Origin of the sequence: Coleofasciculus sp. H7-2 (assembly GCF_042747725.1) — a bacterium.
Lineage (GTDB): Bacteria > Cyanobacteriota > Cyanobacteriia > Cyanobacteriales > FACHB-T130 > FACHB-T130.
Genome location: NZ_JBHZGO010000004.1, coordinates 1 through 57671, shown reverse-complemented (window position 1 = coordinate 57671; position 57671 = coordinate 1). Strand labels below are relative to the sequence as shown.

The 57671-nt window shown below is 46.9% G+C and carries 57 protein-coding genes and 1 tRNA gene (1 of these 58 running past the window's edge); 32 read left to right on the top strand and 26 right to left on the bottom strand.

The window, feature by feature from the left end; all coding sequences use genetic code 11:
- Positions 1–878 carry the 5' portion of a cell division protein FtsX gene (locus ACFW2W_RS01285; protein ID WP_378172255.1) on the bottom strand. The gene continues 25 nt to the left of window position 1, outside the view, so the window shows 878 of its 903 coding nt (coding positions 1–878); its start codon is at positions 876–878; the stop codon falls past the left edge of the window.
- Between the two features lie 179 nt (positions 879–1057).
- On the opposite strand from ACFW2W_RS01285, the gene ACFW2W_RS01280 reads away from it, so the two are divergent.
- From ACFW2W_RS01280 to ACFW2W_RS01260, 5 genes are all read left to right on the top strand, one after another.
- Positions 1058–1366, top strand: a complete 309-nt coding sequence (locus ACFW2W_RS01280; RefSeq protein WP_378172252.1) for a hypothetical protein — start codon at positions 1058–1060, stop codon at positions 1364–1366.
- Between the two features lie 3 nt (positions 1367–1369).
- Complete coding sequence (locus ACFW2W_RS01275) at positions 1370–1933, top strand: hypothetical protein (RefSeq protein WP_378172249.1); 564 nt, start codon at positions 1370–1372, stop codon at positions 1931–1933.
- A 125-nt stretch (positions 1934–2058) separates the two neighbouring features.
- Positions 2059–2622 carry a peptide deformylase gene (gene def / locus ACFW2W_RS01270; protein ID WP_378172246.1) on the top strand — a complete coding sequence of 188 codons (564 nt, stop codon included), beginning with the start codon at positions 2059–2061 and terminating at the stop codon, positions 2620–2622.
- A gap of 17 nt (positions 2623–2639) precedes the next feature.
- Entirely contained in the window at positions 2640–2834 is a 195-nt protein-coding gene (locus ACFW2W_RS01265; protein WP_190410931.1) for a hypothetical protein, read from the top strand.
- Between the two features lie 218 nt (positions 2835–3052).
- Positions 3053–4411: a PrsW family glutamic-type intramembrane protease gene (locus ACFW2W_RS01260; protein ID WP_378172243.1), complete on the top strand. Its 1359-nt coding sequence runs from the start codon at positions 3053–3055 to the stop codon at positions 4409–4411.
- A gap of 4 nt (positions 4412–4415) precedes the next feature.
- On the opposite strand, the gene ACFW2W_RS01255 is transcribed toward ACFW2W_RS01260, so the two are convergent.
- The 6 genes from ACFW2W_RS01255 to ACFW2W_RS01230 form a co-directional block, all read right to left on the bottom strand.
- Positions 4416–5492 carry a YheT family hydrolase gene (locus ACFW2W_RS01255; protein WP_378172240.1) on the bottom strand — a complete coding sequence of 359 codons (1077 nt, stop codon included), beginning with the start codon at positions 5490–5492 and terminating at the stop codon, positions 4416–4418.
- Between the two features lie 446 nt (positions 5493–5938).
- The gene (locus ACFW2W_RS01250; RefSeq protein WP_378172237.1) at positions 5939–6547 is read right to left on the bottom strand and encodes an exopolysaccharide biosynthesis protein; all 609 of its coding nucleotides are present in this window, start codon (positions 6545–6547) and stop codon (positions 5939–5941) included.
- A gap of 878 nt (positions 6548–7425) precedes the next feature.
- A complete protein-coding gene (locus ACFW2W_RS01245; RefSeq protein WP_378172235.1) occupies positions 7426–8004 on the bottom strand; it encodes a hypothetical protein in 579 nt (192 codons plus the stop codon).
- 174 nt (positions 8005–8178) lie between these two features.
- Positions 8179–9816 carry a CHAT domain-containing protein gene (locus ACFW2W_RS01240; RefSeq protein WP_378172232.1) on the bottom strand — a complete coding sequence of 546 codons (1638 nt, stop codon included), beginning with the start codon at positions 9814–9816 and terminating at the stop codon, positions 8179–8181.
- A gap of 354 nt (positions 9817–10170) precedes the next feature.
- Entirely contained in the window at positions 10171–12534 is a 2364-nt protein-coding gene (locus ACFW2W_RS01235; RefSeq protein ID WP_378172229.1) for a protein phosphatase 2C domain-containing protein, read from the bottom strand.
- A 153-nt stretch (positions 12535–12687) separates the two neighbouring features.
- Positions 12688–12927: a DUF6737 family protein gene (locus tag ACFW2W_RS01230; protein ID WP_378172227.1), complete on the bottom strand. Its 240-nt coding sequence runs from the start codon at positions 12925–12927 to the stop codon at positions 12688–12690.
- A 354-nt stretch (positions 12928–13281) separates the two neighbouring features.
- Between ACFW2W_RS01230 and ACFW2W_RS01225 the strand changes: the two genes are divergently transcribed.
- Positions 13282–13629, top strand: coding sequence for a hypothetical protein (locus tag ACFW2W_RS01225; RefSeq protein ID WP_378172225.1), 348 nt, complete (start codon positions 13282–13284; stop codon positions 13627–13629).
- Between the two features lie 85 nt (positions 13630–13714).
- Complete coding sequence (locus ACFW2W_RS01220; RefSeq protein WP_378172222.1) at positions 13715–13987, top strand: hypothetical protein; 273 nt, start codon at positions 13715–13717, stop codon at positions 13985–13987.
- 73 nt (positions 13988–14060) lie between these two features.
- Here the strand turns inward: ACFW2W_RS01220 and ACFW2W_RS01215 are convergent, their stop codons facing one another.
- Together ACFW2W_RS01215 and ACFW2W_RS01210 are read right to left on the bottom strand one after the other, a co-directional pair.
- Complete coding sequence (locus ACFW2W_RS01215; RefSeq protein WP_378172286.1) at positions 14061–14405, bottom strand: NAD(P)H-quinone oxidoreductase subunit M; 345 nt, start codon at positions 14403–14405, stop codon at positions 14061–14063.
- Positions 14406–14541: 136 nt separating this feature from the next.
- Complete coding sequence (locus ACFW2W_RS01210) at positions 14542–15087, bottom strand: 3-isopropylmalate dehydratase (protein ID WP_378172220.1); 546 nt, start codon at positions 15085–15087, stop codon at positions 14542–14544.
- 386 nt (positions 15088–15473) lie between these two features.
- On the opposite strand from ACFW2W_RS01210, the gene ACFW2W_RS01205 reads away from it, so the two are divergent.
- From ACFW2W_RS01205 to ACFW2W_RS01190, 4 genes are all read left to right on the top strand, one after another.
- Positions 15474–16373 carry a hypothetical protein gene (locus tag ACFW2W_RS01205; protein ID WP_378172217.1) on the top strand — a complete coding sequence of 300 codons (900 nt, stop codon included), beginning with the start codon at positions 15474–15476 and terminating at the stop codon, positions 16371–16373.
- Positions 16374–16679: 306 nt separating this feature from the next.
- Positions 16680–16940 carry a hypothetical protein gene (locus ACFW2W_RS01200; RefSeq protein WP_378172214.1) on the top strand — a complete coding sequence of 87 codons (261 nt, stop codon included), beginning with the start codon at positions 16680–16682 and terminating at the stop codon, positions 16938–16940.
- Positions 16941–17160: 220 nt separating this feature from the next.
- Positions 17161–19392: a GAF domain-containing protein gene (locus tag ACFW2W_RS01195; RefSeq protein ID WP_378172211.1), complete on the top strand. Its 2232-nt coding sequence runs from the start codon at positions 17161–17163 to the stop codon at positions 19390–19392.
- A gap of 221 nt (positions 19393–19613) precedes the next feature.
- A complete protein-coding gene (locus ACFW2W_RS01190) occupies positions 19614–21296 on the top strand; it encodes an ABC1 kinase family protein (protein ID WP_378172208.1) in 1683 nt (560 codons plus the stop codon).
- 98 nt (positions 21297–21394) lie between these two features.
- Here the strand turns inward: ACFW2W_RS01190 and ACFW2W_RS01185 are convergent.
- Positions 21395–21467 (bottom strand) — tRNA-Glu (locus ACFW2W_RS01185).
- Between the two features lie 217 nt (positions 21468–21684).
- On the opposite strand from ACFW2W_RS01185, the gene ACFW2W_RS01180 reads away from it, so the two are divergent.
- Positions 21685–22176: a hypothetical protein gene (locus ACFW2W_RS01180; protein ID WP_378172205.1), complete on the top strand. Its 492-nt coding sequence runs from the start codon at positions 21685–21687 to the stop codon at positions 22174–22176.
- A 59-nt stretch (positions 22177–22235) separates the two neighbouring features.
- Here the strand turns inward: ACFW2W_RS01180 and ACFW2W_RS01175 are convergent, their stop codons facing one another.
- Positions 22236–23918, bottom strand: coding sequence for an iron uptake porin (locus ACFW2W_RS01175; RefSeq protein WP_378172284.1), 1683 nt, complete (start codon positions 23916–23918; stop codon positions 22236–22238).
- Positions 23919–23936: 18 nt separating this feature from the next.
- Positions 23937–24119: a hypothetical protein gene (locus ACFW2W_RS01170; RefSeq protein ID WP_378172202.1), complete on the bottom strand. Its 183-nt coding sequence runs from the start codon at positions 24117–24119 to the stop codon at positions 23937–23939.
- A 15-nt stretch (positions 24120–24134) separates the two neighbouring features.
- Between ACFW2W_RS01170 and ACFW2W_RS01165 the strand changes: the two genes are divergently transcribed.
- From ACFW2W_RS01165 to ACFW2W_RS01145, 5 genes are all read left to right on the top strand, one after another.
- Positions 24135–25109 carry an aldo/keto reductase gene (locus ACFW2W_RS01165; RefSeq protein ID WP_378172200.1) on the top strand — a complete coding sequence of 325 codons (975 nt, stop codon included), beginning with the start codon at positions 24135–24137 and terminating at the stop codon, positions 25107–25109.
- A 323-nt stretch (positions 25110–25432) separates the two neighbouring features.
- Positions 25433–26470, top strand: a complete 1038-nt coding sequence (locus ACFW2W_RS01160) for a multicopper oxidase domain-containing protein (protein ID WP_378172197.1) — start codon at positions 25433–25435, stop codon at positions 26468–26470.
- Between the two features lie 97 nt (positions 26471–26567).
- Positions 26568–27596, top strand: a complete 1029-nt coding sequence (locus ACFW2W_RS01155; RefSeq protein WP_378172281.1) for a ComEA family DNA-binding protein — start codon at positions 26568–26570, stop codon at positions 27594–27596.
- A gap of 23 nt (positions 27597–27619) precedes the next feature.
- Positions 27620–28054, top strand: coding sequence for a bacterioferritin (locus ACFW2W_RS01150; protein ID WP_378172194.1), 435 nt, complete (start codon positions 27620–27622; stop codon positions 28052–28054).
- Positions 28055–28301: 247 nt separating this feature from the next.
- Entirely contained in the window at positions 28302–29270 is a 969-nt protein-coding gene (locus ACFW2W_RS01145; RefSeq protein WP_378172191.1) for an FTR1 family protein, read from the top strand.
- 320 nt (positions 29271–29590) lie between these two features.
- On the opposite strand, the gene ACFW2W_RS01140 is transcribed toward ACFW2W_RS01145, so the two are convergent.
- Positions 29591–29890 carry a 30S ribosomal protein PSRP-3 gene (locus ACFW2W_RS01140; RefSeq protein ID WP_378172188.1) on the bottom strand — a complete coding sequence of 100 codons (300 nt, stop codon included), beginning with the start codon at positions 29888–29890 and terminating at the stop codon, positions 29591–29593.
- A 127-nt stretch (positions 29891–30017) separates the two neighbouring features.
- Between ACFW2W_RS01140 and ACFW2W_RS01135 the strand changes: the two genes are divergently transcribed.
- From ACFW2W_RS01135 to ACFW2W_RS01120, 4 genes are all read left to right on the top strand, one after another.
- A complete protein-coding gene (locus tag ACFW2W_RS01135) occupies positions 30018–30818 on the top strand; it encodes a TIGR01548 family HAD-type hydrolase (protein WP_378172185.1) in 801 nt (266 codons plus the stop codon).
- 160 nt (positions 30819–30978) lie between these two features.
- The gene (locus tag ACFW2W_RS01130; RefSeq protein ID WP_378172182.1) at positions 30979–31452 is read left to right on the top strand and encodes a peptidoglycan-binding protein; all 474 of its coding nucleotides are present in this window, start codon (positions 30979–30981) and stop codon (positions 31450–31452) included.
- 25 nt (positions 31453–31477) lie between these two features.
- Entirely contained in the window at positions 31478–31630 is a 153-nt protein-coding gene (locus ACFW2W_RS01125; RefSeq protein ID WP_378172180.1) for a hypothetical protein, read from the top strand.
- A 148-nt stretch (positions 31631–31778) separates the two neighbouring features.
- Positions 31779–32822, top strand: coding sequence for a WD40 repeat domain-containing protein (locus tag ACFW2W_RS01120; protein ID WP_378172177.1), 1044 nt, complete (start codon positions 31779–31781; stop codon positions 32820–32822).
- Positions 32823–33559: 737 nt separating this feature from the next.
- On the opposite strand, the gene ACFW2W_RS01115 is transcribed toward ACFW2W_RS01120, so the two are convergent.
- A complete protein-coding gene (locus ACFW2W_RS01115) occupies positions 33560–33865 on the bottom strand; it encodes an RNA recognition motif domain-containing protein (protein ID WP_378172174.1) in 306 nt (101 codons plus the stop codon).
- Positions 33866–34258: 393 nt separating this feature from the next.
- On the opposite strand from ACFW2W_RS01115, the gene ACFW2W_RS01110 reads away from it, so the two are divergent.
- Positions 34259–35323 carry a WD40 repeat domain-containing protein gene (locus tag ACFW2W_RS01110; RefSeq protein WP_378172171.1) on the top strand — a complete coding sequence of 355 codons (1065 nt, stop codon included), beginning with the start codon at positions 34259–34261 and terminating at the stop codon, positions 35321–35323.
- A gap of 91 nt (positions 35324–35414) precedes the next feature.
- Here the strand turns inward: ACFW2W_RS01110 and ACFW2W_RS01105 are convergent, their stop codons facing one another.
- The 6 genes from ACFW2W_RS01105 to ACFW2W_RS01080 all read right to left on the bottom strand — a co-directional run bounded on the left by ACFW2W_RS01105 (position 35415) and on the right by ACFW2W_RS01080 (position 42834).
- On the bottom strand, positions 35415–37835 hold the full coding sequence (locus ACFW2W_RS01105; protein ID WP_378172168.1) for a sucrose synthase: 2421 nt from the start codon (positions 37833–37835) through the stop codon (positions 35415–35417).
- 184 nt (positions 37836–38019) lie between these two features.
- On the bottom strand, positions 38020–39543 hold the full coding sequence (locus ACFW2W_RS01100; protein ID WP_378172165.1) for a carboxypeptidase M32: 1524 nt from the start codon (positions 39541–39543) through the stop codon (positions 38020–38022).
- A gap of 68 nt (positions 39544–39611) precedes the next feature.
- The gene (locus ACFW2W_RS01095) at positions 39612–40118 is read right to left on the bottom strand and encodes a DUF3368 domain-containing protein (protein ID WP_378172162.1); all 507 of its coding nucleotides are present in this window, start codon (positions 40116–40118) and stop codon (positions 39612–39614) included.
- Positions 40111–40365: a UPF0175 family protein gene (locus ACFW2W_RS01090; RefSeq protein ID WP_378172159.1), complete on the bottom strand. Its 255-nt coding sequence runs from the start codon at positions 40363–40365 to the stop codon at positions 40111–40113. Before ACFW2W_RS01090 ends, ACFW2W_RS01095 begins: the two co-directional genes overlap by 8 nt.
- Positions 40366–40517: 152 nt before the next feature.
- Positions 40518–41633, bottom strand: a complete 1116-nt coding sequence (locus ACFW2W_RS01085; protein WP_378172156.1) for a tetratricopeptide repeat protein — start codon at positions 41631–41633, stop codon at positions 40518–40520.
- A 271-nt stretch (positions 41634–41904) separates the two neighbouring features.
- On the bottom strand, positions 41905–42834 hold the full coding sequence (locus tag ACFW2W_RS01080) for a tetratricopeptide repeat protein (protein ID WP_378172153.1): 930 nt from the start codon (positions 42832–42834) through the stop codon (positions 41905–41907).
- Positions 42835–43124: 290 nt separating this feature from the next.
- Here ACFW2W_RS01080 and ACFW2W_RS01075 point away from each other — a divergent pair, with 290 nt between their 5' ends.
- The 3 genes from ACFW2W_RS01075 (at position 43125) to ACFW2W_RS01065 (ending at position 46113) form a co-directional block, all read left to right on the top strand.
- On the top strand, positions 43125–44552 hold the full coding sequence (locus ACFW2W_RS01075; RefSeq protein WP_378172150.1) for an aspartate ammonia-lyase: 1428 nt from the start codon (positions 43125–43127) through the stop codon (positions 44550–44552).
- A gap of 170 nt (positions 44553–44722) precedes the next feature.
- Entirely contained in the window at positions 44723–45025 is a 303-nt protein-coding gene (locus ACFW2W_RS01070; RefSeq protein ID WP_378172147.1) for a hypothetical protein, read from the top strand.
- 125 nt (positions 45026–45150) lie between these two features.
- Positions 45151–46113, top strand: coding sequence for a DUF362 domain-containing protein (locus ACFW2W_RS01065; protein WP_378172144.1), 963 nt, complete (start codon positions 45151–45153; stop codon positions 46111–46113).
- 259 nt (positions 46114–46372) lie between these two features.
- On the opposite strand, the gene ACFW2W_RS01060 is transcribed toward ACFW2W_RS01065, so the two are convergent.
- Positions 46373–46618, bottom strand: coding sequence for an HNH endonuclease (locus ACFW2W_RS01060; protein ID WP_378172141.1), 246 nt, complete (start codon positions 46616–46618; stop codon positions 46373–46375).
- 33 nt (positions 46619–46651) lie between these two features.
- On the opposite strand from ACFW2W_RS01060, the gene ACFW2W_RS01055 reads away from it, so the two are divergent.
- Genes ACFW2W_RS01055 through ACFW2W_RS01045 form a run of 3 tightly spaced genes read left to right on the top strand, consistent with a single transcriptional unit; the run spans position 46652 to position 47467 of the window.
- Positions 46652–46945 carry a DUF4090 family protein gene (locus ACFW2W_RS01055; RefSeq protein WP_190410805.1) on the top strand — a complete coding sequence of 98 codons (294 nt, stop codon included), beginning with the start codon at positions 46652–46654 and terminating at the stop codon, positions 46943–46945.
- Positions 46946–46978: 33 nt separating this feature from the next.
- Positions 46979–47209 carry a BrnT family toxin gene (locus tag ACFW2W_RS01050; RefSeq protein WP_378172137.1) on the top strand — a complete coding sequence of 77 codons (231 nt, stop codon included), beginning with the start codon at positions 46979–46981 and terminating at the stop codon, positions 47207–47209.
- A 3-nt stretch (positions 47210–47212) separates the two neighbouring features.
- Positions 47213–47467, top strand: a complete 255-nt coding sequence (locus ACFW2W_RS01045) for a BrnA antitoxin family protein (RefSeq protein WP_378172279.1) — start codon at positions 47213–47215, stop codon at positions 47465–47467.
- A gap of 93 nt (positions 47468–47560) precedes the next feature.
- Here the strand turns inward: ACFW2W_RS01045 and ACFW2W_RS01040 are convergent, their stop codons facing one another.
- Both ACFW2W_RS01040 and ACFW2W_RS01035 read right to left on the bottom strand, forming a co-directional pair.
- Positions 47561–47905 carry a KGK domain-containing protein gene (locus ACFW2W_RS01040; RefSeq protein WP_378172134.1) on the bottom strand — a complete coding sequence of 115 codons (345 nt, stop codon included), beginning with the start codon at positions 47903–47905 and terminating at the stop codon, positions 47561–47563.
- Positions 47906–48127: 222 nt separating this feature from the next.
- A complete protein-coding gene (locus ACFW2W_RS01035; RefSeq protein WP_378172276.1) occupies positions 48128–50587 on the bottom strand; it encodes a dynamin family protein in 2460 nt (819 codons plus the stop codon).
- A 137-nt stretch (positions 50588–50724) separates the two neighbouring features.
- On the opposite strand from ACFW2W_RS01035, the gene ACFW2W_RS01030 reads away from it, so the two are divergent.
- From ACFW2W_RS01030 to ACFW2W_RS01020, 3 genes are all read left to right on the top strand, one after another.
- Positions 50725–51129, top strand: coding sequence for a PPC domain-containing DNA-binding protein (locus tag ACFW2W_RS01030; protein WP_378172130.1), 405 nt, complete (start codon positions 50725–50727; stop codon positions 51127–51129).
- 727 nt (positions 51130–51856) lie between these two features.
- Positions 51857–53350: a DUF2157 domain-containing protein gene (locus ACFW2W_RS01025; RefSeq protein ID WP_378172127.1), complete on the top strand. Its 1494-nt coding sequence runs from the start codon at positions 51857–51859 to the stop codon at positions 53348–53350.
- A gap of 15 nt (positions 53351–53365) precedes the next feature.
- A complete protein-coding gene (locus ACFW2W_RS01020; protein WP_378172124.1) occupies positions 53366–54058 on the top strand; it encodes a GDYXXLXY domain-containing protein in 693 nt (230 codons plus the stop codon).
- Positions 54059–54136: 78 nt separating this feature from the next.
- Here the strand turns inward: ACFW2W_RS01020 and ACFW2W_RS01015 are convergent, their stop codons facing one another.
- From ACFW2W_RS01015 to fni, 3 genes are all read right to left on the bottom strand, one after another.
- Positions 54137–54379, bottom strand: coding sequence for a hypothetical protein (locus ACFW2W_RS01015; RefSeq protein ID WP_378172122.1), 243 nt, complete (start codon positions 54377–54379; stop codon positions 54137–54139).
- 110 nt (positions 54380–54489) lie between these two features.
- Complete coding sequence (gene sppA, locus ACFW2W_RS01010; protein WP_378172119.1) at positions 54490–56304, bottom strand: signal peptide peptidase SppA; 1815 nt, start codon at positions 56302–56304, stop codon at positions 54490–54492.
- Between the two features lie 89 nt (positions 56305–56393).
- On the bottom strand, positions 56394–57467 hold the full coding sequence (fni, locus tag ACFW2W_RS01005) for a type 2 isopentenyl-diphosphate Delta-isomerase (protein ID WP_378172116.1): 1074 nt from the start codon (positions 57465–57467) through the stop codon (positions 56394–56396).
- A gap of 139 nt (positions 57468–57606) precedes the next feature.
- Between fni and ACFW2W_RS01000 the strand changes: the two genes are divergently transcribed.
- Positions 57607–57671: IS1 family transposase (locus ACFW2W_RS01000; protein ID WP_378172274.1), on the top strand; the 65-nt coding region annotated here is incomplete at its 3' end.

Sequence of the window (57671 nt, the reverse complement as noted above, 5' to 3'; positions counted from 1 at the left end):
GCAAACAAACTCCCCATCAAGCCGACTGAACCGCCTAAACAAAGCAAAATCAGGGGCAACAGTAAAACTTGTAGAGGACTTAATTGCAGTCCGTTCACGAGAAATTGAATAAAATCGGGCTGAGTTGATAACAAGTTGCTCAAAGTACGCTGGATGGTGCTAATGAGAACCCAAGCGATCGCTGCCCCAACTAAACCAAAGCTAATCCCTTGTAATATAAACGGTAGATAAATCCAAGCTGTCGTTGCTCCCACCAGTTGCATAATCTCAATTTCCCGCCGTCGCGCCATCACAATCAGGCGAATCGTGGTGGTAATCACTGCAACTGCGGTCATACTCAGGACAGTGGTGATCGTAAGACTTACATAGCTCAAACCTTTATTGAGCTGAGCCAGTCGTTGTACCGCCTCATCTACATACTGCACGTCATCCACCCCTGGCACTTTCCCCAGCTTCTGAGCTAAAACGGGTACTGCCTCGGAAGTCCGCGCCTTCACTTTCAGCTCATCCACTAGAGGATTCCCTTCGAGTTGCTGGGTGGCACCGTCAATATCCGACATTCCCAGCTCTTTTACCAAAGATTCCCAAGCTTGCTCTTTGGAAATGGTTTTTACCTCGACCACTTCTGGCATTTTCCCCACGATTGGGGCTACAAGTTCCACCCGCGCTCCGGGATCTAAATATACAGATACTTCCAACTGGCTCCCAAATTGAGTCAGCAGGCGTTCTAGCTGCCAGGATGCCTGTAAACTCATGCCGAACAAGAACAGCAAAACGGTAACGGTACTGATTGCCGCCCAATTCATCCAACCTCCGCGCCGCAACCCCAGGAAGGTTTCGCGCAGCAGGTAGTCCAGTTTGCTCAGGAATTTAAACACGAATTTCCTCCTCAACCACAGGTATCATCAGAGAGTTTATAGCACGGGCGTTCCATTCTTTGAAGAGTAGATTTTAGAGCTGCATTAGATTCTACTCTCCCGAACCGTCCCCACTTGCCTTGAAGACCTAATATTTTGTATTATTTGTAGTATGAAGTGTTAATAATTATGCTTAAGTTATGAATCAGTATCGCTTTAAACGGTCATTCTCTGCTGACTCCAATTTAAGTAATAAGTTGTTTGACTTGGTTGAAATCGTGTTTCCTGGACTGGGGGACATAGCAGAATGCGGGAGAAAATTAGGCGCATCGTGGGAAGATGCTTCGACTCCGTTTATTCGGTTTCACGACGACATAGCTATTACCCATGTAGGAGTGTTAGAAATTCCTATGCAAATTATGGGACAAACGGTGACGGTGGGGGGAGTCCATGCAGTATGCACGCGGACGGAATTTCGCAGGCGCGGCTACTACCGCGAAGTGATATAAGAGGTGCTGAAATATTGCGATAAACGCTATGAAACGCTGGTATTAACAACGCTGAACCCAGAATTTTATACGTCTTTTGGCTTTCGGAAACTAGAAGAATACGTGTTTAAAATAAGATGGTATTCCCAGAGTGGCAACGATGGTTTTAGAATACTGAATTTTGATGATGCCAAAGATTTAAAATTGCTACACAGACTGTTGGAAACGCGGATACCTGTTTCTAAGATTGTTGGAGTTGTGAAAGAAAAAGCCTTATTTTGCGCCAATGAAGGAAGTCGCCCTTTATACTATGCAGAAGATTTGGATTTAATCGCTTGCATGGAAATAAAAGATACCCAACTCCACCTTTTTGATATAGTGGCAACGCAGATATGTCCGTTGAAAGAAATTATCGAAAGAATACCTCAAACCATTGAAGAGGTGACGATATACTTTAGTCCTGAACTTTTGGATGCAGGAGATATCGGGGCATTTCCCCACGCATTTGATGAGACGGTGCTGATGGCGAGGGGTAAATTTGCAGCAGAGGGGGAAAAATTTATGCTACCGCGTTCGGCGCGTTGTTGATGAAAGTAGGTGTTGGGGGACGATAGCAAGGAAGTTAAGTAGTAATTCAGCTAACAGCTGAGAACTGTTAAGATAAAAAAACTCGACCCATTGAACAAAGAGCTGTATCTGCGAGCCAGAATGCTATGACGACTGAAGTTGCCGTCGAAAAGAAAAAGTTAGAAAAACCGCCATTAGAAATTCACTATATGGGCGATCGCGTCCTGCGTCAGCCTGCCAAACGCATTGCCAAGGTAGACAACGAAATTCGGCAACTCGTGCGGGAAATGCTGCAAACCATGTACAGCGCAGATGGCATTGGTTTGGCAGCGCCTCAAGTAGCGATGCACAAACAGATGATTGTCATTGACACCGAACCGGATAACGCCGCTAATCAGCCTTTAGTATTGATTAACCCCACCATCAAGAAATTTGGTCGCGACGTGTGCCTCTTCCAAGAAGGCTGTCTGAGCATTCCTGGCGTCTACCTTGACGTAAAACGCCCAGAAATGGTGGAAGTGTCTTTTAAAGACGAACAGGGACGCCCCCGCACTATAAAGGCAACTGGGCTACTCTCCCGCGCCATTCAGCACGAGATGGATCACCTCAATGGCGTGCTGTTTGTGGATCGGGTGGAAAATGCGATCGCTTTGAATGAAGAGCTAAAAAAATATGGCTTCTCTGCTCAAGCTGTCAAGCCAGTGGCTTAAGGATATATCCGCCCATGATGACCCCTAAAAGTGGTGTATTTTTGCTCGGTTCTTGCGTAGCAGCGATCGCTGCCGTTGGCTCTATTTTTGAACTCGCTTCTGGAAACCCAGACTTGGGCAACTTGCCCACCGGGATCATCCTGGCTGCCAGTATTCCTCTGGTGGGATTTCTGTTCTATGCCGCAGTTCGGGAAGCTAACTCTCACCAATAAACAAGCATTGAATCAGGGTGATAGAAATCAACAAAAAATCACCTATTAGAGCTTGAAACCCGGTTTCTTGAAGAAATCGGGTTTCTGAGCGATAGGGTTTTTTGTGATGATGTGCTGAGTTGTTAGCTTTTAGCCGGACAGACGGGGGTTAACCCCAGTCTCTACACTCCCCACTAATTGCTAAGCTATCGCTAATCGCTTTCTCACAATCTACTAAAATGACAGGCCAGAGCTACACAAGTGGGTTTCTCCGGCTGCTTTCTACTGGTGCTGCTGGTAAGCCACTGCCCCCATACTTGCTTCCGATAAATCAGGAAGTAGTAATTGGGCGCGAACCCAGTTGTCAAATTGTGTTGGATTCCAACCAACATGGTGTTGTATCCAGGCGTCATGCGGCAGTCCGTCCCCTTACTCAGTCAGGAGTAGCACCCAGTTGGCAAATTTGCGATCTTGATAGTGCCAATGGTACCTACGTGAACGGGAGACGCTTGCAGGGATGTCAAATTTTGCACCCAGGAGATCGCATTGAGTTGGGGCAAAACGGCGCAGAATTTATTTTTGAGTCCCAAGTCCCCTCGATCAAAACTCAACTGTCGTCTCAGCCAATCGCACCTGTGCAGCCATCCCAGCCGGAAGGAGTGACATTTACCCAGTTATTTCCCATTCTTTCAACCGGACGAGATTTAACTAAAAAAGCTTATCTAATACCGGGGATGGTTACAGTCGGATTTGTGGTACTAATGTTTGCCGCCGTCGGTGAGTCGGTGGTATTCAATCTGGTACTGGCAGCTTATCTCGCTTGGGCAGCTTATTACTTTGTCTACCAACTTTGCGGCAAGCATAAGCCTTGGTGGGTACTACTAGGTTCAGCCGCCACCACCGCCTTGATTTTGGTCAGTCCTGTTTTACTGGCTTTTATCTATGTTTTTCGCCGTATTTTGCCCGGAGACGTAGAAGCGGTACTCCGAGGTTCGGAACAGGTTAGTTTGATCGACTTTCCCAATTTGTTGATCCGAATGTTTTTCGGGGCAGGATTGATGGAGGAGTTGCTCAAGGCGTTGCCAGTGCTGGGATTGTATTTAATTGGGCGGGGATTTCGCTCTCCTTGGCGCGATCGCATTGGCGTCTGGGAACCCCTGGATGGAATCCTGCTGGGAACCGCCTCAGCAGTTGGCTTCACCCTGTTAGAAACGCTAGGTCAATATGTACCCCAGATTATCCAAAATGTGACGCTGCAAGCTGGAGAAGGCGCTGGAGAATTGGTGGGATTGCAACTCCTGATTCCCCGAATTTTAGGCTCAGTGGCAGGACACATGGCTTACAGTGGCTATCTAGGCTATTTCATTGGGTTGAGTGCCCTGAAGCCCAAGAAGCGCTGGACAATTTTGCTGATTGGTTATCTTACAGCAGCGGGACTCCATGCCCTGTGGAACGCCACAGGCGCTGTCAGCGGCTTATTGTTGGCGGTGGTGGGAATTGTGTCCTATGCCTTTTTAACAGCGGCAATTCTCAAAGCGCGTGCTTTATCTCCAACGCGAAATTCAAACTTTGCCACCCGTTTTGGGAACTTATCGTAGCTTTTTAACCCAAAGAAGACAACTCTTGGCGAACCTTTGCGTTAAAAAACTCTAAAATTCGATTCCACGCCCACCAAGGATCGGGATCTCCTGTTTGATGCTGACATTCCCGGCTGCTGATGTAGCCAACATGACCGCCATATTGCGTCAGCGCTAAAGTAATGTCAGGATTGCGATCGCTAGCAGCTTGCAACTCAGGCACAATTGAAGGGTCAAACAGGGGATCGTCAGCGGCGTACAGAATCAGCGTCGGTTTTTTGAGGTGAGGTAACAGGTGTAGGGCACTGCTGGCGTCATAATACGCTTCGACGGATGGAAAGCCCAATCGCCCGATTACCAGCTCATTATCAAAGCCCCAAATGCTGTTAGCCCGCTCAATAGCTACGGGATCGATTGCTTCAGGATGAGCATGATAAACGCGCCAAGCCAGTCTTTTTAATTCTTGCGCGATCGCTTGTTCCAAATACTTACCCAGCGGATGTTTCACCAAATAGGATAGGGAACGGTTAGAATCTAGGCTGGGACAAATCACCGCAGCCCCCCCAATCTCCCTTTCCTGCAACCCTAATTCCTGACTTCTCCCCGTTAACAACTCCTGTGACGCTTTCACCGCCCATAGCGCCAGTTGTCCTCCCAACGAGTACCCCGTGAACCAGAACGGTGCAGGACAACCCATCGCCTTAGCTTGGGCAGCAATCCAGACGAAATCTTCTCCCTCGTACAAGCCATCAGAAGTCAAGGTAGGAGACAACTGAGCGGTTTTCCCGTGGGCACGCCAATCAAATAGCACCACTGCATAGCCTTGTGCAAATGCCTTGCGCCCCAGCAGTCTCAGAAACCATTGATTCTCCAAATCGCCAGTAATGCCATAAGTACCCACAATCGTAGCGCGAGGTCGATCGGGAATGGCAACCCAGCCATAAATCGGCACGTCTCCTGCACCTGTAAAAATTGTCTCTCGGTAACTTGGCTCTGGCTCTACAGTCATCTTCTCCCATTCACGACCCGCCCGCAAAGCAGTATATAAGGTCATTGTCAGACCATTTCTCAGCAACCAAGGCGGCGTATAGGGCTTCGGCATCAACAAGCGCATCTGTAGAGTTCTGAGGATTATCTGAGCATTAACTTAATACAGCTTAACAAACTAATGCTGGGTGTCTAAATCCTATTGAAATATTGAAAAACAATCATTGTAGAGGTACACAGATATCAATACGGTTCGGTTAAAAATAACTGTAGTAGCACGTCTAGCGTAATTTGTTGGGTAAAGCAACGCCTATAAATGCTTGCAAATTTTGATGAGAGCGAATTTCCTCAACCCAGCATTTTAGCCTAGACGCGCTAGTAGGTTGGGCTGAGGCAACGTTACCCAACAAATGCTTATGTTTTGTTAGGTTTTCTTCCTCAATCCTTCCCTACGCGAACTTTGGTGTTTTTCGCTCTAACCGAACCGTATTGACACAGATATGCGCCTCTACACTTCTATCTCACCAGCCCGAAGAACGAGAAATCTCTAAATTATAGAATTCACTGAAACAAGGTTTGCACAAACAAACTCAACGCTTGCCAGAACGTGCCAGCAGCCACTGCAAACAACAAAGTAATCGCCACAGTTAATCCATAACTGAAACACATCAGTAAACCATCGGCTTCTAACATGGCAATGACGAGTAGCAAAATCCCAATTGTTGGAATGGGATTCGTAAAGGGTATCGGTAACATCAGCAACACAGACAGCCATGCAATACAAAGCCCATTTAATTGCCAAATTTGAGGATTGTCTGCGATCCAGCGTAACCGGGGACGAGTCACTTTCTCCAACACCCCCGTGACTCGTTGCAGGTTTTTTAAAAGTTGCTGGACAAACCAGCGGGGAAATTGGAACTGGCGAATTCTTTTGGGTAGCCAAGGAAAACGTTGCCCTAAAGCCATTTGCAACGCTAATATCAAGCTGCCGCTACCCAATATTACTGTAAATCCGGGTGGCATCGGAAACAGAAAAGGCAAAACAAGTAATGCGATAACTAAACTAAAGCCCCGTTCAGAAGTTTCTGCCAGAACATCTGCTAGAGTCAACGGTTGATTCGCTAACTTTTCTAGAAGAGACTTGATATTTTGAGAAAATCTGAGGTGCATGGGATGTTAAATTCTGGGTTTCCAGATCAACTTTTTTTCAATAAATAAACATCTTTTATAATTTTAATGTAAAGGAAGATTGCTTTTTTAAACGACACTTAACTATTGGCTAGAGAAAAAATTGCAGTGATGTAAAGCAGATCGACCCCTGATTGTACAGACAGAAAAATTTAAAAAATCCCACTAAATATGGATGTTATTGAGGAGGATCTCATTGCTGGGTGTAGCAAGAGATGGTTACACAATTGCGATCCCCTAACTTATTTTAGCTAGCCATTCTGGCGGATGAGAATATCCTAGGAGATACTAAAGCTTGCAGTTGGTTACTCACTTAGGAACAACAACTAGCTATGCCAGCAGGAAGAAGTGCTTCTCATCTCCCGGAGAGGGAGGTGTTTTAGAAGGGGTAAGCAAATTTTTCAAACTGCTGTTGGGTTTCACGCTGTTCAACCCAACCTACACGGAAAGATTTGTCAGCCAGCCAGATGATGATCCTTAACCAGTGGAAGCGATCGCCTACCGGGGTCAGAAAAAAATAATGATGTTTTGTAACAAAAATTTTACTTCTTGCATAAAAACCGGAATTAGACCGATATCTATACAGAGGGGACGGGTCTGCCTACAAGCAGACCCTCGTTAACAACCCTCCAATCTTCTCCCACGTCGTCCATAGGAGCCTCTAAAATGACTGATTAAATGAACAGCTTGGTAAATTGCCACGATCAATGTTGGCGAACTCGATCGGCACTACAAGGCAGCCAGGAATAGAAGTACACTTTCCTGAGTCCTTGTCTGAGACGCTATGGGGTTATTCTTAAGCGCCAATCAAAACGAAAATTATGCCCGCTACTACGCAGAGAATAAAGCTGGTAAAGTGTCTACTCAGGGGACTTATTTTGTGCTGAAGGGTTAAGGTCGTTGAATTGTCTTAGCGCATACCGGGAAATTGCCAAACTCAACCGTGCCCGTTCGCTCTCTGATAACTCATCCCACTCAGCTGGGCGGACAATTTCAGCCTCCGAGCCTCGCATGGCAGAAGCCAAAGGACGCGCCCATACCTGCAACACATCTTCTCCCCATTCTGGCAGCAGCTCTTGAACGCACTGTACCATCTGATCCGCGATTGACAGAGGGCTTGATACAACCTGTTGGGCTTTGTGAGCGATCGCATCCAGCCAAGCTTGGGGAACGCGGGCGGCAAACCGCTCGCTCAAACTAGATGTAACTGCGATCGCTGCTGCTTTCGGCACAACTGCCACATTCGCATTTGCCCAACATTGGTCAAACTTTGCATAGAGCGCTTGCGACCCTCTGCTGATTTCTTCATCTAACCATCCCTCAAGTTCAAACCCTTGTTCCAGCTCTGTCCAATAGGCTTCCACATTTGGATCGGCAGGATTCCAGGGATAGGGAGCTTCTTCAGGCTGGAGGAGTGCCTCTAGTAGTTCTGTTTGCACTTGAGAAAGAGAATTCTCATAACATCCTGAATCAATTGATTTCCTTGCCATCATGATGCTCCTGTGTATTGATATACCGTTCTTGGCAGGGGTAGATACAGCGACACTTTAGCGAGTTCCGTAAATATTATTTAGCACTCAGTATTCTAGAGGGCGATCGCTCAAGAGCATACCCTAGAACTTCGCACTATCTTGAATAATGAACTCCCAAGTCTGACCCTGCATACTCCCAAACTTTATCTGGTCTCCCGATTGCAAAGGCACTTCCGGATGATAGACTTTCTGCCAACCATTGGGTCTTAAAATGAACGTGCCGTAGCGAGATTTATCTTTTAGAAAGTAAGTAAGTTTACCGTCTGGGAGAGCATCACAAATAATTTCAGCGTGTTGCCGAGAAACTTCCTGTTTTTCAATCACCAGGTCATTTCCCTTGGGATTACGTCCGACTCGCAGACTCGTGCCACTAATTGGCGAAACTTTACCAGTTACTCCTAGCGGACGCAGATAGGCAGATGGAGTAGATAAATCGTGCCCGGATGACTTCACACACGGCGGCAGTATCGTCACTTCCTCGCCAATCGGTCGAATCAACTCACCCTCAAAATCCGGGTGCATATACAAAACCGGCAAAGTCCAGGCTGGTTGGTTGAACTTGTAAAGCGTCAACAACTTTTGCCTTGCCACCGCCACCGCCTCATCAATGGGCATCCGTGCTGCCAGAGCTTGTGCAAAAGCCTGAATAAACGAGAGAGCCTCTTCATCGGCAATCGAGTCGCGCATTCCCAAAACTGCTGGAACACCGTGATGGATCAATACCTCTGCCAAACTGCTGCGCGGCAAACTTTGTTGGTTGTGCCGCTCTGGTTGAGCGCCCCAACAGGCATTAAACACCGCCAACGTCACCTGACAGCGAACCAAAACCTGGGCTAACTCCGTGCCATTGATCCTGGCATCAGGTCGCAAAAACAGTAATCCACCATCCGCTGCCGGGACGCCATGACCGGCATAGAACAAAATGTTGTAATTTTCAGTTTCCAGGCGTGAAATCAATTCGGCTTTTGTGGGTTGTAAAAGCGTATCTACCTGGCACAAAACTGTCGCACCAGTATGTTCGCCCTCAGGGTGTAAGTTTGGTCGTCCGCAGCGTTCCAAAATATTAGCCAGCGCCTCCGCTTCTTGTTCCAGCTGCAAGCTGGGAGCGATTTCGCTTTCTGTATCGTGTCCCAGTACCAACAGGATGTTTAAAGCCTGCTCTAAGCGCTGGGGTGGCAGCGGGTCAACCGCATTGCTGGTACGACTAAACAAAAGTTGTTGTGATAGAGAAATCGCCTGTTTCCCAGGTTCGGGCTGCATAATTTCCCAAGGCACAGGAATTAAATCTGGGTCTCGAATTTCTAACCGCAGCCGCAGACGTTTCTTCTGCCCAATTGCAATTCCCTGGCTTTGAGCGAAACTATTTTGAATTTCCCCATCAAATAACCACTTCCAGAGGCTGATTCCTAAGTCTTGCATCAGACGAGCCGTATACGGAAGTGCCTGACCGTTGACATTCGGGGTATCGAGTGGCAATGTCAAGGCTGGTGGAGTCGCCTGATGTACCAGCGGGACATCAGGTAGTCCCCGTGGGGAAAACATTTCCTGCCATGCCAGCCACTTTTGGGTCAACATTTCGGGCCAAGTACAGTCATGCAGGACGTGACCACCCGGACAGGGTGCCTTCATCACCCAAATGGCAAAATGTTCTGCCCCAAGGGTAGTTTTGGAGAGCCGATTGATGGCTAAACTGAGGCAGGGATTCTCAGACTGGGACATTCTAAAGACATTAACCTTAAACCTAGCACTATACGAGGTTTTTTATCAGTCTACCCGAACAACACGGGAATACTCACTGAATATTCTTCACTCGCTCTTATCACCTCAAACAAGCTTATTGAAGAGATGTTTTAGCTTTAGCGATTCAGTATCAATCGTTTTTGGGTAGTGGGTCGTGAGTAATGGGTCAGAAGTCCCTGGCACTCTTCACTGGCAGCCAAAAACAACTGACCTAGAGACACGATGAATCGCTTCTTTACCAATTGGCTAATGACTCCCGACTAGCGACTACCCAAGAACACCTAACCCTGACAAAAACCCAAGTCCTAACAATTAAAGGCTAGCAACTAATGGCTATTTAGAGGGCGACGATGTGACGATAGGTGTTGTCGCGTTAGTCCCAATCGCACATTCGCCCAAGTTAGCCGATGTTGGCGTGAAATTTGGGTTAGTTACAGGTAAAATGTCAGATTCCCGAATCCATCCAATTTCTCCTTGTTTTACCGGGCGGTGGGTCACTTCGGGGGCGGTTTTTGGTTTTGGGGTGCCAGAATTAACTTTTTCAGGGGGAAGCTGCGGATTAGACGTACCGAGCGTTGAGCAAACTTTCACCTGTAGCCAGCTCTCAGAGTCTTGATTTCGTTGGATGGAGCTGATTTGCAAAATACTCCCATCTGAAACTAAGCCGACCACAGATTGATTTTGGGGTGCCTTGGCACCGGGTCGCAGCAAAACAGGAGCCTCTTTGCCCTGAGAGTTCTTGGTTGTGGAACGGGTGGTTTGGAACACCAAGCCAGCCTCTAAGGGAACAGAGGTGGAAGGAGTCACGACGGGTTCTGCCGATGGAGATGAACTGACTGCGGGTGGTGCAGGACTGGGACTGGAGCGGGGTGCCAGTCCAATGAGAGGATTGACCCAGTTCTGGATTTCTGGAATGAACCAATAAGCGATCGCTCCGCTGACACCTGTTAACAGAAGCAGCGCCAAAAGGAGCGGCAAAGGACTCCTAGTAGTAGACTGCGGTGAGATGATCTTGGTTTTGATTCTGGAAGCAGACGCAGATTGGGAGCGCACCGGAGCCGCTGGAGCCGGAGTTGGTGCTAAGGGTGGGATGGCTCCCATCTGTAGCGCTGTGACCTGTTGCCCAGTTTGTGCTGATGCCACTTGGCAGTAAACCAGGGCTACCGTAACGTTGTCGTGCCCGTTTTTGGTGTTACCAATCTCCATCAGCCGCGTTCCGGCTGTTGCCAAATCAATCTGACCTTCTAGAATCGGCAGAATCTCTGTTTCCCAGTATTGCTCTACTCGGTCATTGTCACTCAGACCATCCGAACAGAGAAGAAAAACACCATCTTCATCTAGAACAAAGCGCTGTACGCAGGGATGCAGGGTTGCGGATGAACTCATGCCCAACGCCTGAACGAGAGAGCCAGCGCCGGATTGTTCCACGGCATCCCGGTATAGGGCGTATCCCAGCCGCACCTCCCGCGAAGCAATATCATCATCTAGGGTGATCTGCCGACAACTCGTGCGCGTAATCCAGTAAGCTCGACTATCTCCTACATGGGTGATGTACATTTCATGAGCGTGGGCTAATGCCATCACCAATGTGGTACCCATGCGTTGCCGATCAAGCCGCTGTTCCGTGTCGTTACGCTGGCTGATGACATCATTGGCAGCACAAGCAAAGTTTTCCAATTCTAGAGTGAGAGTGGTCGGATTTAAAGGATTGCCTGGGTTCGCCAGCAGACTCTGTACTCGCTCTTGGATGGTGGCAATTGCCAGATTAGAGGCTACCTCGCCGCCTTCGTGTCCCCCAATGCCGTCGCAGACTATCGCTAAGGGGGGGGAGGAACGATCGGTACTGCTGGGACTGGGGGGATAGCAGGCATCCTCATTTTGCTGACGAGTTGGCCCTTTGTCGCTGCGGGTGACAATTTGATAGGTGTAAGATTGCGATCGCCCGATGGTTGCCATTGCCTCATCCAACAGCGTCACCACCTGTGCCGTCTGCACAGCCCCTTCGTTGAGCTGCTGACAAACTTGTTCCAAAAATTGCCCAATGGTTGGGTGTGAAGAGGCGACCCATTTAGACCAAAGTTGACCTAGGTTTTGCAGTGTTACTGGGGAGTTTTGATCCGCCTGCAATATCAATAACCGCAAGATGGAACCTTCTACTCGCAGCAGCGCTGGTGTCAACAAACTCGATCCTACATGATTGATTTGCAAGGGTTCCCACAAATTCGCCATTTGCCATAGCCAAGTCAGCTGGCGCATTGCTGAGGCATTTTTCCAGACGCTAGTTAATTCGGGCATGAGGGTGCCTTCCCCGTTACCGCAGATGTAAATCGGTACCTGCTCTAGCAGCCAAGTTTCGGCGTTGGGCTGTTTTTCTGTTGGCGTCAGATGTCCGTACAGTTGAGGAATGTGCAGCTGATAAGGAGACAGCTTGAGATACGGCATCAGGCTGTTGGGGATCTCCGGCAGTGTTTCCGGGGACAAAGCCGGTTTGGTATCTAGAATGATGCGATCGCTTTTAAGCAAATATCGCTCGGCAATCAGATCCCCAGCTTGATAAGCTTCTATCCCTTCACCTACTGCCCACAAGTACCGTTTGGGCAGCGGCGTGCGGCATTTCTGACAAAAGTTATGGCTCTGGGGATTAGGAGCCTGACAATTGAGATTCGAGCAGTAAAGCGTTGCCGCAGAATTGTTCATGAAGGTTATGCGCTCCCATCAGCCTGTTGTGATTTGACTTGCTGTTACCAGAAGCTACTGAGAAATGTAGCCTTTTCTCAATTCGCCAAATCTGAGCGTTAATCTGGATTGTAGCCTCTGACACTCAATAAATTTGCGATCTGTCAATGAAACTCATTCTTCACTTACAGAATTTTGTGTTTGTTGATAATGACGCCGCATTAGTCGAGGCCACAGTAACAAAAAATATGACATCCAGACAAGAACGGGAATCGAGACGCCAGCCGTTATCCAGATCGTTTTGGTTAGTGTCCAAGATGCACTGATGACGGTAATACTCGTCAGCAAAATAGACCAAGGCTGACACCACCAAGGTTTATATGTCCAAGGGCTTTCGGGGTCTTTTTTATACACTAGAGGTAAAAAATAATCAAGTTTCTATTTCCAGAGTTTAGCGGTTAAGGGTCTTATCCTGCGAAAGAAAATTGACACTTCGCGTTAAATTTGAATCAGACTAGGCGATGCTTCTTTCAAACGTTGGGTAAAATCACTCCGGCTACCAAACTTCAACTGGGATTTAACCCCTCCTGCAACTCCTCACAAATGAGGAGCGAAATTATCCCCTTCCTTGGTAGAGAAGGGGATTGGAGGGTTCAATTTGTTGTCCTACTGTGATCCGCATTGTGCCTTTTGCAGGTTCTCAGGTTTCGCCAATAAAGGATTGTTGTTCCAGTAAGCTCATCTGTACTGCCGCTTTTCCCAATTGCCATGCCCAAGTCCGAAGCTTATACTGCCGTAGATCCACCATTCGCAGAGCTTAACTCACCTGCTTGTGCAGAAATTAAACAATTAATTGACTCTTTAGAGGAGTCTCACCGCCTGCGTTCCAAGATGGTGAATCTGGAAACTTGGGCGCTGGCTGAAACGATGGATCATTTTCTTCCAGGGTTTTGGAACCGCTTTTTAGAAAATCGCCGCACTGCTGTTCAGCAATTTTTGGAGCAGAAACGAGCTGCAAAGTCCCAAGTTGCTGCGAATGCTCAGTCTTCGGGGGGTAGCATCGGCAACCCAATTCAGCCCAATCCCTCGTCCGTGCAGAAACGGACAGAGAGTTGACTTACACCCACAGAAAGAGGCGATCGCGCACCCATTTCTCTAATCTAATATTAGTAACATTAAGATTCAAATCTTTAGGAGTTATATGGAAAACCCACCCAAAGATACAAAAAATAGAACTACCAATCCGGGCGACAGGATTTCCGATGAACCTCAAAGCGTTGAAGAAAAAGGCGAGCAAATTGCTGTAGATGCGCCAGACATTACCGGCGATCATATCGTTGTTCCAACTTACTTTGAAGTGGAAGAACCGGACGGAGAAAAGAAGGCGCTACACCATGTTAAAGATGCCGAAGAAATCTCTGATGTGATTCGCCAAGCTCGCGTCGATGAAAATGGAAATCGGATTTGGCGGTAAATTATCTCCAGTGATTAGTTGTTAGAAAGTTTTCTGCTGGTTAAACAAAACTTTTCTAACAACTAAAACTCAATTACTCAGCCGATTGAGTGCTAACCTGAGGCACTCCCATGCTGTAATTGAGAACGCGGCTGCTCAGGTTGTAACTAATTTGCCCATGCTGTAGCAGACTTCTCAGAAAATGTTCCAATTCGGAACCGATACGGCGCAGGTTGTATTCTGTTAAATCTGCACCGTTGTATGCTTCAACCATTTCATCGAATTTGCCATAAACCTGTTGTAGAGTGTCTTCGCTCCAGTTAAACTCATTATCGGGATCTACATCCAGGGTTAATACATTGTCACTCTCGACGAGTTCGTTGTTCTTCACTTCAGCAGTATAGATGCGGATGTGGCGGGTTGAAGACTTTAGCAGCATAGTAGTAAATAGTTTTTGGCTTACAGACATTAATAACTATTTTAAATAATTGTAAAAGCGATCGCGCTTAAGTTCAAAAGTTTTGAGTGTTGAATGATTTAACTCAAAATTCAACACTCAGTAGATATTGCGATCGCTACCTGGTGGGAATCATTCCCGTTTGACGAGCATAAGCGAAAATTCCTCCCGCATCAATCACTGGCCCTACATCGCCCAAAGGCTGGAGAGAATAAACTTTACCCAAGGTATGGTTAATCAGCTGATTTTGTTCAAAATCAATTGAAACTTCCTGTCCCGTTTCAAATTCATCGCACAACCGCTCAACTGATTCCCAAGGGTAAAGTTCCCCAGTAGCAGCACAATTGCGGAAAAAGATCCGGGCATAAGACTGAGCCACCACTGCTTTAACGCCGCTAGCACCCAAAGCAATCGGTGCGTGTTCCCGTGAAGAACCGCAGCCAAAGTTTTCCCCAGCAATAATGATGGGATACTGAGTCTTGATTTCTCCAGAAGCCACAAACTTTCCATAACGATCTGGCAATCCAATCAAGGCATAACTGCCCAATTTTTCGTACTCGTCAGGCTTGGAGGGAACCAGAGTCAGGTATTCAGCTGGGATAATTTGATCGGTATCGATGTTGTCATCCAAAACAAAAATTGCGCCGCGAATCAATGCGCCCATGATTCAGTTCCCGGTTTTTCCAATCTTCTGTTTAGCTATTTTACTTTATCATTCAAGAGCGCGACTCGCTGCGCCGCGACAGATAGCATCTAGCAATGGGAGGTAATTGCCTGCCTCTGAATCTCCTTAATAAAGCTTCGTTAGCGAAGATCCCGATAAATTCCCGATAAATGTAGAAAAATTATTTTCTGGTGGGGTGGGCATCTTGCCGCTGCAAGGCTCTTGGCAGTCGTCTGCGCTGCCCCATGAAATGTAAAAGCGAAAAAGGAGCGATCGCTTGTTTCTGGTCAATTATACTACTCTGACAGAGTCTCTTAAACAAAAAGACTGATACTCTTAAATAAAAAAAGTCAGGTTGAACTACCGGCATCATTTACTCAAACAAAATGGTTGATCCGATGGATGATATCGCTTCACAAGCTCGCCAGGGGAGCGTCGCGGCGATTATTCAAATACTCAATGACAAGCTGGCAGAGGCTGGTGTCAGAACCAGAGCCATTTTTGCCGATGGCGTCTTGCAGCTTTTGTGTGAAGCAGCTACGCCAGATCAACTCGAACAATCCACCCTGGTACAGCGAATTCGGCAGATTCTGGAATCAATTTCACCGCGAAATATTCGTCGCGTCAACATCAACAGTCGGATTGTCCGCGAACAACAATTACTTTGGCTAGAAGAAATTTATCGAGATCCAGAGAGTCAGTTACTTTGGGCTGAAGAAATTACCCTCGCCAAGCCGAATCTTTTCCAACGCTTAGGAGAGGATTTAAAGGAGCGGAAACCTGCAAAAAAAAGTCAGCTACCTTTTCCCCAACCTTCCTCCCGATTGGTAGGGGAAAAACGCCAATTTTGGCGTGGTATTGTGGGTGGTGCTAGCTTATCGTTACTTTTACTGCTGGTAGGCTGGGCGCTTTATGATTGGCTAAGACCATTGATTCCATTTACGATTACTCGGACGCCAGCTTCTGCGCCAGACTCTCCCCCACAGGCGACAGCGCCAGTAACCTCTCCAACACCTGTGGCATCTAGCACCCAAACAACTGTATTTCCTTCGTCAGATCCTTTTGCAGACGCTGTGCGACTTGCGGAACAAACGTCAATTTCTGGGAGAAATGCTCAGACTTCTGCTCAGTGGTTGGATTTGGCGGCTAAATGGCAACAAGCTTCCGATTTAATGGCTGCTGTACCACCTACTGATAGTCGTTACGGAACTGCTCAGGATCGGGTGGAATCTTATCGGAAAAAGAGTGAAATTGCCCAGCAGGAGGCAAAAAGAAGGCGTTCTTAGCCGCCAAGCCGGAAATTGAAGCGCCTACGGAGGAAGGGAACACAAGAAGATATGTCGCTTTGATTTAAACCAAGCCTGCCGATTCGGGTTTTATTTGATCTCGATCAAATTCGTTGATGCATATTTTAGTAGATATTTCAGTGAATTTAATCACAAATGCCCTAACTGGAAATCACAAGAATCGGGATGTATATATCATAAAGTCATTGCCGACCAGGTTATTTAGGCTGAAAAATTAGCGTCACCTGATAGCAACTGGATAAGTCGGATACTGACTTGCGGAGCAAGTCGTCTAGGAGGTGCGCGATGATTCTAATTCGAGAAGTGGTTCAACAAGCTCTCAGTACTGGTTATTTGACAGTGGCAGCAGAAGAGCAGCTTCGGGAGATGCTCCGAGGCAAATATGACTCAGAGGATCTGAAGGCTTTTATGACGCTACAACAAGCTGCAATCTCTGGTCAGGTGACGCAAGAGTCGCGCGTGCTGCTGGAAGAAAAAATGCTGGGGCAGGCTGAGTTGGTGCAACTGTTGCCCACAGAGGTGCTAGTTATCACTTCGGGAAATTAGGCATTTGGATTGGTAGAAATGGAAAAAATTTGGGAACCCTAGTCTATAGAAGAGTGAGGGTAAAATCTGGTTGCCCCAGTCATGGTTGTAAGGGATTGACAGCGGATTGCTCTCGACAAACTGCTAGTTTCTATTGCTACCCTGCCGAAGCCTCTCCCTCTATTGAGCAGAGTGTCTTTTAGACCCTGCCTTGATGTCCTCCTAATGAAGCTCGGCTAAGATGAATGATGCACAAGCGGATATGGATGCAGCCAGTGCGATCGCAAAGCGGATGTCCCACAAGTTGGTCGAGAAGCGGCGCATTAACGTTAGCACGGCTCAGGAAGAGCTGGCGGCTCGCGAAGAGCTGCCAACGTCTGCAACCCTGACGATAGAGCCTCTCACTTCACCGATGCCCAGCCCAGTTGAACCGGGTTTTATAGAGGAATACAAGGGCGCACTCATGCATTACCCCAGCGATCGCTGCACTCAGTTAAGGCAACAGATTACTCAAATCCTTCTGACAAGCTCAGATCCGGAAACGGTATTGCCCAAAATTGCGGATGTGGTGGGAAAGAGTTTGCAGGTAGACGCTTGCTTCATTAAAGCGATCGCTAGCCATCAGGCGACACCGCAGGCTGCTTTTTGGTATGCAGAGGCACTCTCGTGGTCTAATGGAACATCGAACGCGGCTGATGCAGGAACGGTTGAGTTGAAGAGCCTGCGTCCTCTGTCCTCGAAAGTGTGGATGCAAGACAATGCCGTGCTGGAAGAGATCCTGAGCGATCGCCAACCTGTAGCGATTTCGGATACTCAGGCAATTGAAATCGGACGTGCCTTGGAAGATCCGGTACGTGCCGTCATGGGAATTCAAGCCCAATTTCAATCTTCAGCAAATGGGGTGATTGTCGTCGGGCGATCGCAACCAGGCGATTGGACAGATGTTGAACAAGAATTGCTGAAAGCTGTTTCAGACTCAGTTGCGATCGCGATTTCTCAAGTCCAACTCCAGCGACAGGTACGTATCGCCGCCCAATACCAAATCCTGATCAACCAGCTGACGCTGGCAATTCGGGCAGGCAGAGACGTGAATCAGATTCTCCAACTCGCGCTTGCCGGTACAGCGCAAGCTTTCCAAGTTCACCGTGGCTTTATTCTACTGCTGAAATACGTCGATCCCCCGTTGAAAAATCGTTCTTTAAAACGCATTCCTAAAGCGAAAGTCACGGTGGTTTGCGAATCGCCTTCCCAAAGCAACAGCGAACAAGCAGCAACAATTGAAGATACTGAGTCTGTCGTGTCGCCTTCTTGGTTAAACCATTCCTTTGCTCTGTCGGAGTGTCACTGGTGCCAACAAGTCTTCATGCAGTCGCCTGAGCCATTGGCGATCGCGAGTCAAGCGGATCTCGCCACCAGCAACCCAGCAGACACCTCTGCCAGTCAACCCTCCGACCTCTTTAACCCAGAAGCCATGCCTGCTCTGCTGATGGTTCCCCTGGAAAGCCAAGGCATCGTGTTGGGGTTCCTGGTGCTACAGCATCATCAGCCTCGTTCTTGGCAGTCTGAGGAATTAGAGCTAGTAAAATTGGTCAGCGCTCAGGCGAGTACGGCAATCATTCAAACGCAATCATTACGCCAGGTGCAAGCCCTCGTCGAGGAGCGTACCGCCCAGCTGCAAGGCAGTATGGAAATGCAGGCGAAGTTGTACGAAAAAACTCGCCAACAACTCGATCAGTTGCGGCAACTCAATCAAGTGAAGGATGAATTCATCAGCAACCTGAGCCATGAGTTGAAAACACCGCTCACCAAAATGAAGATGGCGATTTGTATGTTACGTCAAGCGGAACTGCCGCTAGAACGTCGTGCTAAGTACCTGGAAATCCTTGATGAGCAATGTACTCAAGAAATTAATTTGATCGCGGATTTATTGGCTCTCCAGGAATTGGAGTCGAAGAAGTCTTCAATTCATCTGCAAAAGGTAGACCTCAAGCAGGTTATTCAAGAGTTGGTTGAGGCGTTTGAGCAGAAATGGGGGGATAAAGGATTAACGCTAGCAGTGGAGTTACCCAAGCGATCGCTAATGCTCCAGACTGACGCGGATAGCCTCAATCGGATACTGCAAGAACTTTTGACTAATGCTGGCAAATATTCTGAGCCAGATTCTACCGTTCATCTGCGTGCCACTCATGAGATTAATCCGCAAGGTAATCAGATTGTTCTTCAATTGAGCAACAATGGTTCTGGCATCTCGCCAACAGAAATGGGGTATATCTTTGATAAATTCCGCCGGGGTGAAGGCATCACCAAACAAGCGATTCAAGGCACTGGGTTGGGCTTAGCTCTGGTAAAGTCTTTAGTACAGCATATAAATGGCGCGATCGCTGTCTCCAGTTGTTCTACTGAAGATACTCATGCTTGCGAAACCTGCTTCACGCTCACCTTGCCTCAGTCTTTTGACAGCATCCAAGTCTGAAGCCAGAAACTAGACAGCCAGACGCCAAATCTGAGCGTTTATAAGCTGTTGCACATTTAACTTGCATATTTTAAAAATAGGGGAAAAGTGGTGAATTCCTCTCCTCGGTCCCTGAAGCAGTTCAAACTGGCTTTCTTGGAGATTGCACGGCTTACTAATTCCTGTAAAGGCTTACCTGCCAAGCGCCCCGATTCTGACTCCTGACTTCATTAAGTGATGATATGCTCGCAAAAGCTCCACTGAAACCCTTACGTTGGCAACGAACTAAATATACTCCCCTGGCTCGTCAATTAGACATTTTTGGAGCGGCAGCAGAGTGGGTGTTTTATTTATGGTGGGATGGCATCTTTAAAAATACTTCTCCTTTACATAAAAAGCGTCGGGCACAGTGGTTAGTTGAAACTTTACTAGATTTAGGTCCGACTTTTATTAAGATTGGGCAGGCATTGTCTACCCGTGCGGATTTGCTACCTCTAGAATATGTAGAGGCGTTAGGGCAACTACAGGATCGGGTTCCGGAATTTAGTGTCCAAGAAGCGATCGCTCTCATTGAATCTGAACTCGGTAATTCAATTCATGCTCTGTATCGGGAGTTCGATCGGTTTCCGATTGCTGCTGCTAGCTTAGGGCAAGTTCATAAAGCACGGCTGCATACGGGTGAAGATGTCGTTGTCAAAGTACAACGTCCGGGATTAGAAAGGTTATTTAAATTAGATTTTCAAGCTCTTGGTAGACTTGTCCGTTTTTCGCGGCGCTACTTACCTTGGACAAGAAAATATGAATTAGAAGCGATTTATAGCGAGTTTTTTAATCTTCTTTATCAAGAAATTGACTATGTTCAAGAAGGCAAAAATGCCGAACGTTTTGCCGCCAATTTCCTCGGCTATCCCCGCGTTATTATTCCTAAAATTTATTGGCGCTACACGACTACCAAAATTTTGACTATAGAATATTTACCAGGAATAAAAGTAAGCGATCGCAAAACTATTGAAGCCTGTGGATTAGATCCAAAGAAAATTAACCAACTGGGGATTTGTTGTTACTTAAAGCAACTCTTGCAAGATGGTTTTTTTCAAGCAGATCCTCATCCCGGAAATATGGCAGTGAGCCAAGATGGCAGCTTAATCTTTTATGATTTTGGCATGATGGCAGAGCTAAAGTCTATTGCCAAAGACCAAATGATTAGGACGTTTTTTGCCGTTTTAAAAAAGGACACAGATGAGGTATTAGATACCTTAATTAGTATGGGTTTAATCGTGCCCGTCGCGGATATGACTCCGGTACGAAGATTATTAACTTTTATCTTAGATAAGTTTACCGAAAAACCTATCGATATCAAAGCTTTTAGTGAAATGAGTACTGAAGTTTATGCCATGTTTGAGCAGCAACCCTTTCGCTTGCCTGCCCAGATGACGTTTATTTTAAAGGCATTAACCACACTCGATGGTATTGCTAGGGCACTCGATCCTGAATACAATCCAGTAGCAGCGGCTCAACCTTTTATTAAAAGTATCACCGTCTCTCAAGCTAAAGGAAATTTAATCGGGGAACTTGCCCGACAAGCCAAAGATTTTATTAATTATAAATTGCGACAACCAAAAGCTTCGGAAATTTTAATCCGGCGCTTAGAAGAACGAATTGAACGGGGAGAGTTACAATTGCGGGTGCGAAACCTGGAAAGCGATCGCATCTTCAAACGGATTAATTTAGCCCTAAAAAGCCTAATTTATGCTTGCTTAACAGGTTTTACCCTGCTGTCGGCTGTAGTGCTGCTGGCACTACCTTCCTATGGTAGTTGGGCGATCGCTATTTTTGGCTTATCAGGTCTATGGTTCTTGGTGTTGCTACGCTCTTTATTCAATCTAGCTCTGAAAGAAAAGATAGACAAACTAGCTGAAAAATAGCCATTAGTTCCTTTACCACCTAGAACGATGAGAATTTACTCCATTCAATTAAAAAGGCAAAAGGCAAGAAAAATTTTTCTTGCCTTTTGCCTTTTTGATACCCCCAGGGGAATTCGAATCCCCGTCGCCTCCGTGAAAGGGAGGTGTCCTAGGCCTCTAGACGATGGGGGCCAGCTCCGTTGCACTTTTATTAAGTTAGCGAATTTAAAAGTTTTTGTCAACACCTGGACGAAAAAAATTTCAGCGGTGAGGAAGACAGGCAATTCGGAGCATTGGGGCAGGGGAAAGCGATCGCTTGGGACGTAATTTTATTCAAAAAGCCCGATCGCTTCAGCCAGAGCTGCTAGAACAATAGTAGTCTTCTATTATTTCTATCTTCTCACATTCCATGCTGACCCATCACCGCAGACCTGTCTGCCTATCACTTGTATCTACTGATATGCCGGTTTGGTCTACCATTGAAACCGCTGCTACCTTGTATCAAAAAGACCAGCAGCGCTTTCATCTGCTGCTCACGGAACCAGAAATCCGGGATTGGGAACGCTCTGATGAAGCCCCCGCTGGTGCTACAGACCAACCGCCAGCAACTCCCCGACTTTTGTGGCTGGAAATTTCCCCTTCTAGGGTGATCATGACCATGCAGGGAAACGGCAAGTTGAGTTATCGCCACCTCTGGGAACGAGGGATTTATGGTCTCAGCCGCTATTGGTTGCATAGCGATTCCTTAGGCACGCATGGACAGGTGCGTCTGCGAAACTTTACCAGAAGTTTGACCCTGGAGGGGCGTCTGTTACCAGAGCATCTGCGGCTGGAATATGAATTATGGTCGGAAAAAGTCCAGATGGGGAGCTATATCCTGAATTTGGAGATTCATCATTAGTAATTAGTCCTTAGTTGCTACTCCCCAACTAAGGACTAATTACTAATTACTTCAGATCCTTAAAAAGTAAACGTTGTGCGGACGGTGCCAATCACAAGATCGTCATTAGCAGCGTTATGATCAGGAGCTGTGAGCCAGATAATCCCCGGTGTTATGGCAATGTTATCCGTCAGCTGGTACTGATAGAACGCTTCTAGGTGCAATGAGGTATCTGAATCCTGAATACCCAACTGGCTAAGGCTATTATCCCGATTTGTCATCTTTGGCTCCATACCAACAATTACACCTGCCAAATTGCCGGTTTTTCCCAAGTCAGGAAATGCCAAAGTTAAAGCCCAGTTCCAGATGTTAGCATCTCCCAGCGCTCTAGCCCTTGCCGCCGTGTAGCCAACCCAACCCCCAACGACAAACCGGGGACTAATTTGAAAGGAGGCTTCTACACCATAGGAATTGCTAACCACTGGAAACCCTAACGGATTTAACCGATTGGTAAGGTTAGCGTCATTGCTGCCAGTTTGCAGGTCATTTTTATAAGCGTGAACATAAGTCAATCCAATGCTGGCGCGATCGCTAGGTTTAAATAATACTTGTGCCAGTGCGCCATAAGAACCATTGAACAATCCACTTCCAGATTCTGGATTCTCAGCGTCACCGGCTAAATAGCCTAAGCTCAGTTCCAGTTTGTCGTTGAAAGCGTGCCGAATGCCAATACCCGCCCCTTCAACCAGGTAGTAGATGGAAGGGCGGGTTCCGAAGCGAGATAAGGCACCACTGCCACCGTCGCCATCCAGGTAAGGGTTGACGGTATTGGTAAAATCTTCTGCGCTGGCGTTGGCGGCAACCACGACTTCTGTATTCTTGCCGACTGGGAACTGGTAAAACAGCTCATCAATCACGATATCACTGCTGGTATCGCCCTTAAAAAATAGGTCGCCTTCTGGGGTGAGGGTACGTTCGGAAAGAGAACCCAATCCTTCAGCTTGCAGTCGAGTTCTCAGGATATCTCGACCTGTAAAGCTAGTTTCTAAGTTTAGGCGCGTCCGATGCCCAAAGATTGCCACGTTATCGATTGGCTTGCCATCAGCATTTTCCCCAGTTGCAACACCTGCAACCCCAAAAATCGCTTCCCCAGCAAGTTTGGTAGTGGTGGAGAATCCAATCAGTTGCAGTTCCGCAGTCCGCGCTGTTAGTTCATCGACTTTCCCGCGCAGCAAGGCGAGTTCTAGCGTATATTCTTCTTTTAAGCGCTCCAAGATCGCTAAGTCTTCTTTGGCAATGGCGTCTGAGTTCGCCACAGGCAGTATCTGGGTAATTCGGTTGAGGGCGAAATTCAGGGCGGCGGCAAATTCATAGCGGCTCAAGGCTCGATTGCCCCGGAAGGTGCCATCGGGATAGCCTGCAATGACCCCATATCGCTCTACTAAAGACCGCAGCGCCTCATAGGCCCAGTCGCCAGGTTGAACATCCTTTAGCTGGGAAACGTTGGTGACTTGGCTCATAGGGTCATCAACAGAGTCTTCCTGCGCCGAGTCTGGCTGAGTGTAGCCATCGATTTGTTCTAAAACGCTGGATGATGACTCAGGCGGATCGTAGACAGGCATGACAACTTCTGGGGTGTCAACAGGAACGGGATTTTCTGGCGTTGTCGGAATTTCAGACGCGATCGCTTTCCCCCCGACAACCAGGATTGCTCCTAAAACTGCTGAGCTTACCCACTGAGAATTCTTGAAGATTTTGCACATCTCTACTCTTGACACCACTTAAGCTTCTCCCACATTGTTCATTGTCAGATGCTTTCTAACATGACGAGAGAGAAGATTTTTTTTATTCCACCCAGAGTGTTCCTGCGTTGAAATTTCAGTAGCGATCGCCCATCCGATAAAACAACCAAACTCATGGCGATCGCAGGCAGGAATCGCTGCTAAAACAAAGAGTAGAAGCACTACCCTAAAATCACCATGACACCGAAAACAACGCGCCGTGCTTTCTTAGCCACTAGCATAGCTGTAGCGGGAGGGATTGTCGGCACTGCGGCGTTGAAACAAAATCAGACGCCAGCGGAGTCATCCCCGCCGGTGACAGCGACCATGCCAGAACGGGAATTGGGAAGCACTGGGGTGCGTCTCCCGATTCTCGGTTTAGGTGGTGCTGGTCAGACACCATTATCCTGGGAAAAAGCGGAAGATAAAGCGATCGCGCTCATTCAAAAAGCCTTAGATTTAGGAATTCGTCACTTTGATACAGGGGCTAGCTATGGCCCTAGCGAAGATTATCTAGGAAAGGTGCTACCTGCACATCGAACTAGGTTGTTCCTGAGCAGTAAGACGGCTATCCGTGACCGAGATGGGGCTTGGCGAGAGTTGGAGCGCAGTCTCAAACGTCTGAATACAGATTACCTTGACCTCTGGCAACTCCATCATGTTTCTTTTGAGCAAGAACTAGACGAAATTTTTGGGCGCGGCGGTGCAATTCATGCTTTGGAAGAGGCAAAACAGCAAAAGCTGGTGCGTTTCGTTGGCATCACCGGGCATCACGAACCGGCAATTATCGCTGAAGGCTTGCGTCGCTATGCCTTTGACACGACACTTATTCCCGTGAATGCCGCCGATAAACACCACCCGCGCCCGTTTATCCCGGCAGTGCTACCAGTGGCGCGTCAGAAAAAGGTGGGCGTCATTGCCATGAAGGTGCCAGCTTATGGGCGTCTATTTAAGCCGGGAGTGTTGGATGGAATGCATCAAGCGTTGGGGTACTCGCTGTCAGTACCAGGGGTGGATTGTGCAGTCATCGCCGCTGAAAATCCAGCACAATTGGAGTCAAATGTCAAGGTAGCGCAGGTATTCCAATTATTTGCTGAGACAGCGATCGCAGAAATTGAGCAACGCACTGCTGCTGCTTGGGAGGATAATACTTTCTTTCGCGCTTGGACTTGATTGTTTTAACTATAAAGGATGCAGAAAATTTTTCTGCGATCGCACTTTAACTGACTCAATGTAATTTGATTTAATCAAATTACCATCGGGAACGCGCCTTACGACTATTACCGAACGTCACCACCTGCATACCGAGAACGCGGAAATAAAATTCGCGCGACGCCTCAATGCTATGCACCGTCAGAACTAGGCGATCAGTGTTATTGACGTTCATATTGATTTAGTTATTGAGAATTATTGACAATAAATTAACTGAGTCTTATACTCTTTGGAGTTATTTGCAAACCTTTCTCAATTGATCGGCGCTAATCGTCGATCATGTCATGCCGAAGAACCCACTACTACTACAAATACTACAAAAAGGAAAACCTTTGAGCCGTCGCCAACTGCTGGCACTAGGATTAGCAGGAGTCGGTGTGACTGGTGCAGCGTTAGCCGGAGGCAATGCTTTGCGCTTCGCTTTCCCAGCCCTCAATAAAAAACAAACGCTCCCCGTGAGAGTGCCACTTGCGAGTGATGCACCAGCCGATCCTAGCGACTTCAACCCAATGGCGGTGTTGCGGGATTTTGATTATGGCACGATTAAGCGGGAAAATGGACGCACAATTCGGGAATTTAGGATTGTAGCGGGGACTTCCACGCTACAGCTCAATAGTGCTGTTTCTTTTAACACCTGGACTTTCAACGAGCGCGTACCGGGACCAACATTACGGGCAAAAGAAGGCGATCGCATTCGCGTTCTTTTTCTCAACCAAGGGGGACATTCCCACTCAATGCACTTTCATGGCTTCCACCGCCCTGAGATGGATGGCGTGCGTCCGGTGCGCCACGGAGCTGCAACGATTTATGAGTTTGATGCAGAACCGTTTGGCGTGCATCTGTACCACTGCCACACGGAGCCGGTGACGCGACATATTAGCAAAGGGCTATACGGAATGTTTATCATTGACCCTCCGGAGGGGCGTCCACCGGCGGATGAGATGGTGCTGATAATGGCTGGCTATGACATCAATGAGGATCGCAAAAATGAACTCTATGCCTTTAATGGTCTGCCGGACTATTACATGATGCACCCGATCCCGATTTACCAGAATCAGCTAATTCGACTGTACATTCTGAACATGATTGAGTTCGATGTAGCGGCGACGTTTCACCTGCACGCCAATATGTTTCAGGTGTATCGCACTGGGCGAACTCTGACTCCCACGGAAGAGACAGATGTCATCACAATGGGTACCGCTGAACGGCATATCCTAGAATTTTCCTTCCGGTATCCGGGGAAATATATGTTTCATCCCCATCAAGACGAGATGGCAGAACACGGTTGTATGGGTCAATTTGAAGCTATCAGCTCCGCTTAGTAGAAACTTTCGCAAAAATTAGTTGATATAGTTTCGCAACTACTAGATAATAGACCCCGGAATCTGAATTAAAAAAATGTCTCAAAACTTCTCAATGATGCCTTCTTTTCGTTTCCTATCTTTTGCCGTGGCGATCGCTGGTTTACTCGCTCTAACCAGCTGCGGTGATGCCTCAACCACCAACAACACATCCCCAGCGGCTATTCCCTCAACCGCAGCTTCTTCCCCTGCAAGTACCACTGAAACGGCTGCTCACAATCACAGTAGTGGTAAGCAAATCAACATTAACACTGCCATTCTCTCCGAGCTAGACAAATTAGAAGCGAAATTAGGTATCCCAGCGCTGTCTAATAAAATTCAAGCAAGTCGTCCCTACGCCAGTCCGGAGGAATTAGTTTCCAAAAAAGTAATTAGCCAGGAACAATATGACCAAGTGAAAGACATGGTCACAATTGAGGATGTAGTGCTAACTGGGGAAGCCAAAGACGTTGACTATATGACCAAGTTGGGCTTGATGAAAGGTCATCTATTGGTTGCTAGAGAACTTCTGGATCAACAAAAACCCGACCAAGCGGAACCTCACATTGGGCATCCTGTAGAAGAAATCTACGTGGATGTAGAAGATCAACTCAAGGAACGTAACGTCAAAGAATTTAAGACAACTTTAATTAGCTTGCAAGATTTGGTGAAGTCCAAACCCAAAGATGCCAGCGTAAAAACGAGTTTCACTCAGTCCACAGAGGCTGTTGACGCAGCAATCCAGACTTTACCGGAAACACAACGCCAGTCTCCGAAATTTGTGCTACAGACGATCAACGGGTTGCTGGATGCGGCGAATGCAGAATATGGAGCCGCGATCGCTAACGGCAAAATCTCCGCCGCGATTGAGTATCAAGACTCGCGGGGGTTTGTTAACTACGCCGACACTTTATATAAAGGGATCGCCGATAAAATGGTTAAAGAAAATCCGGAAGCCCACAAAGCGATCGCAGATAGCATGACCCAGTTGAAAACTGCTTGGCCTACTGCCATTCCCCCGGCTGCACCCGTAAAGACTCCGGAGGAAGTGAACCAGCTAATCAAGACAATTGAGAAAAACGCTCAAACTGCGATCGCGAAAAGTTAACCATCTACTACATTACTGAAAGCATGAAAGAGCTTGACCAAAAAAAGACCATTGACCTGCTGAACACTATCATGGAATTTGAGCTGGCAGGAGTGGTGCGTTATACCCACTATTCCTTGATGGTAATTGGCCCCAATCGGATTCCGATTGTGGAGTTTTTCAAGTTGCAGGCAACTGAGTCCTTAACTCATGCCCAACAAGCGGGAGAAATTCTGACAGGTTTAGAGGGACATCCCAGCCTGCGGATTGCTCCCATTGAGGAAACCTATAAACACTCGGTGCAAGACATTTTGCGGGAAAGCTTTAATCATGAAAAGAAAGCGCTAGACCTATATAAAACCTTGCTAGAAACGGTTGCAGATGCCAGCATTTACTTGGAAGAATTTGCCCGCACGATGATTGGCACCGAAGAAATGCACACCATAGAAATCAAAAAGATGTTGCGCGACTTTAGCTAATGGGTAATGGGTAAGCAGAGCTTTGAGTTTTGAATGTTGAGTTTTGAATTAGAAGAAAGTTCTTATAGAGGTTCTCGGTTATATGAGGTACATTCTCAAAACTGGAAAGCTTGATAATCGTGAATTTTGGCGTACCTCACTCCTGTAATAACCGCTATAACTCAAAACTCAGACGCGATTTATCGCGTCTCTACAACTTTTCCCCAATTCCCAATTCCCAATTCCCTACTACCAATTACCAATTATCATGGATTTTAGTTCTGCGCTACCTACCTTTGCGATCACCCTGCGGGAAGGCGTTGAAGCCGCCCTAGTTGTGGGAATCGTGCTGGCTTGCTTGAAAAAAGCCAAGCAGAGTTCCCTGAACCCTTGGGTTTATGCGGGTGTTGGGGTCGGGCTTGCCGCCAGTGCCGTAGTAGGCGTTCTGTTAGCCTGGATAGCTCAAACCCTCTCGAAATCCAATCAACCGTATGCACCGGTGCTGGAGCCACTTCTGGAGGGTGTATTCAGTGTGATAGCGATCGCAATGCTCAGCTGGATGCTCATCTGGATGACTCAGCAGGCACGATCGATGAAAGCATCAGTCGAAGGAGCCGTCACCTCGGCTCTGAGGCAAAATGGGACTGCCGGTTGGGGGATTTTCAGCCTAATTTTCATTGCGGTTCTGCGGGAAGGTTTTGAAACCGTTCTATTTATCTTTGCCAAATTTCAACAAGGTTTAATTCCAGCTTTGGGTGCCCTAACTGGCTTAGGAGTTGCCGCCGGGATTGGCATTGCTTTGTTCAAGTGGGGGATTCGGATTAATATCCGCCTGTTTTTCCAGGTGATGGGCGTTTTATTGATCCTAGTTGTTGCGGGTTTAGTCGTATCCTCGTTGAGCCATTTTGACACAGCGGTTGCTACCTTAGCTCAGATGGATCGGCAGTCAGAAGCCTTGTGTTTCTATTACGAACGGTTTGCTAAAAATCCCTCCTGTATTTTGGGACCGATGGTTTGGAATACGACCCAAACCTTACCCGATGACAAGTTTCCTGGGCTACTTTTTAGCGCCTTGTTCGGATATACCGATAAGCTCTACGTTGTTCAAGCAATCAGTTACGTGCTGTTTTTGCTTACCATTGGGGGCATTTATTTCCGCAGTATTACCGGACGCACCAGTGTAGCAGCGGCAAATGGTAAATCGGCGCAAAAACCCATTAGCTACCGGCAAGAATAGAGCCGATTGCCAGATTCTAGAGATTGGTATAGTGGTAGTCATAGGAAAACCCGTTCTCTGAGAAGAAAACGGGTTTTCCTATGTTCGGATTGTTTTAGCGACATACCGATTGTCCTACCGCTTCAGGGTGACAGGAACAATACGTCCTATGCAAAAATGAGCGATCGCCAGTTGCTAAGCACGAAAGTCTAGCACTAGAGAAGAAATTGCTACCCTAGGAAGAGTCACATAAAGGTTAGCTTAGCTCTCTTGCTCAACTCCGAAGTGCTTTGGCAGCAGGGACAAAAGCATCAAACTCTCGCAGATGCACGGGATAATTCTTAAGCACTACCCGTGAAGGCGACTTCTGGAAATTTCGCCTGAGCATCAGACATAGAACGGCGTTTGCCTTCCTCTTGCCAGTAGTTAATCACTTCTGTCGCTTTGTTGAGCAACGCGACGCGCTCTAGATCGACAATCCAATGCTTGGCTTCCAACTCATTTTTTAGCTGTTCCCAAGCATCGTTCCGAGGCCAGAAAAAGTAAGATGTCAGAGGGCTGGTGCCTTTGCCTACTACTTGGTCAACTGCTAGTGCTACGTTCTCTTCCAGCCAGAGAACCTTTAAAATAAACCTCGACAATCACACCTCCAGGGAAGCCCCAGGCTTGTTGGATACTCTACAAACGACTATTTTACACCTAGGCGATCGTGGATAGCTATGTGTTTGCTCATCGGATATTTTAATTGGGATTGGGAGGTGCTTTGCAGTGGTTCGAGAATCTAGTTGCCCTTTAGTCGTTTTCGATATTGACGGTGTGGTGCGAGATGTTGGGGGATCTTACCGACGGGCGCTGGCTGATACTGTGGAGCAGTTTACTGAGGGCGCTTACCGACCGACGCCAGAGGAAATTGACCGGCTGAAGTTGGAAGGGATGTGGAATAACGATTGGGAGGCGTCCCAAGAGTTGATATATCGTTACTTTGAAAGCTCTGGACAGAAAAGATCGCAACTGAGCCTTGATTATGACGTTTTGGTTGCTTTTTTTCAATCCCGGTATCGAGGGCCAGATCCGCACCATTGGACGGGTTATATCTGCGATGAACCGCTGCTATTACAGCCGAGCTATCTAGAGCAACTGACGGCGGCTGGGATTCCGTGGGGATTTTTTAGCGGTGCTACCCGTGGATCGGCTAGTTATGTTTTAGAGCAACGCCTGGGTTTAAAGTCGCCGTTGCTAATTGCGATGGAGGATGCTCCTGGTAAACCTGACCCGACAGGGCTGTTTGCGGCGGTGCAAGAGTTGGAAAAAAGATCGCCGATTCACCCCTCAACGCCGATTATTTATGTGGGAGATACGGTTGCCGATATTTACACGATTGAAAAGGCGCGATCGCTCCAGCCTCACCGTCGTTGGATTGCGGTGGGCATTTTGCCACCCCACGTTCAGGAAACCCAGGGACAAAGTGATGCTTATGCAGATGCTCTCAAGGCTGCTGGTGCTGCTGCGATTTTCCGCAATGTGCAGGAGTTGACGCCAGTGCAGATTTTACAACTGGTAAATTCATAAGCATGAGCTAATTGTGTAGCGACGGGCGAGTGGATATTGCCTCATACAAATGGATGAGCGGTTAAGGTGAGTTTAAATACACCTAGCAGGGCGAAGGGGAAGTGGGACTGCCATCAGTAGATTGGAACAGTAGAAACAACACTTCCCAGGAAAATTCATCATGCAATCAACCAATCAATTTGAAGCCATGACTCCTCAAGCCGCTGCTACAAATGCCATTAAAAAGCCAGTTCTGCGTAGAGGTTCCCGCGATCGCGCAGTGGTAGAACTACAACAACTACTCGCTCATTGGGGCTATTATGCCACTCCTTTCGATGATGTGTTTGACCTCCCCGTCGAAAATGCCGTGAAAGCTTTCCAGCACCGCGTCTTTCTAGTAGAAGATGGGATTGTTGGCGCTAAGACGTGGCAAGCTCTTTACTCTGGTGCCCCCGTTGATATGCCAGAACTGAGACTGGGTAGCCGTGGTGAAGCCGTGAAAACCCTTCAGAAAGTCCTACAGTTGATTCCCGATGGTGTTTTCGGATCAAATACGCAGAATGTTGTGAAAAGCTTCCAAAGCTCCCATAATTTGGTAGCAGATGGCGTTGTTGGTTCTCGGACTTGGTTTGAGTTGAGCAAGGTACCTCACTAAGAAGTTGCCGAATCGGGATGTTGTGGTGATACTTTTAACCTCCATCCCTCGCACCGAAGATGGAACTTTCAACCAGCGCGATCGCTCTAGAAGTCCTAGGGCGATTCGCTTACGCGATCGCGCAGCTTCACGCGCTGGTTGTTTGATCGGGAGTCTCAACTGTGCAGAAAATCGATAAATTTCCACTCAGAATGCAGCTTCTGACCGCAGAGAGTGTGCGGAGCGGGTATCGCCATCTATATTAAGAGACGACCCCTAAAATTCTGCAATTACTGCTCATATTTCAGCAGATGTGCAAAGTTTCTTCCCATTCATCTGTTATTTTTATGTTTTCTGCTCAAACTAGGACTTTATTCGGTACGATAGGCGCGATCGCTACAGTCATCGCTACTAGCGTTACAATTCCACCAAGCAACATCAAGGCATACGCGGCCCCAATCGATGCTTCTGTTGCAGTAGCGAACTTAAACGCTTGGGAAAACGCTCAACTAGAACGCACCCTTAGAGGGCATTCTGATTGGGTAAATGCTGTCGCCATCAGCCCCGATGGAACGACTTTAGCCAGTGGCAGTTCTGACAACACGATCAAAATTTGGAATCTTGCCAGCGGACAAGAAATTGGTACCCTTACGGGGCATTTCAAACCAATTTACACAATTGCGTATAGCCCTAATGGGCAGCTTCTCGCCAGTGGCTCTCAAGATAGTACGATCAAAATTTGGAATCTTGCTACAGGTCAAGTAATCCGCACCCTCAGAGGGCATTCTAGCTCAATTGATTCGGTCGTTTTTAGCCCCGACGGACAGTTTATTGCCAGTGGGAGTAAGGACGACACGATCAAGATTTGGAATCTGACCTCCGGCGAGCAAATCTTAAGCCTCACGGGACATTCTAATGGGATTGATGTTGTTGCCTTCACCCCAGATGGGCAGACCCTAGTGAGTGGTTCTGAGGACAAAACGATCAAAGTTTGGAATCTAGCCACAGGTCAGTTAATCCGTACCCTCAAAAAGCATACAAATGCGGTTCATTCCTTGGCAATCACCCCAGATGGACAGACGCTCATAAGTGGGAGTTTTGACAAAACCATCTACCTTTGGGATATGACCACAGGTCGTCTCATGGGTCGCCTTAGAGGGCATTCAGACATGGTTTATGCAGTTGCTATTAGTTCGGATGGGCAGTTTCTCGCCAGTGGTAGCGAGGACAGAACAATTAAAATTTGGAGCCTGAAAACTGGGCAACAAATTACAACCCTCACGGGTGATTCTAGTGCGATTTATTCCCTCTCCATCAGCCCCGATGGACAGACGATTGCAACTGGTAGTTATGACAAAAAGGTCAGAATTTGGCGGACGCAGGGACTTTAAATTGAATCGCACTGAACTTTTGCCCTAAACTAAAGTTTGGGCTAAAAGTTCGCAACCCGTTTCAAGTGAGATATTGCACCATTCTCAGTAAACAAAGTCCGCCTTGAACTCAAGTTCAAGGCTCATAGCTCAAGTCCATTGAAATGGACTGAAATTCTTTCCCAGTCCACGAAACGTGGACTTGAGCTCAGGACTTACGCAAAGCTTATACATACAGCGTTTTGTAGGGGCAATCCCCCTGTGGTTGCCCTCAGATGTGGTGATGTGCGGCGAGTCCTGAGCTATAAGCTGTAGGGTTTAAACCCCTGGAGGGCTATTGCAACTGGTGCAAGATGTGAGTTTCAACGGGTTTAAAGCTTACTCAGTAAGCTTTAGCTTGACATAGCTTCTCGCTGTGAAATTTATTTCCAGGCTCCTGACGTCAGTGCCATTCACTTTAAATCTATATTTTAAAAAGGAATCTACCTCCCAACCTCCTCACCGAAAAGCAGAGAGTGGGGATGGGGTTAAACTGTACTTGTATCCAAAGGAGAACTGCTATAAGTGTCGCTCATTGACGTGCATCTTGAATCGCCAGACTTCAGATACCTGCCTCCAAAGAAAAAGGCTTAAGCATAAATGCTTAAGCCTTTGTAAATTAAATACGAGTAACTGAAACTAATTGTGCTTACAGATTACTCAGCCTTTTTCGTGTCAGCTTTTGCAAACACAAACTAAAAGGGTTTAGCTTCTAAAGCTTAGTAGCGGCGAGAAAAGCTGTTGTTTCCGCGACCACCACCACCACCAGATGGGCCTCTATCTTCTTTGGGCTTCGCCTTGTTAACTTTCAAGTCGCGACCCATCCATTCAGCACCGTCAAGGGCTTCAATGGCAGCTGTTTCTTCAGCTTCTGTACCCATTTCTACAAAGCCAAAGCCGCGTAGACGACCTGTTTCCCGGTCAGTGGGTAGCTGGACGCGCTTTACAGAACCATATTCTGCAAAAACTCCAGTGAGGTCTTCTTGCGTAACTTCGTAGGATAAGTTGCCTACATAAATAGACATAGATTGTCTCCAAAATCAGAGGGGTGTAGAGATTTGAGTTTCGGAGAGAAGCCTGTCAAGTCCAAAAGGAAAACACCTATCAATACTATAAACAAACACTGCAACCGAATTTATTCTCACTTATTAAGATAGCACAACGGATTCCGGAATGGGACGCTTGGCATCTAATTTTTCCAACAATTCTTCAAACTTTGACTGAGCATGGCTTCTAGCGAATTTTCCGGATTGGGAAAAGTCAGGGCGATCGCTTTCGTGGCGGATGCATATTTTGAAAGAATTTGCAATAGAAAGATTACATAAATTTTATAATTTCGGGCACACGGATGAAATCAACAACGTCTCAGTGTAGAGCAACACATTTTTGTGGTGTGCGTTGTTTCCCAATATACTAAAATGACAAATAAGCAAATTTCCGCTAAAGTTTTCACGGCGATCGCAGTGGTGACAACGATTGGCATTTCCGCAATGCCTATGTTCAAAGCAGTATCTCAGCCGCTCACTCCAATCTCCACCTTAACAGCTCAAGCACCCGCCAACACTTGGCAAAATGTGCGACCGATTCGCACCATAGAAGCGCATTCAGGGAGCGTGGGAGCGATCGCTATAAGCGCCAATGGACAGCTAATCGCTAGTGGAAGCGATGATGGCACGATCAAAGTATGGAATCTAAAAACGGGTCAACTAATTCGCGCCCTAACTGGGCATACTGACACCATTTGGGCACTTGCTATTAGTCCTAACGGACAAACCCTCGCCAGCAGTAGTGCGACCAACGATGGATCGCTGAAACTGTGGAATTTAAAAACTGGCAAGGTAATTCGGACTATCAAGCAGGATTGGTACGTTAAATCTCTCGCCTTTAGCCCGGATGGAGAACGCCTTGCCATTGGTAGCTGGAACACGACTGCACGGAACGCAGAGATTGAAGTGTGGAATGCACGCACGGGTAAATTAATCTACAGCTTCCAGGGATCTCCTCAGTCGAATTTAATGGTCGCTTTCAGTCCCGATGGAAAAACTCTCGCCAGTGGGAATGAAGACAGTACGATCCAACTATGGGATCTTAGGGCAGGCAAACCCATTCGCACCCTCAATAATGGAGAAGCTGTCAGAGCGATCGCTTTTGGTCGAGATAGCAAAACCCTTGTCAGCGAGAGTTATAATCAAATCGTCAAAATCTGGAATCTGCAAACCGGCGAACTCATCTCTACACCGATTAAAGATTCAGGCATCGTTTTCGTGAATGCTGTCGCTTTGCATCCGAATGGTCGGATACTTGCAAGTGCCTTAGGCGGATCGGAGGGCACTCTAAACCTGTTTAATTTGCAAACTGGCAATGCAATCAATCCTCTTACAGGGTCTTTTAGCGTCGTCTCCTCACTCGCTTTCACCCCAAACGGTCAGACTCTTGTTAGTGGTAACTTTGACGGAACAATTACCTTCTGGGAACCCCAGTAATTATACTCAGGACTTACGCAATATCACCACATCTGGGGGCAACCACAGGGGAATTGCCCCTACAAAACGCTTCTAGCTGGGAGCCAACTCCCTATCGCTGCATCTGCTGTTCCAACAGTTTTTGCGCTCTCGGCTTGTAAATTAAATAGAACAACGCCTCAATGTAACGCAGCAAATCTTCGCGGTTTTCCTTAGAAGTATGATTCCAGAAGCCGTAAATCCGAGCTAAAGATAGCAGTTTGCTTGTGTGAATCTTCCACGTATAGGCGCTATAAACTCGGTCAATGGCTCGCGTGGAAATTTCATACCAGTAGTTAGGATTCTGGTCGCACTTAGAGACAAACTCCAGAATTTTTTCTGCCATATCTTCAAGATTCGTCGGGTTAATGTAGAACCCATTAAACTTATCCTGAATAATCTCTAAGGGACCACCAAACTGAGTGGCAAATGTCGGTAAACCAGAAATCATCGCCTCCAAAATTGTCAAACCAAAAGCTTCAAACAGCGCCGGTTGAACAAAGACACCTTGGCGATCGGCAATCACGCGATAAATTTCACCGGAATCGGTTTTAGAAAGGCGCACGCCCAGCCAGCGAATTTTGCCTTGTAGATTGTACTGTTCAACGATCTGGTAAAGCTTGACAATTTCGTCTTTTTCTTCGTTATCGGTTGATTCCTCAACACGCAATTTCCCAGCAACTAAAATTAAGTTGCAATGTTCTTGTAACGCTTCGTTCTTACCAAAACACTCAGCCAAGCCGGTGAGGTTTTTAATTCGGTCGAGACGTGCCATTGAGAAGAGGGGACGCTTGTTGGGGTCGTCCAACTTCCCAAATATCTGGGATGGATCTTCGAGGGTAAAGAGCATTTCATCGAGACGGGCGCGATCGCTCGGTGTCCGATCTTCGGTACGCGAATAGGGAAAATAAGCTTTCTCATTTACCCCAGGCGGCACCACGTTGAATTTGGGGCTAAATAGCTCAATTCCACTCACTACATGGTACAAATCCGGCATTGTGAAACACTTGTAAGACTCATACTGTCCCACACTATCCGGCGTCCCGACAATTTCTTGATAAGTGCTGCTAATGATGAAATTTGCCGCATTCATTGCAATTAAATCGGCGGTGAATTGTAGGGAGAAATGATACTTTTCGTCCAAATCGTTCCAGTAGAGGTTACTGAAAAGATATTTAGATTTTTCTAAAGCGTGGGCAATGTTGCACTGAGTCACTTTCAAGCGACGCGCCAGTAGAAATGCCACTAAATTGCCGTCGGAATAATTTCCGACAATTAAGTCGGGCTTACCATGAAATTCTGCCAGCAGTTCTTTTTCCGAATCGATGGCGTAGCTTTCTAGATAAGGCCAAAACTCAAACCGGGAGATCCAGTTTTGAGTCACGTTGGGATTAAACTCGCGCAAAGGCACCCGCAAAATCCAGGCATTTTCTGTGTCGTGGACTTTTTCCAGGCGTTGGTTACACAAAGTACCATCGCTATTGGGAATCAGGCGAGAGAGAATGATCACCTTTGGCTCAACACCCAGGATATCCAACCCAGCCAGTGAGAGGTCTTCTTGCATCTGCTGTTCGAGACTCTTGGCTTGGTCGAGGACGTAAACGACCTGCCCGCCAGTATCTGGACGCCCCAAGACGCCTTCTTGCCCAAACCAACCGTGGGGAGACACTAGGACAATCCGGAAGACCATTGGAATCCGGGAGAGAAAGGCTTCTAGAGTCTGGTGATCGGGGGAGTCGAGGAGTTCATCAAGAATTTCCAGAGTTTCCCGCACCCGTCCGGCGGTGTTTCCCCACCCAGGCTCAAAGCCCATTCCTTGCAAATCATACCGAAATTCTTCGTAGCGTTGCTCAGAAGGGCGATCGCCCAAAAATGCCAAAGCTTGTTTGACGCGCTTAGAGAGTTGCTGCTGCGATTGAATCCGCCCGTTGATCAGCAGTTGCAGATTGTTGTAGGAGTGGACGCTTAAGAATTTATATAAGCTCTCCAGCCATTGTCCGGGGTCTTGAAAGAGTTTGCTCGATAAATAGCGGTTGAGATACTGCACCCCCTTACCAATATTTTTAGGGTCGCGAATTGTCGGAGTATAGTCATAAAATGGTTGAAAATCGAGTTCTAGGATGTCGCCTTCCTGAGGATGGAAGCGATTCACCAGGCGATCGCGTACATCCAGCAGTTCTTGCACCGTCATTGGTTCGACGCTTAAATCTTCCGTTAACCGATAGATTTCTTGAGAAGCAATGGTTGGGCGGACGATCAAACAGATGTTTCCCTCCTCACGAATAATTTCTTGAGTGTAGTAAATTAATTTTCCTAAATGGGAGGATTGATCAAAATGTTCAGGCTTCTGATGATTTGTGCAGTATTCGGAAAAAGCGTTGAGAATGTCGTTTCTCAGTAAATACGGCTTGTCCTGTTGGCGTAACTCACTAACAAATTGGCGCAGATCGATTTTTTCATCACTCTCTAGAACAGCCTGAATCAGATCGGACATGACAACTCCCTAGATTAATTCAAGAACATTCACAAAGACTAAATTACAAAATGTTTTTCCTAGTGACGCCCTTCGGAAGGTGGAAGGAGTAAGCCTCAAGGCAAAATTAATTCACCCTTCATCTTTCTTAAGAGTGAATCGGCTAGGATATGCCTAGCCTAGCTTCTTTTGACGCTATTGTGTATCACAAAGCGTAAATTTCTCCGTATTTTTGCTGAATATAACGAATGAAGGGGTTGATGCTTAAAGAATTGCCAGTGACGCGCTCGATAATTTCAGCGGCGGTATACTTCCGTCCATGTTGGTAAATATTCTCTCTCAGCCAATTATGTAGAGTGCTGAAATTCCCTTGCTCGATTTCGGTGGGAATTTGGGGATTCGCCTTCAGTGCTGCTTCAAAAAACTGGGCGCTCATCATGTTGCCAAGGGTATATCCCTGAAACATTCCGCCGATGCTGCCAGTGTACCAATGGACATCCTGCATGACGCCAACGCTGTCGCTGGGGGGGACAACACCCAAGTCAGATTTGTAGCGTTCTCTCCAAGCTTCCGGGAGATCGCGCACTGCCAGGTTGCCTTCCAGTAGCGCCAATTCTAAGTCAAAGCGGATCATGACGTGCAGGTTGTAGGTGACTTCGTCGGCGTCGGTGCGGATGAGCGATCGCTCGACTTTATTAATCGCCCGGTAGAATGTCTCTAGGGATACATTACTGAGTTGATTTGGGAAAGCTGCTTGCAGTTGCGGATAGCAGAATTTCCAGAAGTTGCGGCTGCGTCCCACCAAATTTTCCCACAACCGCGATTGGCTTTCATGCACGCCAGATGAGGTGCCCCTGGCTAAAGGCGTCCCTTCATATTCTAAGTTAATCCCTTGCTCGTACAAGGCGTGTCCCATCTCGTGAATGCTGCTAAACAGTGCCTGCCCTAGATCGTTCTCGTAGACGCGGGTAGTAATTCGCACATCCCCAATCGAGAAATTGGTCATAAATGGGTGCAGTGTTTTATCTTGCCGCCCCCGTTGGAAGTCATACCCAATCTGTTCGATTACCTTTAAGCTAAACGCTAGCTGTTCGGCTTCTGAGAAAGATTGGCGCAAGCAAGTATCATCGGCAATCGGCTGAGAAGCGATCGCATTTACAATTGGAACCAGTTCTTGACGGAGTTCAGCAAAGAGCGATCGCACGGTTGAAGCCTTCATGCCGTAATCGGCACCGTCAATCAGCGGATCTGCAATATGCTCGTAGCCAGGGAAAAAATTGGCATAGTTGCGGCACAGTTCTAGCGTTTTTTCCAGATAAGGCTGCACGGCGGCAAAGTTATTTTCCGGACGCGCTTTTGCCCAAGCACCATAAGACTGAGTTCGGTGGAGAGACATTTTTGCCATAAAATCTGCTGGCACCCGCACCGCGCGATCGTAGCTGCGTCTGGTGACACGAATTAGGCTGGCTTCATCGGAGTCATAGGGCAAGCTTTCCTCATAGGGGCGCAAATCTTCCAACAGTTGCGCGATCGCTGGATCGCTAAACTTGGTGTGGGCAATTTGCCTGAGAGTCGCCATCTGACGCCCCCTCGCCGCTGCACCCCCTGGCGGCATATAGGTTGCTTGATCCCAGTAGAGTAGAGAAGACGCTGAATTGATATCGTCAATTTCGGTAAGGCGAGTTCTGAGTTCTTGAAGTTTGGGGTGAGTCTTTTCCAGAGTCTGCATGATTCGCTGTTAATGCTCGTTTTCTATAGTGTGGCGCAGACAGCAACAAATATACGTCCAACCACCGTTCACGATATGTCACTTTCCCCAGCTTGCTCAAGCGCAAAAGCGACGACAGTTTCACTCAGTCGGATACCTCTATTTCTCATGCGCTCGATAGCTTGCTGCATTGAAACTAGATACCCGTCTCGCTTGGCACGCAGCAAAATACCTATAGAACCTGTTAGTGAAAGACCGCTTAATCTAGCAATCCGCCTACCAACGGCTTCGTCGATGCAGACGGTTTGAATACCTTGATTCATTGCCATCTGAATGACAGCTGCCTCGCCTCGATCCAGTGAATTTATCAAAATGGGGGATATCGCAAGGGGAATTGACCATTTTTGCAGCCAACTTGCAGCCTCAAATTCTGCTACTGCAAATCCTGTAGTACCACCTGCCAGAATCTCTTGGCATACTTCAAAAGGAACCAATACTTGATCGTAGAGCGATCGCAAAATATTTAAATCACCCACAGCAGCCACCAAAGCAATAAGCGGTGCCGTGTTGATGACAATTCTTTCAGTCTCAGGCATTTTCTAGATCGGATAAAAGTTCCTCTTCTGTTAAATCGATCATAGCTACCCGATAACGATGCAAATTCAGCAAAAAAGAGACTCTATCTGTGCCCACTAATGTAGCTGCCATGCCTGAAGAAATGCGTTTCATTTCAAACAGCTTAACTGCCATAGCCATCTTCGCTTCTTGCTCAAACTGTTCCTGGGTCTGTTGCAAGGCATCGGGAAGTGTCTCTGGGTAGTTGATTGTGAGTTGTAACGACATATTGCCTTGATAAATTTTAGAATGGTTTCTAAAAAGTCCTGTGCTTGCTGGAGCAAAATGTAAAGAGCCTGATTAGTCATCTGGGTATATATGCGATCGCGCTCTTCCCCAGATCCTAACTTATCCTTTTTAAAGGACTCGGCGGAAACTTCTTATTCCCTAATATCCCCAATTAAAAGCTGAAACCGCTTATTTTTTCGCAAGCAATCCAAATCTGGATCGGTTTGAGCTGCTGGTAGATATTTAGGACGATTTATCTGAATTGCCTGTTGCAAATAATCGACGGCTAATGTTACTTTTCCTTGAAAAGCGTAACAGTAACCTTTATTGTAGATGCCGTTAGCATGATTGGGTTTGATTTCGAGGGATTTGTCGATACTCGCCATCGCTTCTCGATACTTACCCAATTTGATTAGGGCGTAACCCCGATTGTCCCAGGCTTCATAATTATTAGGACCGCATTCTACGGCTTTGTCATAGCAGGCGATCGCTTCTTTCACTTGCCCCAATCTCCGCAAGATTAAGCCCCGGTTGTTCCAAGCCTGAGTCTCGTTCGGCTGAATTTCTATCGCCTTGTCATAACAGGCTAGTGCTTCTTTTTGGCTACCCAATTTAGACAGCACTGTACCGCGATTCATCCAGGCACCCAGATGATCTGCCTTGATTTCTATCGCTTTGTCATAAGATGCGATCGCGTCTTTATCGCTACCTGAAACCATTAAAGCGCAGCCCAGATTATACCATACTTCTGGATCGTCAGGATTAATTTTTAACGCTTTTTTATAACTAGAGATTGCCCGTTGATGTTTACCCAAATTAATTAGGGCATTGCCTCGATTGCTGAGGGCTTTGTAATAGTCTGCGTTAATTTTAATCGCTCTGTCATAGCAGGCGATCGCTTCTTGATTTCGCCCTAAAATAACTAGAGTATTCCCTTTATTTGCCCAAGCTTCGTAGTGGTCTGATTCAATCTCTAGTAATCGGTCATAGTTAGCGATCGCTCTTTCATGTTGCCCCCACTCATCCAGCGCAATCCCTCGGTTTAACCAGATACGAACATCATCAGGATTGAATTCTAAGGCTCTATCAAAGCTATCAATCGATTCTGGGTAGCGTTTTAAGTGTCCCAGCGCTAGGCCCCGGCAAGCCCAAGCATCTGCATGATGAGGGAGGCGCTGGATCGCGCATTCAAAATGCGCGATCGCTGTTTCAAAGTCTCTGGACTCTAAACAGTTCATGCCCTGGCGAAATAGAATTTCAGCTTCCATATAATTTTGTCCTCGGCGGAGGATTGCGATCGGTTTCTTACCCCAATCCTAACGGTTGCTTCTAGAGGAATAGGAATAGTAAAAATGTCCGACGACTAAAGTCGCGGCTAAACAAACAAAGTCTGCCTTCGCAGGCTAATATAAAGCCTGCTCTCGTCAGGCTTCGTTCTTCTAGCTCCAGGCTTCTAGGCTGTGGGCGTATATTTGCTGTCATCGGGATGCTCCCCTATCTCCAACCCTACATGGAAGGGGAATGAGCAATAAAACTGGATCAAAACTTTGGTGCTTCCAGCAGCGCCTCAAACAAATCCTGACCGCGAATCGCGTCAAAATCTGAGTCGTATTTCGCCATTTCCCAATATTTTTCTGCACTCAGATGAATCGCTTGTTGCAAGTTGTGGACTGTCTGCTCGACATTGCCCAGCAAGGCATAGTAGCAAGCTTTGTTATACCAGGCGGTGGGGTAGTCAAACTGAAGTTCTAACGCTTTATCGCAAGCAGCGATCGCTTCTTCGTAGCGACCTAATTTCCCTAGAGCAATGGCTTGGCTGAACCAAGCTTTGTAGTATTCCGAATTAATTTCCAGACTTCTCTGGAAGCTGGAAATTGCCTTTTCATAAAGACCCCAGTCATTTAGGGTAATGCCCCGGTTATACCAAGCATTGCCGGAATCTGGTTTAAACTCAATCGCTCGGTCATAGCTGTGAATTGCCTGTTCGTAATGATTGAGTTGGGCAAGAGCATTGCCTCGGTTGTACCATGCCCAGTAGGCGTCTGGGCGCAGCTTCAGGGTGCGGTCAAAGCTGGCGACCGCTTTTTCATAGAAACCCCAGTCAATCAAGGTAATGCCCCGGTTGTGCCAAGCAGCGGCAGCATCCGGGTTAAATTCAATGGCGCGATCAAAGCTGTTGAGCGCCTGTTCGTAGCGACCTAATTTCCCCAGCGCAATGCCCCGGTTGAACCAAACCCAAGAAGCATCGGGTTGAATTGACAAGGCGTAGTCGAAGCTGGCGATCGCTTCCTCGTGGCGACCTAAATTCCCTAGGGCGAAACCCCGTTGCGATAGGGCATCGGGGTAATGGGGTTCGCACTTGAGGGCGCTGTCTAAACAAGCGATCGCCGCTTCATATTTTGCCGACTGAAGCTGGCGTAGTCCTTGTTGGAAAAAGAATTCTGCTTCGAGAGTAATAGTTTGACCCATAAAATCTTGCATCTTGCTTTAGGAGGATCTTATGTTTAAGATTCCCAAAACACTAACATAACTCAACATCAAGACGGCAAATCCCTTCCTAAAATAGATTCAAAGCAAGAACAATAAGTTCCAGATGAAGTCTGGGTAAGACATTCAGCCGCTGTGGGCAATGTAAAATTTCTGGGGCGGCGGTATAGCGTAATCCCTGCTGGAAAAGAATTTTACTGCCAAATCTTGAGACTGACTCCTCAAATCCCCCGGCTAGACATGGGATGATTTCAGCTAAAAGGACAACTAACATGACTCAACAGATAGGTGAAACCTACCGCATCGAACGCGACTCAATGGGCGATCGCCAAATCTTGGATAACGTTTACTACGGTATTCAGACGCTGCGGGCGATGGAAAATTTCCCGATTAGTGGAATTAAGCCGTTGCCCACTTATGTCGATGCCTGCGTGCTGATTAAGAAAGCCGCAGCGATCGCCAATGGGGAACTTGGCTGCATTCCCAAAGAAATCAGTCAGGTGATTGTTCAGGCGGCGGATGAAGTGCTTGCCGGGAAGTTCCGCGATCAGTTTGTCGTGGATGTCTACCAGGCGGGTGCGGGGACTTCGCACCACATGAATATCAATGAAGTGCTGGCGAATCGGGCGCTGGAACTGCTGGGGGATAAAAAGGGCAATTACCAGCGCGTCAGCCCCAACGATCATGTCAATTACGGTCAATCTACTAACGATGTAATTCCCACGGCGATTCGGATTGGGGCGCTGGTGGCGCTGGAGAGGACGCTATACCCAGCCTTATCCGATGCGATCGCTGCTTTAGATAACAAAGCTGAGGAATTTCAGGATATTGTCAAATCTGGAAGAACCCATCTGCAAGACGCCGTACCCGTGCGACTGGGCGAAAACTTCCGCGCTTGGGGGCAAATTCTCGCAGAACACATGATTCGCATCGAGAGGGCGTCTGAAGATTTAATGGCGCTGGGTTTGGGTGGAAGTGCGGCGGGAACTGGGTTAAATACCCATCCCCAATATGGCGATCGCGTTGCCCAATTATTATCAGAATTAATCGATCAACCCTTGCGCCCAGCCCCTCATCTGATGGCGGCAATGCAGAGTATGGCACCTTTTGTCAGCGTTTCCGGTAGCCTGCGGAACTTAGCCCAGGATTGCGTCAAGATATCCCATGACTTACGGCTGATGGATTCCGGACCAAAAACAGGTTTAAAGGAAATTCAGCTACCGCCAGTACAGCCTGGATCGTCGATTATGCCAGGGAAATATAACCCGGTGATGGCAGAAATGACTTCGATGGTGTGTTTTCAGGTGATGGGGTACGACAATGCGATCGCTTTAGCCGCCCAAGCGGGACAGTTAGAGTTAAATGTGATGATGCCGCTGATTGCCTATAACTTGATTCACAGTATTGAAATTTTGGGCAATACCTTAAGCGCACTGACGCAGCGTTGTTTGGAGGGAATTACCGCCAACCGCGATCGCTGCCTTGCCTATGCAGAAGGAAGCCTCGCCCTCGTCACCGCCCTCAATCCCCACATCGGCTATCTGAATGCGGCTGCTGTTGCCAAAGAATCTCTAGAAACTGGCAAATCCTTGCGGCAAATTGTCCTAGAACGAGGTTTGATGAGTTCCGAAGAACTAGCCAAGGTCTTAGACTTAGAGGAAATGAGTGCCATGTCAGGAGTGCAGCGTCCGGAGTTGTAGATACACCAAAATTTGCATCTATCTAAAAGTCCAGAGTTAATCATTCAAAACTCAGACGCGATAAATCAGACGCGATAAATCAGACGCGATAAATCAGACGCGATAAATCAGACGCGATAAATCAGACGCGATAAATCGCGTCTCTACTTTCTAACCAGGAGTCTCTTTCGATGCATAGTCATGATGGTTTGACCCAGTTGACTTTTCACTATATTGATGGTCACACAGAATCCTTTACTATCTATGAGTCAGTAGAGGAAGGCTTAGAAACGAAGCAGGAAATTCGGCAAGAAGTCCGTCGGCTTTTAGATAAATCCTGGTGGATTCTCCATTTAGCTGAAGAAACAGTTTTTATTAACACCTCCAATATTATCAAAGTTGAGGTGAAGCCCCCGATTCCTCACCTCCAGGGAGAAGATGTCTTCTCGAATGTCCAGCGGGTAACTGCCCTGACTCGTGGCAGCAATCGCTGACGAGTTGAGATTTTAGATTGAAAATTGCCAGGTCTTCATAGAGAATTGGAGACTGGCAATTCTCGCTTTAATTGAAAGTTCAAAATTCTTGTATTGGCTCAATCCTAAATCCCAAATTCAGAATCATGAAACCTTCCGTTAGTTTAATTCGCGCTAATTCCTACGATCGGCAATTATTGCGAGAATCCGTGGAAAGTTTGCTGGAACCGTTGGGAGGAATCAAAGTTTTTGTAAAAGCAGGCGATCGCGTTCTCCTCAAGCCCAATTTACTCACTGGCGGGCATCCGAGTCAAGAATGCGTCACCCGTCCCGAACTGGTTCACTGTGTTGCCAAACTGGTACAAGAAGCGGGTGGCAAGCCTTTCCTGGGGGATAGTCCCGCGTTTGGCAGTGCAATGGGTGTGGCAAAGGCAAATGGTTATCTTCCCCTCATGGAAGAACTCAATCTGCCGCTAGTGGAATTTACAGGGAAGCGTTACCAAACCGTTAGCGAAGGATTCAACCATCTGTTGCTGTGCAAAGAAGCAATGGATGCAGATGTGGTAATAAACCTGCCTAAATTGAAATCCCACTGTCAGCTAACGATGACAATGGGCGTCAAAAATTTATTCGGCTGCGTACCGGGAAAAATGAAAGCCTGGTGGCACATGGAAGCGGGGAAAGATAGCGTCCGATTTGGGGAAATGTTAGTAGAAACCGCAAGGGCAATTAATCCCACCCTAACGATTTTAGATGGAATTATCGGGCATGAAGGTAACGGCCCCAGCGGTGGCGAACCTCGCTTCTTAGGCATTTTAGCGGCATCGGCTGATGTGTTTGCCCTAGATCGTGCGATTGTAGAAATCCTCAATGTAGATCCTCTCAACGTCCCTACTGTGGCGGCTTCCATGAGGTTAGGACTTTGCACAAATCTGGAGAAAATTGACTTTCCCCAACTGCATCCGGAGAATCTAAAGGTGCTGGATTGGCAACTGCCTACTAACATGATGCCTATCGACTTTGCCATGCCTCGCGTGATTAAGTCTACGTTCAGGCATCTTTATATCCGGTTTATCAAGGAACCAATGAACGCCTACGCAGGACGATAAGAGTTTGCTAATAAAAAAACTCGGTTTCTATAGAAACTGGGTTTGGAAAGCCATCAAATAAACAATTTTGAGGCAGATTCGGTAAATTCTGTTACAGTAAGATACAAAATCATCAGCGTAATCTATTATCTACCCTCCGATTGCTTAGGAAGACCGCCCTGACTCATGCTAGAGGCGGTTTTTTTCTGCCTACCAACTGAAAACTCTTGGCGGCACGGAAAGTATATTCTTCAAAAAGGGATCGGGTGTGTTTTCCGGGTTAAAGATCGAAATAACGCCGGAACCGAGGATCTAAATGGTTGGTTTTGCGCTGGTTACAAGGGAGACAGAGGGTGTGCAGATTGCTGATGTCATTGGAACCGCCACGAGAGAGCGGTATGATGTGGTCAATCGTGAGGTTTGCTTCTAGCGCCATTTTGCCACAACTTTGGCACTGATAGCGATCGCGCTCAAACACATACTTCCTGACTTCTGGCGGGATGCGAATTCTGGGCGTTTTAGTCATAAAATGCTCTTGTAAACACGATCCCACGCTGCAATGAATCCAGACAATCAAACAACTACAGGTGCTGATGCGATTGATGTAGCGATCGCGCAGGGAATTGATTTTGACGGTTCCCCGATTCCAACACCCAAACTAGAATTATACACAAAAGTAATGGGGCTGGAAGCTGGGCGGCAGCGCAGCGGCGTATCCAATACCATGCGTTCTAGAATTGTTCGCATCGGTGCTAAGCATATTCCCCAGGAAGAACTCAACCAGATGCTAATCGACGCCGACTTTGCGCCGCTGAAAGAAAAAGAAATCGCTTTTTACTATAGCGGTAAATAGGATCAGCAACTGTAATCTTTATCCCCTGGAGGAATGCAACTCCAGGGGGTTTTGTTTAGGAATTTGATACACAAGGATAGCTGCCATCAAATACAAGCGATTACTATTTTCGACGATCATCCTGATGAAGAACGGTTTGTCACAATTGGCATGAATGGTTTAGGACAAATTCTCGTCGTGGTTTACACATATCGGGAGGAAAAAATTCCGATTATCTCAGCACGTAAAACAACCAAAAGTAAACGTAAAATGTACGAGGAATAAATGATGAAACCAGAGTACGATTTCAGCCAAGGCAAGCAGGGTGCCATCGATCCAACTTCACCTGGCAAAACCCGCATTACCATTCGACTTGATGATGACATTCTAGAATGGTTCCGCAGCCAAGTACACGCAGTAGGTGGAGGAAATTATCAAAGTTTGATTAATAAAGCACTACGCGAATACATTCAGCACCGCGAAGAATCATTAGAACAAATTTTGCGCCGCGTGTTGCGAGAGGAGTTACACAACCTCCGATGAGACAAGCATTCATAGGTAGTGCTAAAATCCTGCTTCTCCCCCTGGAATTATATTCATCCAGGGTTTTTGCTGATGAATTATAGTGCTGTTTTCTTAGTTAATCATCTTACGAAGATCGTCAAGCGGCGACTCGGTTTGGGGGATTTCTAATTCATCAGGAATAAACTCTACATTTACTCTGATTCTAAATTTGCCTTTTTGCCAGCTTTTAGCACCCAACTTTAAAACTTCACAATCTACACCATTATTTAACCAAAATTTTGGATTTATTTGGATTCCGTTTTGCTGTAAAGCAACATATAAAATATCTGGTACATATCTTGGTTCTGTAAATGCAAGCTTCACTGCATACCTAATTTTACCTACCTTAAATAAAGTATCGTTGAATGACAAAACATCATCGTTACCACAGTTTTGCAGATATGAATTCTCTTCCATATCAATTTTCGTCCTTAAAGTTTTGTTTTGAACAATTCTTCAGTCGGCTTAAGCCGACTTTAGCTACTCGCTGTGGGAATTAATTCCCTGGCGGTTGATCGCCTTTCCTGCCATCCCGCCTTGAACTCAAGTTCAAGGCTAATAGCGAAAGTCCGTTGAAACGGACTAACAGATGTAATCTGAATATCCTGGCACAATTACCAAGATATCTATGCCTTAACTTTAAAGGTTCACAGCGTCTGTTACTTTAGATGAGTTAACAACATCGTTATCATTTGTACTGCCATTGAAAGTTTCTGGATTAGGCGAAACTGGGATAACGTCAGATTGAGCAATTACAGGCAGTTGACGATCATACAATCCTATCGCCTGCAAACAACCGTTGATACTTTCAACCGCAAAGTTGTAAGCAGCAATTTTTTGCTCAACTGTACTTTGGAGCCGACGATTATTAGCAATTTTCTCCTCAGCTTCTTGTTCTAGCGTTTGCTCTAAATAAGCACGAGCCTGAGTGTATTGCTGTAATATTTCATCAGCTTGATGCGCTGCCATTGGCAATAAATTAGTAGTGAGAGTTTGATTAACGGTTGCTGGAAAACCGCTACTAATTGTTGCTTTAACTTTTGGCTCAAAATCTAACTTCAACAACTGACGAATTGCCGGTTCTGCTGCTATCATGCTTTCACAACCGTAGCTTTGAGAAGTTTGCGATAAGGTTTGTCGGAATTGATAAATGGAAAATGTGTCTTCATCGTAAAACTTAGGACTTTCGCGGACATAACGATTGCATTCGTCACTCGCTGCATTCTTTAAAGCATGATGAATCTGTTTTTCTATCTCTTTTAACTTTTGCTCAATCCCGCCATCATTGCCTAGCAAACGATACAGTTGCCGATAGTATTCAGATTTCCGAACTCGTTCAATTAAACACTGGAATAGGTTGGTAACTACTTCCTGACAAGACTCTTTCAAGATATCCTCTAGTTGATTCGCCAAGTAATAAAGCGCCTCAACTAAAACGGCAATCAAAGGTGCTGTAGAATTGCGGGGATGGCTAAGGATGGCGCGACTATAAGCATCTGCAACCGAGAAAGTATCCAGCAACTCATCTAAACGACGAACCATCCGAGATTGTAGTTGGCGAAAATCTCCCTCGAAAGCACTAGATTGACCTGTCACAACCTGATTTAATTCTTCTGTGATATGTTGGTGAAATTCTTGACCAATTTGCTGTAACTGCTGGTTGAGGCGTTGTAATTCCTGCGTCTTCATTGCCTCAATTTCGCGGGGTTGGCTATCCAAATCGCGCAGTGCAGATTGGTAATATTTCTTTAGGCTAATGCACACGTCTTCGAGATCGTCAGCCAGATTTTTAAACAGTTGAGGACGCTTCTCTTTAGTCAGATAGTCGGTGATAGCAGTGCGAAATTCCTCAATCCCGCTATCTTTAATTAGCTGCTCTATGAGTGGCTTACCCCATTCGTTGAGAATCCGTACATAGTTTTGATTTGGTGATTCCCAACCACGAACTTCTGTCCGGAACTGAGTTGAAGACAGCTTGCCAGAGTTGGCACAGTAATTATTAAACTCGCTAACAAAGGGGTGAGGTTCTTCTGCACCTGCTAAGAAGGTATCTAACCCCCAGAGATTATTGCGATCGCCTGCAACTCTCAGCAGGCTACCATAAAATCCTAGTAACCCACTGGTTTTATAAAACCGGGTGGGAGGCTGAAACTGCGAACTAATCAAATTATCCAACCGTCGCCGCAGTTCTGGCTTGAACCAAGTGATATCAATGTAGTTGAAGACATAGAACACGCGATCGCGTATTCCCGGATTCCCCCGCATCGTTTCTAGGAGTTCCGTTTCTTCCTTCGTCATGTCCCCATCTTTGGCATACTTGAGGATGCAAGCCACGGCTGAGGTGTCGGGGTGCTTAATCTTGTCGTAAGTTAGCTGAGCATCTCGCTCAACTGGCGCATCAATCCCCGGCGTATCGACGATTATGTTGCCATCTTTCAAGAGGGGATGGTTGCAGTGATATTCAATCCGCTTCAAAACTGCACTATTTTTGCCGCGACGAGCGTAATCTGCTGCTTGTTGGAGATTGGAGAAGTTAAACTGCTCCATAGGATATGTAGCATTGCTGACAGTTTGGATGCGATCGCGATTTGCTACGAATCCCTCCAGCAACAACATCAGCGCATTCGCTTGTTTTGCTCTTTCTGATTTACTTTCTCCACCCTCGATCTCGATAATCGCTGTGCATCCATCGCGTAGCAATTGAATCACTTCAGGCTGATTAATATTACTAGCTGTCCCTAATCCCAGCAGCTGAGACAGCGCACTTGCCTGTTCCCGAATTTCCACCTCACTCAGAAATGTCAGCACCACTCGTTCTTTATCGGGTTCGGCATACTCGATATAACATTCCGTGCCTGTAGCGTGTCCCTCTGCACTGTAAAGCAATTCCCGCTCTAACAGAGCGTTAATTAGCATAGATTTACCCGCACTAAATGCCCCAGCAAACACAATCTCAAACTTAGGAGAAATCGCTTTACCAAGGGATGTCTGCACGGGTGTAACATCTTGCGATCGCAGAGACGGCTCCTGATGCAACAGTTGTAGTATAGTCTCGACCTGTTCTTTCAGATTTTGACACTGAGGTGGCAATTCAGGCACAGTTTGCATCCTATTAATATAAAGTAGAAGCCTTTACGCATATCTTAGGAATGGCAATTCATGACGGGTATCGTGGAATTACCGATATAATTAGTAATTAGCCCAGTAATACCAGTATATTTACCAGTCTTTAATTAATGAAAGTATTTGCTATTCGACTCAAGCCACAGCAAGATTTAAAACTAAGTTTACAAGATTTTGCAACTCAGCAAAATATTCAAGCTGGCTTTATCTTAACCGGAATTGGTAGTTTAAAAAAGGCAATTATTCGCTTGGCAAATCACAGGTATAGTACAGCTTTTAACGATAACTTTGAAATTCTTTCTCTCAATGGTACCCTGGCAACTACCGGCATCCACCTGCATATTGCGATCGCTAATAAGGAAGGCAAAACTATTGGTGGACATTTAATGGAAGGCTGTATTATCTATACAACCGCCGAAATTGTCATCGGAGCTAGCGAAGAATTCACTTTTTTAAGAACAATTGACGAGCAGACTGGATATAAAGAGTTAGAAATTTTATCAACTACCAGTTATTAAGCATCTGCTACTCAGCTTTAAGTTTTTTAACGCAAAGGAAGCAAAGGTTTACGCTTTCGGTACGCAAAGAATGGCTACCTCTATTCCTCTGCGTTTAAATTTTATTTTTAAATACTGGGTGAGCTATAACGTTTCTCATTTGGATGAAATACAGCAATTAGGGTTGTGAGTGAGTAGGGGCGAAGCATTCTTGTTTAAAATATTGGATTAACCGAGAGTTGAATGGCACTGACTTAAGCTGTAGGGAATGGTTGTAGCTTGCTTCCGCGTAGCGGTACGAAGGAAGCGGTACGATAGTGAAACCCAACTTCCTATAGAGGTTGCTGGGTTTCGTTCCAAGGGCCCAGCCTACGGAATTTTGGCTTATTTCAGTGCCATTCAACCGAGAGTTTATCTGCAAGAATGCGAAAGCCCTTACAGGTGTACCTCACCCAATTACTGATGACCTCATTGAAAATAAGTAGTTCTAGAGCTAAAGTTTTTCCTGACACCAAAGAATGCAAATAGGAAAAGGTTAAGGATGAATTAAGGCTTTAACAAATTTTGCTTGTTCGCCTGAGTCATCGAATAGACGCCGACTGAGTTTAAGTAGGAAATTAGAAGGTTTTTCCATCTGTAGATAGTAAATCTAACTGTCACATCCCCTTGAATTGAATGATGGGAGGGCGTTAAAACTAAGTTTATAGTTAGGAAAGTCAGATTACAGAGCGGATTGTAATTGAGGGTTATGGTTTCAGATAAATTTCGCCGTCAGTTACGTCAGGAAGCAAATCTTTGGCGAACTGAGGGGCTGATTGATGCTCAACTATACGAACAGTTATCAGAGCGTTATCAATTTAATAGCCTGGAGACTGCTGCCCGCGATCGCTTTGTGATGATCTTGTTAGGCTTGGGGAGTATCCTCATCGGGTTGGGGACAATTAGTTTTGTGGCTGCGAACTGGCAGGAGTTGCCGCGAAATGGCAAGGTGACGCTGCTACTGAGTTTGTTTATCGGGGTAAATACTGCTGGTTTTTATCTGTGGCGGCGTCCGAATGGGGCGCAACAGCGTCTCGGTCATGGATTCTTGCTGTTAGGAGCAATAATTTTAGGGGCGAATATGGGGCTGATGGGTCAGATGTTTCACATCAGTAGCTCCTTCTATGAGTTATTACTAGCTTGGGGAGTAGGTGTGCTAGCAATGGCTTACAGCCTGCGTTTGACTTCCTTGAGCGTGCTGGCGATTATCATTATCGGGTTGGGTTACTGGAGTTTTTGGTGGAACTGGGAAGGAGCAAGCTGGTCAAATTCCTACTATTATGAGGAGTTTTCTTGGTCATCCCAGATGGGACAACATATGCCGCTGTTGGCAAGCTTGATGTTTGTGCCGCTGGCATACTGGTGTCGTTCGCGGGTTATTTTTGGACTGGGAGCGATCGCAGTCATTTCTTCCTTGGAAGCCAACCTCCGACCGCTCAGCTTAGGACTATTTAATCTATTTTCCCTGAAATCTACAGGTTTAGTATTAGCGATCGCGTTGGCACTGCCCCCCGCGCTGTTGTGGGGCTATGATGACTCCCTGTGGGTCTACAGTGACTTAAATCGGGTTCCAAAGCCAAACCACCAAATCCCCCCAGCCGCCTCTTGGCAAGGGGGAAGCTGGGGAGGTTCCTTTAGACCCCTCGCCCGTCGTTTGGCGCTGGTATTCCTAGGCGTCGTACTTTATCTGTCGTCCTCGCTTTGGTTCTGGGGTGTTTTATTCAAAATGTCTTCTGCGGAGCAATCCGCGAGAGTCACCTGGTTTCCCCTCGTGGATGTATTGATTTTGAGTGGTTTGGCAATCTTTGCGTGGTTGCGTCTGGTGTGGCTTTCCAGAAGCCCTCGCACTCGTCGGGAGGAAATTCTGACCACAATTGCCATCGGTGTCTTCATCTGCTTCATGGCGGGGATACCTGTTTGGCATCTCACCGTCCAGCCAATTCCCCTGCTTGCCACTTTTATTGGCAATGTGCTGTTGTTCTTGTTGGCGGCGGGGTTGATGCGCGAAGGGCTAGCACAAGCAGAACGCAGCGCCTTCTGGGGGGGCATGATGCTATTAATTCTGCGAATTCTGACCTGGTTTGTGCTGTCTGCGACGGGATTAGTCTTCAAATCCCTGCTGTTTATTCTGTGCGGTGTCACGGCGATCGCTATCGGGCTTTGGTTCGAGCGCTATGTCCGCACGCTGGAAATTAAAAATTGAATCAGAGGATTTTTAATGAGCCAAACTTCTCAATCATCTTCAATAGATTCTACACTCATAGAGCAGCATCGACTTCCAAAGCGATTGCCTGCCTGGAGACTCTGGGTGCCTCTCCTGTTGCAAACGGCGATTGTTCTTGCCGCACCTGCCCAGCCACTTTATACTACCCTCACAGGGAAAACGGTCGTTCTCAAGACGGTTCCCGTAGACCCTTACGACTTCTTGCGTGGCTATTCGCAGACGCTAAGCTATAACATCTCTCGTCAAGAGAATTTGCGATCGCTTCCGGGTTGGAAAGCGTTAGTGAAACAACACCTCGAAGCAAAAGCGACCGATTTGCCGCCGTCCGTACCGCCCTTAAATTCTTTACCGACCGGAATTCGCTTCTACGTGATTTTAGCAGCGCCTGCTGCTGCTAAAACCAATTCTCCCCAAGCTTGGAAACCCGTGCGGGTAAGTAGCAAGATGCCCAAATCTTTGCCTGCGAATCAGATAGCTTTAAAGGGCAAATCTAGCGGTAACTCCATCGATTACGGCTTAGAAAGCTACTATATGCCAGAAGCACAGCGGGATGAAATTAACCAGGATATTAATCAAGCCCAATGGGGCAGAAAACGGCAAGCAATCGTGGTGGAAGCGAAGGTGGATGCCCAAGGTCGTGCAGTACCGATTAGCTTCTGGGTAAGCGATCGCCATTATCAATTTTAAGTAAGCGAATGAAAGTATGGCTAATTGTTCGATATCTCTTATCAATTAGCGATACTTCCATTACCAAGAACAAACTTCCTAATTTTCTTGCCGCTTTAGCTGCAAAGTAGCACCCAGTGCTGCTCCTGCTCCTGCTATCAAACCCATACACATTCCTTGAATTGTTCGGCTCGTGGGGTCTTGCATCAAGCATTCATTGGTAGGAGTTGTGGCTTGCAGACACTGATGACTATCTATCCAATTGGAGACGCCTCCCACAAGGATGCCAGCAGCACTACAAGAAACCAAGAGCAGGACAAAGCGGTTAGATTTTCTATCCATAGATAGATGCTTTTAATTTTTTGGTAGGCTATTTCGTTCAGTCTACTCTACCTATCGGCAGACTGTTACCGTATATTCCACATTTTCAACTACCTATTCCGGACGTTGCACTAATCAATTCGCAAATTATAAGGCAAACGGGCGTAGATACCTCTGGGATCGTTCATTGTTTTGAGAGTTGTCAATTCCTCTTGTAACTTGAGGAGTTCTGCACTCAGCAGATCGGCTGGTTTCTTGATTTGGGCATTTTCGCCACCCGCAAACTGTTTCAAAATGCGTTGTTCCAGACTGCGAACTTTGGGGTACTCTTCCAGCTCCCAATTTTCACCCAGTTTAGCGGTAACGGCAGCAGATTTGATCGCATCATCAATGCCGCCAATCTCATCAACCAGTCCCAGTTGCTTGGCATCTTGACCCGACCACACTCGTCCTTGGGCAATCTCAGCGACTTTCTGCTTTGAGAGTTTTCGAGAATCCGCAACTTTGGTGAGGAACTGACCGTAAATCTGGTTGACAAATCGCTGATAAATCGCTAACTCTTGAGGCGTTTTGGGACGAGAAACCGTGTTGCTGTCAGCAAATTTGGAAGTTTTGACGACATCCCAGGTGATGCCATTATTATTAGCCAGCTTTTGGAAATTGAGCAGCATCCCAAATACCCCAATCGAGCCAGTGATGGTATTTGGTTCGGCGTAAATCTGGTTGGCATAGGTAGAAATCCAGTAGCCACCGGATGCTGCCACATCGCCCATAGAAACGATGACTGGCTTCACCTGACGAGTGAGCCGCACCTCTCGCTGAATCACCTCAGACGCCGAGGCGCTGCCGCCGGGACTATTCACCCGCAGCACGACTGCCTTCACATCTTTATCGAGTCGCAGCCGTCGCAGCTGTCTGGCAAAGCGATCGCCTCCCACTTGCCGGGAGCCACCTTCGCCGTCCACTATTTCACCTTCGGCGTAAAGTAGGGCAATTTTGTTGTCAGAAGTGCGATTTTTACCCTCAGTTTGAGTTGCTTTGGCGTAAGTGGCGAGGCTAATTTGACGAAATGATTTATTCTCTTCTGTCCTGCCAGTCAGTTGTTTCAGGTCTGCCACCACCTGATCTAGATACGCCACCCGATCCACAAAGCCGCGCTTTTTAGCATCTGGTGCGGTTAACACCCCTTGAGTATCTGCGATCGCCTGTAGCTGTTTCGGGTTTAATTTTCGACTCTGGCTCACCGTTGTCAGAAAGTCTCCCCACAAATCTCCCAACAAATTCTGAGTTTGTTGTCGGTTCTCTGGACTCAGTTTAGTGAGTACATACGGTTCTACCGCTGACTTATATTTCCCCACCCGGATGACCTGAACCCCAACCCCGTATTTCTGCAAGGCTCCTGTCAGGAACATAGATTCAGAACGCAGACCGTTCATTTCGATTGTCCCCAGCGGGTTCATCACAATGGTGTCTGCCACTGAGCTTAAATAATATTCCCGTTTCCCCAAATCCATGTTGTAGGCAACAATCTTTTTCCCAGACTTGCGGAATTTCTCCAGCGCCGAACGCATTTCCCTCAGCGTGGCAAAGCCGGTGCTAGAACTAGAGGAACCGCTGCCGTCTAAATATACGCCCACAATCCGCTTATCCTTGGTTGCCTGCTCAATGGCATCCAAAACCGTTCGCAGCCGCACGCTATTATTTTCCTCACCAGATAAAGCTTCGCCGATTGCCTCGCTGGTGCTGGATATCGGATCGCTATCGGTAATCGTCAACGACTGATCGATCACCAGTACCGATTTATCCTCAACTTTCGGTCCTGTATCTTTAGATGCCACCGCAATCAATAACAAGATTAGCCCGGTCGTTCCCAAACCAAAAAATAGGATGAGTCCGAATAGGCTTCCAAGCAAGCTAGCAAAGGTTTGTTTTAGGAAACTACGCATTAGGCTGGGGTTAGGGTAATGGGGAAAAAGGTAATGGGTAAAAGTTTTGAGTTTTGAATTCACTCATGACTTTCCCATTCCCAACACATTTATCGTAATGGTTGCAAAGCGCCAGACTGTTTCAGAGCAGACAAAGTGGGATTGCCGGTGCAGAATAATACAGTGGTGATTTCAGCGACTAACACTTCAACTAAAGCATCAAGAGCGTCTTCCGATTCCACGGCTGCTTGGAGAAAGGGCCACGCCAGACCCGCGAGATCGGCTCCAAGCGCGATCGCTTTTGCCACTTCTAGACCGTTGCGTAATCCCCCGGAAGCAATCAAGGGAATATTTGGGGCAATGGCTCGAATACTGGTAATGCATTCTGCTGTGGGCAAACCCCAATCAGCAAATGTTAATCCTAAACGGCGCTGTTGGGCATTTTCAGCCCGTTCACTCTCCACCTTTGCCCATGATGTCCCACCGGCACCGGCAACGTCAATGGCGCTCACACCCGCATCAATCAACTTCTGCGCGATCGCAGCTGAGATGCCATTTCCCACCTCTTTGACAATCACTGGTACTGGTAACTTATGGCATAAAATTTTAATTTTGTCAAGCAAGCCTCGAAAATTGGTGTCGCCTCTGGGTTGAATGCACTCTTGCAAGGCATTGAGATGCAAAATCAGGGCGTCTGCCTCTAGCAAGTCAATTGAGCGCAGACACTCATCAATGCCGTATGTATAGTTAAGTTGCACCGCGCCCAAGTTAGCAAATAGGGCAATATCGGGAGCAAGCGATCGCACGGCGAAAGTTGAAGCAACCTGGGGATTCTCTACCGCCACCCGCTGGGAACCCACGCCCATCGCCAGTTTATAGCGTTGCGCCGCAGCGGCTAGACGATAATTAATCGTCTTCGCCAGTTCCGTTCCCCCCGTCATCGAAGAAATCAGCAAAGGCGCACCAAGCTGTTTTCCCAAAAATGTTGTTGATATATCAACTTCACTTTGATCTAACTCCGGCAAACAACAGTGAGTAAAGCGGTAGCCTTCCAACCCATTCGTCGTGGAGTGAAATTGTACATCCTCATCGAGACAAATTCTTAGATGATCTGCCTTTCGCGTCTGAGTTTCTCTGGTAACGGCGGGTTGATTAATCAATCTACTATCTCCAACGTTCTGCATAGACAGTGCCTGACAAATCTGCAAGAGACTGGTTTATTAACAATTTCGATTCTCCCACCAACACACCAGGGAGACTGGGCAATGTTCTAGACGTGTGGAAATGAGAGAATGAGAGGAGTTGTCTTTCCTGTCCTGACCAATGATATTAGAACCTGTGTTGTGTCCCGATTGTAGCAGTGATGATGTGGTGAGACACGGTCGCTC

Coding starts and splice junctions, on each gene's coding strand:
- ACFW2W_RS01020 (WP_378172124.1), top strand. CDS start 53,366: ATGAGCCAAACTTCTCAATCATCTTCAATAGATTCTACACTCATAGAG.
- ACFW2W_RS01280 (WP_378172252.1), top strand. CDS start 1,058: ATGAATCAGTATCGCTTTAAACGGTCATTCTCTGCTGACTCCAATTTA.
- ACFW2W_RS01200 (WP_378172214.1), top strand. CDS start 16,680: ATGATTCTAATTCGAGAAGTGGTTCAACAAGCTCTCAGTACTGGTTAT.
- ACFW2W_RS01070 (WP_378172147.1), top strand. CDS start 44,723: ATGCATAGTCATGATGGTTTGACCCAGTTGACTTTTCACTATATTGAT.
- ACFW2W_RS01060 (WP_378172141.1), bottom strand. CDS start 46,618: ATGACTAAAACGCCCAGAATTCGCATCCCGCCAGAAGTCAGGAAGTAT.
- ACFW2W_RS01220 (WP_378172222.1), top strand. CDS start 13,715: ATGGAAAACCCACCCAAAGATACAAAAAATAGAACTACCAATCCGGGC.
- ACFW2W_RS01145 (WP_378172191.1), top strand. CDS start 28,302: ATGGATTTTAGTTCTGCGCTACCTACCTTTGCGATCACCCTGCGGGAA.
- ACFW2W_RS01210 (WP_378172220.1), bottom strand. CDS start 15,087: ATGGGCGCATTGATTCGCGGCGCAATTTTTGTTTTGGATGACAACATC.
- ACFW2W_RS01195 (WP_378172211.1), top strand. CDS start 17,161: ATGAATGATGCACAAGCGGATATGGATGCAGCCAGTGCGATCGCAAAG.
- ACFW2W_RS01215 (WP_378172286.1), bottom strand. CDS start 14,405: ATGCTGCTAAAGTCTTCAACCCGCCACATCCGCATCTATACTGCTGAA.
- ACFW2W_RS01105 (WP_378172168.1), bottom strand. CDS start 37,835: ATGTCCGATCTGATTCAGGCTGTTCTAGAGAGTGATGAAAAAATCGAT.
- ACFW2W_RS01150 (WP_378172194.1), top strand. CDS start 27,620: ATGAAAGAGCTTGACCAAAAAAAGACCATTGACCTGCTGAACACTATC.
- ACFW2W_RS01050 (WP_378172137.1), top strand. CDS start 46,979: ATGCAACTCCAGGGGGTTTTGTTTAGGAATTTGATACACAAGGATAGC.
- ACFW2W_RS01255 (WP_378172240.1), bottom strand. CDS start 5,492: ATGCCGAAGCCCTATACGCCGCCTTGGTTGCTGAGAAATGGTCTGACA.
- ACFW2W_RS01190 (WP_378172208.1), top strand. CDS start 19,614: ATGCTCGCAAAAGCTCCACTGAAACCCTTACGTTGGCAACGAACTAAA.
- ACFW2W_RS01090 (WP_378172159.1), bottom strand. CDS start 40,365: ATGTCGTTACAACTCACAATCAACTACCCAGAGACACTTCCCGATGCC.
- ACFW2W_RS01130 (WP_378172182.1), top strand. CDS start 30,979: ATGCAATCAACCAATCAATTTGAAGCCATGACTCCTCAAGCCGCTGCT.
- ACFW2W_RS01180 (WP_378172205.1), top strand. CDS start 21,685: ATGCTGACCCATCACCGCAGACCTGTCTGCCTATCACTTGTATCTACT.
- ACFW2W_RS01205 (WP_378172217.1), top strand. CDS start 15,474: ATGGTTGATCCGATGGATGATATCGCTTCACAAGCTCGCCAGGGGAGC.
- ACFW2W_RS01075 (WP_378172150.1), top strand. CDS start 43,125: ATGACTCAACAGATAGGTGAAACCTACCGCATCGAACGCGACTCAATG.
- sppA (WP_378172119.1), bottom strand. CDS start 56,304: ATGCGTAGTTTCCTAAAACAAACCTTTGCTAGCTTGCTTGGAAGCCTA.
- ACFW2W_RS01100 (WP_378172165.1), bottom strand. CDS start 39,543: ATGCAGACTCTGGAAAAGACTCACCCCAAACTTCAAGAACTCAGAACT.
- ACFW2W_RS01065 (WP_378172144.1), top strand. CDS start 45,151: ATGAAACCTTCCGTTAGTTTAATTCGCGCTAATTCCTACGATCGGCAA.
- ACFW2W_RS01025 (WP_378172127.1), top strand. CDS start 51,857: ATGGTTTCAGATAAATTTCGCCGTCAGTTACGTCAGGAAGCAAATCTT.
- ACFW2W_RS01015 (WP_378172122.1), bottom strand. CDS start 54,379: ATGGATAGAAAATCTAACCGCTTTGTCCTGCTCTTGGTTTCTTGTAGT.
- ACFW2W_RS01085 (WP_378172156.1), bottom strand. CDS start 41,633: ATGGAAGCTGAAATTCTATTTCGCCAGGGCATGAACTGTTTAGAGTCC.
- fni (WP_378172116.1), bottom strand. CDS start 57,467: ATGCAGAACGTTGGAGATAGTAGATTGATTAATCAACCCGCCGTTACC.
- def (WP_378172246.1), top strand. CDS start 2,059: ATGACGACTGAAGTTGCCGTCGAAAAGAAAAAGTTAGAAAAACCGCCA.
- ACFW2W_RS01080 (WP_378172153.1), bottom strand. CDS start 42,834: ATGGGTCAAACTATTACTCTCGAAGCAGAATTCTTTTTCCAACAAGGA.
- ACFW2W_RS01030 (WP_378172130.1), top strand. CDS start 50,725: ATGAAAGTATTTGCTATTCGACTCAAGCCACAGCAAGATTTAAAACTA.
- ACFW2W_RS01250 (WP_378172237.1), bottom strand. CDS start 6,547: ATGCACCTCAGATTTTCTCAAAATATCAAGTCTCTTCTAGAAAAGTTA.
- ACFW2W_RS01260 (WP_378172243.1), top strand. CDS start 3,053: ATGACAGGCCAGAGCTACACAAGTGGGTTTCTCCGGCTGCTTTCTACT.
- ACFW2W_RS01165 (WP_378172200.1), top strand. CDS start 24,135: ATGACACCGAAAACAACGCGCCGTGCTTTCTTAGCCACTAGCATAGCT.
- ACFW2W_RS01120 (WP_378172177.1), top strand. CDS start 31,779: ATGTTTTCTGCTCAAACTAGGACTTTATTCGGTACGATAGGCGCGATC.
- ACFW2W_RS01240 (WP_378172232.1), bottom strand. CDS start 9,816: ATGTCCCAGTCTGAGAATCCCTGCCTCAGTTTAGCCATCAATCGGCTC.
- ACFW2W_RS01115 (WP_378172174.1), bottom strand. CDS start 33,865: ATGTCTATTTATGTAGGCAACTTATCCTACGAAGTTACGCAAGAAGAC.
- ACFW2W_RS01040 (WP_378172134.1), bottom strand. CDS start 47,905: ATGGAAGAGAATTCATATCTGCAAAACTGTGGTAACGATGATGTTTTG.
- ACFW2W_RS01235 (WP_378172229.1), bottom strand. CDS start 12,534: ATGAACAATTCTGCGGCAACGCTTTACTGCTCGAATCTCAATTGTCAG.
- ACFW2W_RS01045 (WP_378172279.1), top strand. CDS start 47,213: ATGAAACCAGAGTACGATTTCAGCCAAGGCAAGCAGGGTGCCATCGAT.
- ACFW2W_RS01155 (WP_378172281.1), top strand. CDS start 26,568: ATGCCTTCTTTTCGTTTCCTATCTTTTGCCGTGGCGATCGCTGGTTTA.
- ACFW2W_RS01175 (WP_378172284.1), bottom strand. CDS start 23,918: ATGTGCAAAATCTTCAAGAATTCTCAGTGGGTAAGCTCAGCAGTTTTA.
- ACFW2W_RS01265 (WP_190410931.1), top strand. CDS start 2,640: ATGACCCCTAAAAGTGGTGTATTTTTGCTCGGTTCTTGCGTAGCAGCG.
- ACFW2W_RS01225 (WP_378172225.1), top strand. CDS start 13,282: ATGCCCAAGTCCGAAGCTTATACTGCCGTAGATCCACCATTCGCAGAG.
- ACFW2W_RS01095 (WP_378172162.1), bottom strand. CDS start 40,118: ATGCCTGAGACTGAAAGAATTGTCATCAACACGGCACCGCTTATTGCT.
- ACFW2W_RS01055 (WP_190410805.1), top strand. CDS start 46,652: ATGAATCCAGACAATCAAACAACTACAGGTGCTGATGCGATTGATGTA.
- ACFW2W_RS01160 (WP_378172197.1), top strand. CDS start 25,433: ATGCCGAAGAACCCACTACTACTACAAATACTACAAAAAGGAAAACCT.
- ACFW2W_RS01110 (WP_378172171.1), top strand. CDS start 34,259: ATGACAAATAAGCAAATTTCCGCTAAAGTTTTCACGGCGATCGCAGTG.